The following is a 57,671-nucleotide window of genomic DNA, read 5'->3' as shown; positions in this document are numbered from 1 at the left end:
TTCTCGCCCATCTTTACCTTGCTACCCACTTCTAAGTCCTCACGTGGTGTGAAGATATCATTCTCGAGTAATAGGACAACAGTTGAACCAAACTCGAAATAAGCTAGATCATCTCCAGCTTGCATATTCGTGCGAATATCTTTGGAATATTGAATCGATGCAACATTTAGTGCACCAACTTTAATAACCGCGACTTCACCTTGTTCACAGTTCATGATTGTGATCAAGCGCTCGTTGCGACTAAGTACTTTACGCATGTAACGAAGACCAAAGTCATTCACCGGGTATACTTTGCCTGGCACGTGTTCTTTTTCAAGAATTGTTCCTGTAACAGGTGAGTGAATACGGTGATAATCCGTAGGTGACAAATACAACACAAAGTAAAAACCATTCTCATAGTTGATTCGACGTGGTGAATGGTTAAGCAGATCGTCAACTGTGTAATCTTGTCCTTTTACATTCAGAATAAGTCCTTCTTCAATCGGACCCATTCCTGTAATTAAGGAATCTACAGGTGAGAGCAAAGAGTTAACCTCTGTATCTAAGGGACGAAGTCCCGCTTTAAGCTTACGGGTAAAGAAGTCGTTGAGCGATTGATACTCGTGAATTTCTTTCTCCGCATCTTCAATTGGAATTCCATAGGTTTTGGCAAAACGGGGGATAAGTGTACGGCTCACCTTGGACTTAGCAAACTTTCCTGTTAATTGTGAAATCCATTTTCTCGATGAAAGTTCCGTTAATAACCGAAAAACCGGTTTAGACATGTAATCTTGCTCCATTTCTTTTGCATAATATTTTTATCTTGCCACAGAAAGGGTATTTAATCAATGCGAACGGATGGATTTTACACTTTTGCATACGATACTGTTGGAGGTGTAATGTCATATGGGATTGATCATATGGATTGGAGCTTTGGTTATACCTTGGCTGATGGTTATTGTTGCAAACCGGTATCGTACGTGTAAGCTCGCATTTGCTTGGATTGGATTTATATCGATATGGATAGCGGGCAGTATTGCAGCAGTTGGAATTTATGAGATCGTGCGTGATCAGACGGTTTTTATGACGAATATTCATGCGGTGTTTCTCAATCCATTATTTTTAGGAAGCGGCGCTTATGTCGGTATGTATGTACTGTATTTGAGTATTCGTCCCCTTATAGAAAATAAGATGAGTTCCTAGCTCCCCTTACTGCTAATTGCAGTTGGCGGGAGTTTTTTTGTGTGGAATGCCTATGGATAAGCTTAAATGATAAACCAGTAACTGGGTGAATGCATATGTTACAGAAGACTAGGATGTCAGAGAGGAGATATCTATGAAAAAGTGGAAAAGCCGCACCAGCGGCAAATCGTCATCTCAATCCAACAAATATAATGCATCCACGAATGAGCTGAAGTGGCTGGATGATGACACGAACAAAGTAAAAGAAAAAGATCGGCAGAATATCCAATACATTGCCAAAGTGCTGGATATAGAGAGCGATATATTCCCAGAGCCGACTCTTCCCGTATCACATGATGAGGAAGAGTTGCCTCGCGCAGAGCAGAATCGCGCACTTGTTTCTGCAAATTCAAACGCATCACCAACTGCACCCACTAATACGCCTGCGCAGGCTTCCCATACAGCACCTACACCCTCTACTCAAGACCAATCGCCAGCTGCTTCGGAACCAGCGACGAAGACAGAGAAATCTACGGGAAGTACGCAAATTACGTACAAGAAAGTAGGGAAAACTCAACGACCCTCGGTTGCCAAAAGCACGATCTCATCCGTCGCTCAAGAGAGCGTCGAAGAAGGTGTGCGCAAACCTGAAGGCGATACCTCTACTGAACAAGTGCTGCAGCAGCGTAAGACAGGGAAAACCACGCAGGCTGTCGTCTACACCGACGACATTGTTGAAGCAGCAGTAACCAATGAGAAAATTGCATCACGTGCCATTGACGAGACAAAGATCAAGCCGCAAAGTGTCGGCACGAAGTCAATCAAAGACTATTCAGTTGATCAGTCTAAACTTGCTAGCGGCGCTGTTACACGCGACAAAATTGCACTAGGTGCAGTAGATCAAGAACACCTCGCATTTCATGCCATCACAGGAGATAAAGTCCAAGATCGCTCGATTTCGGGTGAGAAGCTAATCGACTCTTCAATCACATCGAACAAATTGGCTGACGGTGCAATTGATGCCACGAAATTGGCATATCGTTCGATTCAAGCGATCCATCTTGCCGAGTTTAGTATTTCTCCGGAGTTAATTGAAGATCAGGCAATTACATCAGATAAAATCAAGAGTGGTGCTATTCAAGCAAGGCATCTTGTCAATCAAGTGATTGATACGGCTAAACTTGCTGACAATTCCATTACGAATGAGAAACTGCGAGATGGTGCTGTCACAAGAGAGAAGTTAGCACCGAAAAGTGTAGCTTCCGACCATATTCAACAGCGTAGTATTACGAATCAGCATCTGGGTCTTGGCATTGTGCAAGGCAGCAACATTGCGCTGGATCAAATTCATTCTGAACATATCGCAGAGGGCAGCATTCACGCGTACCATCTGGAAGATGAAGTTATTACATCTGAGAAATTAAGTAAATTTATTATTAACTCTAGCCATATTGAATCTGGCGCGATATTGGAAGAGCACATCCTTGAGGGTGTCATTACCGAACAACACTTGCAGAATTATACGGTTACCACGGAAAAGATTGGCCGAGGTGCAATTACAGAAGACGTACTAGCGAAGTATGCTGTTACAACGAGCAAGATTGCTAACGAGTCCATCACTGCAGAGAAACTCGTCCCTGAATCGATTGATACCGATCATCTTGCTCGTTCTGCTGTCACCAAAGATAAACTTGCAGCTGAGGCGATCCATTCCTCCCATATCTCAACAGGAGCTGTTGGCTCTGCACATATTCAAACCAAAGCCGTCTCAACCACCATGTTGCAAGATGCTTCGGTTACAAGCGCTAAGCTGCAACAAGGCGCGATTCAAAGTCATCACATTGCAGATAGTGTTGTCGTAACGAATCATCTGTCTGCTCATGCCGTCACGACATCGAAGCTTGCTCCTGAATCGGTATCAACCGACAAATTGACGGATTTATCAGTCACGAGTGCGAAGATAAGCGACGGCGCGGTCACCTCGGAGAAATTGGTACCACATGCGATCCAACAAACCCATATCGCACTAGGTGCCATTCATGCAGAGCAACTTGCTGATCGCGTCATTCAATCGGAGAAGATAGCATTGGGGTCTATTCAAACAGATCATTTGGAAGACCGTGCTGTCCATTCCGATAAAATTGCGAATGAAGCCATTCAGAGTGTACACATTGCAGAAAAAGCAATTAATAGCGTACACCTTGATCAAGGGATCATTCTTGCGGATCACTTGGCCCCATCTTCTGTTACAGAAATTCATCTAGCCGGGCAAATTATTACCGGTGAGAAAATTGTGGATAGCACGATAACGAGTGAGAAACTTGCGATGGATTCAATTAGCGGGCAGCATTTGCAAGCTAAGGCCATTGAAGGTTTCCATATTAAAGATCGTTCAATCTCGCAGGAGCATTTGCAGCGTGGCATTTTTACAATCGAACAATTAATGGATCAAAGTATTGATGGAGATAAACTCAAGATTGGTTCATTAGGCGCGGAGCATATTCGGGATGAATCGATTACAGAGAACAAACTTGGTTATGGTTCGGTTGGTACATCTCAGCTTCAAGCGGGCTCCATTCTAACAGCAATTATTGCAGATAGTGCGGTCACCAAGGAGAAACTTGCTGATAGCGCGGTTACAAGTGAGAAGCTTGCGAAAGAAACGATTAATGCACTTCATATCGTACCAAATTCGATTCAATCCCAACATTTACAGCGTTCTTCGGTTCAACGTGCTCATATCGCATCTGAATCCGTGACAAGCGATAAAATTGCGACAGGAGCGATTCAATCGCAGCATATTGCTGAACGTACAATATCTGCTGTTCATGTAGGGAAGCGGGCTATTGGCACCATGCATCTGGAGGAAGAATCGATCACTGGGGATAAACTGCAAGTGGGCGCAGTTCAATCTGAAAAGCTTGCTAATGGCAGTGTATCGACAGGGAAATTAATAGATGAGGCTGTTACCTATGATAAGCTGGCACGTGAAAGTGTAGATGGTAGTAAAATTAGACCGACATCAATTGCAAGCGAGCATTTGGTTGATGGGTCTGTTATTAGTGTGAAGATTGGTTCAAATACGATATTGGATCGGCATCTGGCAGACCATGTAATCACAGCGAGTAAAGTCGCTCCAAATGCAATATTAAGTGAAAATATATCGACGAAGGCAGTTCAAGCTGAGCATTTAGGCGAAGGAATTGTTCATACAGATAACATTGCAGATGGCGCTGTAACGGCTGAGAAGTTGAATATCGGAACGATTACAAGCCGCCACTTGCTCGATCAATCCATTCATGCTGAGCATCTGGGTATTGGTATTGTAGGGGAAGAACACGTTGTTGATAAGGCAATTACTTCTGCTAAACTAGCTCCGAAAGCTGTTCGTGCGCTCAATTTAGCAGATCGCTCAATTGTAACTGAACATCTAACCGATGCCTTAGTCAAAGAGAAGCATATTAGTGATGGTTCGATCTCTGGACTAAAGATCGCAGGTAATGCAATTCATGCAATCCATCTGTCTGAACGTTCGGTGTTAGGTTCAGCAATAGCTCCAGGTGCAGTGGAAGGACATCACTTGGGTGAAGGTATCATTTGGGGGGGGAATCTTGCTGATGGTGCTATAACCTCAACAAAGATTAGTGATGGGGCAATTGCTCCTAAACACATCGCAAGTGGTTCAATCGGTACGAAAGAAATATCATACGGGGCTGTTACATTCGATAAACTGGCTGAAGATAGTGTAGATGGTTCCAAAATTCAACAAGGTTCCATCGCTTCGGAACATATAACAGAATGTGCGGTTACTCGGTACAAAATTGCAACAGGTGCTGTAACAGACACCCACTTAGCGGAAGAATCCGTTACTTCTGAGAAAATTGCACCCCTTTCAATAGAAGCTACTCATCTTGCTAAAGGGATTATTGACTCGACGCATTTAGGTCCAGGTCTTATTCATGAAGGTCACTTGGCAATTAGCTCGATATCTGGAGATAAACTGCAGGATGGTTCTATTTTCTCCGTCAAAATCGCACCTGGAAGTATTGATACAAGTAAACTTTCAGTGGACAGTGTTACGTATGAGAAGCTAGCTCCACTGAGTGTGGATGGAAATAAGGTTCGACCGCAATCTATTAGTTCGAATCATATTGCAGCCGATGCGATCACTTCGTCGCAATTAGCAGCCGATGCTATATATGAAACACACCTTACAGATGGCAGTGTCACCGCAGGTAAGGTAGCACCAGGTGTGATTCATGGCAAGCACTTGGCTCCAGGTGTAATCAATGCTACGCACTTGACGTCAGAGATCGTGAATGAAAGACATCTGTGCGATGAATCTGTAACCGAAATGAAGCTGCGCAATGGCAGTATCACGAGTGCTAAATTAGCACCGAGTAGTGTGAGCACAGTAAAGTTACAGGATGAATCCGTCACCTATGAGAAATTGGCCGTAGGTAGTGTAGATGGCAGTAAACTGCGAAGAAATTCGGTTACGACACTACACATGGTTGATGGCTCTGTGACGATGGAGAAACTCGCAAGTGATGCGATCGGCTCGCAGCAGCTAGTGGATGCAAGTGTGACGGCTGAGAAAATTGCACCATCCTCAATTACACGCGAACATTTAGTAGATAACAGCATTATCGGAGAACATCTATCACCAGCGATTATAACGAATAAACATCTGACGCCAGGCGCTGTTGAGCAGGAGCATCTGGGAGTAAGTGTCATTACCGAAGAGAAGTTAGTTGACGGTTCGGTTACTTCTGACAAAATCGCAAACCAAAGCATTCAGACTTATCATATTGCTTTAGAAGCGATTACAGCAGAGAAACTGGCAGATGATAGTGTCGATGGTGATAAACTTGCAGCATTAAGTGTTGGCGAAAATCATTTGGTAGACTTCAGTGTGACAAGTGATAAAATTGCTTCATTTGCAGTGACCGTTACGCATATAGCAGACGGCAGTGTAACGCAGGATAAGCTAGCGATGGATGCTGTCAGTTCGGAGCATATTTGTGAGAATTCTATTGTGAGTGAGCATCTAACAGTCGGCTTAATCCGTCCAGAACATCTAAGCGATGATGCAATATTAGGCGATAAGCTCGTGAGCAATAGTGTGGATGGCAGTAAATTGATGGATCATACGATTTCTGGTTCCAAATTGCAACCTGGTAGTGTGCATACTGCTAGTCTGGCCGAGGAGAGCATTGATGCTACAAAGCTGCAGAAGCGCTCCGTATCGACCATTCACCTCGAAGATGGTGTTGTAACAAGTTCCAAGCTCGCTGAAGCGATTATAACGAACGAACATCTCATAGATGGGTCGGTTACTCATGATAAATTGGCAGTAAGATCGGTCTCGAGTGAAAATCTCATTGAAGGTTCTATTCTGTGGGAGCACTTATCAACGGAGTCTATCCGTGAAGGACATTTGAGTGAAGCGATTATTCGGAGTTCACACATTACAGATGGAGCAGTAACGGCTTCGAAGCTCAGTCCGAACATTGTATCTTCAATGATTCTCGTGGATGGATCTGTAACGAATACCAAAATTGCAGATCGTAGTGTAGACAGCGCCAAGATTACACGATTTGCAGTGACGACAGATCACGTCATTGATCAAGCCATTACATCTGAGAAGTTAGGGCAACGCTCGGTTCAGTCGCAGCACTTAGGAGACCATGTCGTTGAATCTAATCATCTCGGCGTGCGATCCATTGAAGGCAGCCATATTGCAATAGGTACAATTGGTGGAGAGCACTTGGCAGAAGGAGTAATTTCGGAGCGTCATCTAACGCCAGGTCTACTTCGTGAAGAACATTTATCGTTAAGTACGATTGCAGGGGATAAAATTAAAAATGACTCCATCTCTGGTGATAAGCTTGTAGCTATGAGTATTACAGGAGATAAGCTAGCTGATGGCTCTGTAACGGTCGATAAGCTTGCTCCGGGTTCAATTGATGGTGCAAGGTTAGCTGTATCAAGTGTTGGTGCAGCACATCTGGAATCAGGCAGTGTTTCAAGAGAGAAACTCGCTACTGGTGCTGTTCTGGAAGCTCATCTCTCGGATCGTGCGGTGACTCGAGACAAAATTGCAACGGGGTCCATTGTCGCTGACCACATTCAAGTGAACTCCATTGAGACGGATCACTTAACAGCAAATGCAGTAAGGGAAGAGCATTTGAATGTCCACTCCGTATCGACAGATAAGATTCAAGATCGTGCCGTTGATCAATCGAAATTAGCAGATGGTAGTGTGACTGCAAGCAAGATGAGTTCGGGCTCGATTGCGTATGATCACTTGCAAGATGATAGCGTGGATGGAGCGAAGATTCGCAATAACTCGATTTCAACTAGCCATCTTCTATCTGAAATTGTAACAAGCGATAAGGTGGCAGCAAGCGCTATTCTTACCAATCATCTAACGGATGGATCTGTAACGCAAGCCAAGTTAGCTGCGCAAGTAGTAGGTAGCGTTCACTTGATGGATCAGTCTGTAGCATTTAATCATCATGCACCAGCAAGTATCGGATCCCTACACTTATGTGTAGATATTGTGGGTAATGAGCATTTGCAAGATTTAACGATTCAATCGGGTAAAATTGCAGAACATGCGATTACAGCCTCTAAACTTGCTGATCAATCGGTGACATCTGAAAAGTTAGCTCTTCAAAGCGTGGATGGTTCGAAGTTGAAACATTTATCCGTAACGACGGATCACCTGGAAGATCATGCTGTACGGTCAAACCACTTGGCAGCTGGATCTGTAACGGAAGATAAACTGGCATTCCGTCCCGTGTACACGACGAGTACGAAGCCTGCTGTGCTACAGCAATTCGGATTTGAGTCGTATCAGATGAACGTGCAAGATGAGATGATTGATATTACAGTTACATTTGATGAGCCATTCGTAGATACGATGTACTCGATTGTTGCGATGACGAATCATCCTGTATGTTATGCCGTATGCAAATCCAAGACGAACAGCAGTGCGGTCATCACCGTCGTGCGTGCTAAATTCTCACCGGATATAAGTGGTCTCATGAACTGGATCGCGATTGGTTCTAAAGCTTAAAGATCGTGATACAAACACATCCTTCGTTACAGGAGGATGTGTTTTTTTGTGTTTAGATAGTTAACGGGTTGATGTTGTGTCATCGCTAGACATCAGCCGATTTTTCGTAGGAGTAGCCGAGTGTCCATGTTCCCTACCAAATGTCCGCATATGATTTAAACAAGTGTAGGAATGTGTAATTCGCAGAGGCTAGAGAGGATGGTGAGCATGTCATGAAGGGCATCGTACTAGCTGGTGGGACTGGAACACGGCTGCGTCCATTGACAAATTTAATTAATAAGCATCTTTTACCAGTTGGTAAATATCCAATGATTCATTACTCCATTCAAAAACTGAAAAATTTGGGGATCACGGATATTATTCTGGTCACAGGCAAGCAGTCAGCCAAGTTATATATGAAATATTTGGGGAGCGGCGAAGAGCATGGGGTACGGATGACGTACTGTATGCAGGAGAAACCGGGAGGTATTGCGCAAGCACTACTCTTAGCAGAGGAGCATGTACAAATCGGTGAGAAAATGCTGGTGCTGCTTGGAGATAATTTATTCCATGATTCGCTAAAAGAAGAGGTTTCCTACTTCAAGCAAAGTGGAGATGGGGCACTCGTCATGCTTAAGAAAGTAGCAGATCCAAGGCGCTATGGAGTGCCTGTGTTTCAAAAAGAAGACGCAAAACGAATTGCGTATATCGAAGAAAAGCCGGTCAAACCGCAGTCTTCGTACTCGGTTACCGGCATTTATATGTACGATGATAAGGTGTTTGATGTCATTCGAGAAATTAAGCCATCCGGTCGTGGCGAACTTGAGATTACAGATGTGAACAATGTGTATGCACGAAGTGGGAAGCTTACTTATGGCGAGCTTGAAGGTTGGTGGATCGATGCAGGCACACATGAATCCTTGTATGAAGCAACCCGAATGATCTGGGAGGAGGAGGACACATGGCGAAGCTAGTCGTCACAGGCGGCATGGGATTTATCGGCTCTAACTTCATCACCTATTGGCTGGAGAAGCATCCGAATGATGAAATCATTAATTTAGATGCTCTGACTTATGCAGGTTGGAGAAGAAATACAGAAGATAGTGCGCACTTATCCAACTATCGATTTGTGCATGGCAGTATTACAGATACGGTTCTCCTTCACTCTCTGCTTACGGATGGTGTGGATGCAATCGTTCATTTTGCCGCAGAAACTCATGTCGACAGATCCATTGAATCACCAGCTTCGTTTATTCACACCAATGTATGGGGCACCCACCAATTGTTGCAAGCAGCTCGTGCTCATCAAATACCTAAATTCATTCTGATCTCAACAGACGAAGTGTATGGAACACTTGGAGTGAATGGAATGTTCACTGAACAATCACCGCTTATGCCGAATTCACCTTATTCAGCAAGTAAAGCGAGCGGTGATTTAGTTGCGCGTTCTTATTATGAAACGTATGGGTATCCCGTCATTGTGACACGGTGCTCCAACAACTATGGTCCTCGTCAATTTCCTGAAAAATTAATACCGAAGATCATCCATCAAGCGATGAACAATGAGCCAATTCCGATCTATGGAGACGGTTCTCATATTCGGGATTGGCTGTATGTCATGGATCACTGTGCAGCGATCGAGCAAGTCATGATGAATGGAAAATCAGGCGAAGTATACAACATCGGTGGTCACAATGAACATACGAACCTAGAGGTTGCGCAGCACATTCTGCAAATCATGGGTAAATCGGATGATCTGATTCAATTTGTTCAGGATCGTCCAGGTCATGACAAACGCTATGCAATTGATGCGGCGAAGATGGAGAAGGAGCTGGGTTGGGTACCGGTATACACATTTGAACAAGGTATTCATGAGACGGTTCGCTGGTATATGGAACATCCTGATTGGTGGGAACATAAAGGGGAAGGGAATAGATGAAAGTTCTCATTACAGGAGCAGGAGGGCAGCTTGGACACGATCTAATAAGGGTGTTACAAGATGAACATGAGGTAACAGCATATAAACGTATTGAGCTGGATATTACCCAATTCAGCAAGGTATCAGAAGTTATAACACAAGATCGACCCGATGTTATCGTTCATGCGGCAGCCTTTACGAATGTAGATCGAGCGCAAATTGATAGGGATGCGGCATATCAAGTGAATGCGACAGGTGCATGGCATGTGGCTGCTGTTGCCTCTCAAATAGGGGCTAAGGTTGTGTATGTGTCAACGGATTATGTGTTTAATGGAACGAAGCGAGAAGCATACAGGGAAACAGATCAGGTTAGTCCTGTTAGCGTATATGGAGCTTCTAAGCTCTATGGCGAACAGTTCACCCAATTGCTGTGCCCGCAAAGCTATATTGTTCGTACCTCTTGGCTGTATGGAGCCAGTGGATCTAACTTTGTAACTAAGGTGCTAGCTCATGCTGCTTCGCATCGAAAGTTAACGATGGTTGATGATCAATTCGGTTCTCCTACGTACACATTGGATTTGGCTATATGGATTGCAGCGCTAATCCAAACAAATAAGTACGGGTTGTACCATGTATCCAATCGAGGTTCGTGTTCCCGATATGAGTTCGCCAGAACAATTCTTGATCATTACGGGCTTTCCGATGTTCCGATTACTCCTATAGCAACAGCGCCAGCTCCTCATGTTGCACCAAGACCTCATTATTCAGTATTTGATGATGAAGCCATCCGTGTACAGGAACTACCTCGTATGCGTGTATGGAGTGAAGCACTACGTGATTTCTTAGAAAATGATTGGCAGGGTACTTCGTAATCCATTGGGAAAGGGGGATTCGATATGAATGCTTCGCTAAACGGAGCTCAGAAACAGGAATTGGATTTTCGGACTGGTTATCAATCAGGTTATCGTCTGGGCTGCTGTGAGCAAATTAGAGGGCATCATACATTTGTCCCTTCGATGTTCTACGATAAGAAAATATTGTATATCCCACAAGGGTTTGAAGCGATTGATGCTGGGATCATTCATGGGTTTCATGGGATCGTTAAGGAATTGCGACTAGGGACCCCTCAAGAGACTTTTAAATTGGCGCAGTCCTTTGAACCGGATCTTGTTCTTGTGCTGAATGGTCTGCACGTATTCCCTAAAAATCACTGTGATCAAATTGATCAAGTACGCAGTCTTGGCATTCAGACGGCAATCTGGTTTGCAGATGATCCTTATTACATGGACGTCTCCATCCAAATTGCCCCGCATTATGATTACGTGTTTACGCATGAACAATCCTGTGTGCAGCATTATCAGTTAGCGGGTTGCAGAGAGGTTCATTACTTGCCCCTTGCCGTGAATAACTCCATTTATCGTCCTATTGATGTGTCGGAATCCTATCGAAGCGATATTTGCTTCATTGGTAACGCATTTCCGAATCGAATTGCGTTCTTTAATCAATTGGTTCCGTACTTGGCTCAGCGGAAAGTGTTTATTATCGGTTCTTTGTGGGATCGATTGAAACAATATAAGCGATTAGCGAGCAAAATTCACTTATCATGGGTTCCAATTGAAGAAACTGTCAAATTTTATAATGGAGCCAAGGTTGTCATTAATCTGCATCGAGCTCCATTCGATGCGAAGTACAATCGGAATTCCAAGAAAATCCCAGCTCGTTCCACGAATCCGCGAACATACGAAATATCGGCATGCGCTACCGTTCAACTAACAGACATTCGCGCCGATCTACCTTCTCTTTATCGACCAACAGACGAACTTGATACGTACCAAACGGCTGAAGAGCTCATTCATAAGACAGAAATGTATTTGCACGATGAAGAACTGCGAAATCGGGTTGCACTGCGTGGATATAACTGTACAATTCGAGATCACATTTTTCCAAAAAGATTGGAGCAAATGATGCGCATTGTATTTAAAGTGTAGGTTAATCGTCGATGGGAGGGAGGCTAGAGAGTGACCGTTACAGGAGACGAAGAGTCCTTAGTAGCAAATATTAAATCCACAAATGTAGCTTCCCATTGGCAGAATGGATATGCACTTGGAAGCAGTTATGGCTATCATTATGGGCGATGTACTGCCATTAAGAATATATGCAACTTAGAGCCCCAATTGGTATGGGGGAAGCGCATCTTGTATGTGACCTCGGGTAAAGGGCTTCCTTATAACTCCATCGATATTGCAATTATCGACAGCTTGAAATTGATCGTTGCTGAGGTTGTCGTGACGGAACCGAATAACAAAGTGGCAGAACTAGCAAGAGTAATGATGCCTGATCTGGTCTTGGTGCTGGATGGGATGATGTTCAATGTGTACCAAGTGCATTTGATGCGAAGTTATGGACTGCGTGTAGCTGTGTGGCTCATTGATGATCCGTATTATACAGATGTAACGGAGAAATTTGCGATTTATTATAATGATATTTTTACATTAGAGATCAATTGCGTCGCTTTTTATCAAAGCTTAGGGTGTCCGAGTGTACATTATTTATCGCTTGGTGTGAATCAGACAATCTTTAGTCCACAGCCAGTACCGCCAGAGATGAGACGCGATGTTTGTTTTATCGGTTCGGGGTATTGGAATCGGATTCGGATATTTAATAAACTAACGTCTTTTATTCAAAATCAGGACATTGTAATTTCGGGGATTTGGTGGAATCGACTGAAGCATTATCGGAAGCTAGTGAGTAAGATTCGTCTCAACAACTGGATGAGTGCGCCTGATACGGCAGCTTTCTATAGTGGGACGAAGATTGTAATAAACATGCACCGGGCACATGATGACGAATCGTTTAATAACAATTCAAGGCGTATTAAGGCATTCTCACCAAACCCACGTACGTTCGAGATATCTGCTTGCGGTGTTCTGCAATTAACAGACATTCGCTCGGATTTACTTCGTTTCTATACACCGGGTGTAGATATTGCGACGTTCGGTTCGATTGAAGAGCTGCAAAGTAAGATCGAATATTATCTTACACATGAAGAAGAGCGGCGAGACATGGCTCTGCGTGGATTGAGGCGAACGTTACAGGAGCATACGTTAGTCAAAAGGCTCAATCAGATGTTTCAAATCATTTTTCCATTCGGATAAGTGAGAGGAGAGATCGTGATGCGTGTACGAAAAAAACGAGTAATTGCTAAAAAGAAAATCAAACTAGTGCGGAAAGTTAAACCAAAAGCTAAACCGAAAGCAAGACCGAAACCGAAATCGAAATCTAGAGTGAAACCAAAACCGAAATTGGCGAGAAGAAAGCGTCCAGCAGCTGCGAAAAAGGTTGTGAAAATTGTTAAACGCGTAAAGTCGAAGAGAAAGAAGCGGACGGCGATGTCTGTGCAAGTAAGGCCACATATTCGTCTGATTCGTGCGGAGAAGGAAGCGTTCAGTCAAGGCTATCAGAGCGGATTTGATGCTGGATTTGCACAAGGTTTGCAAGATGGGCAGACATTTGTGTAGGTAAGTGAACCCCCGTTTCTCCAGGTGTGAGAGGCGGGTGTTTTTGTAAAATCGATGCGGATCGGGCAGCAGTCTTGAAATTGGACTCTTGCTAGGGAGTCAACTGTCGTGCCCAGTAGATTGTCCAACTAATATATTGTACTAGTGAAAAAGGGAGGTGAGCATCATGCCTGTTGACACTCGACTTAAAGTAATGCTGTTCTCCCATATTTGTACCCCTACTCACATTACAGGCGCAGAAAAGTTTTTGCTTTTTTATATTCAAGAGCTCAGGCAGTATCATGATTGCTTGCTCGTCGTACCGAATGAAGGTATCTTGTCAGTGGAAGCCAGAGCAAGAGGGATTACAGTTCTAACGCTTCGTTATCCTTTGCTATGGGCGATTTACTCACCGGGTCCATTCATCGAGCAGCAATTTGAACAATTTGTACGTCAGGGCGAGAGTACACTTGGCATTATGCAAATCATTAACGCTCATAAACCGGACTATGTTGTTGCGAATACGTGTGTGAATGTTATGCCGCCAGTTGTTGCGACTGCAATGGGTGTTCCTGTCATCTGGATGATTACAGAGACGCTTGAGGAAGGTCCGTATACACCTTTATCCGTTGATATTATTAATCGTCACTCCAGTCGCATTATCGGAATATCAAGCTCCACTCTGCAGTCCTTCCAGGGTGCAGGAATCGAGGAGAAGAAGTTTATTCTATATCCTTCTTGGAATAAGGAAGAGCTTGAACCTGGAGGTTGGGAGTATTACCGGCAAGTGAAGCGAGCGGAGATTAGTGTACTGCCTCATGAGCCGTTAGTTGGGTATATATCCTCCAACATTTATCCCAATAAGGGACTTGATCATTTTATAAATATGGCACTCGGGATATGTGTGGAGATTCCTGATGTGAAGTTTGTGATCATCGGCACGCCTTCGAACCAAGACTTTTATGCGCTCTGTCTAGAACGTATTCGGCAATCCGGATATGGACACCGATTTAGTGTACTCTCTTTCGTCCTTCGAACCCAAGAGATCTATCCAGCGATGGATGTTGTTGTTATTCCAAGCTTGCAAAATGAAGGCTTCGGTATGACTGCGCTTGAAGGAATGATTTTTCAAAAGCCCGTAATTGCTTACGCCTCTGGCGGTCTGGAAGAAATATTAAACCATACAGGAAATAGCGCATATCTCGTTCCAAAAGGGAATGCTGATGGTCTTCTGCAAACGATACGTCCACTTCTCTATGACCCTGCAGTTCGTCAGAATGCGGGAATGCACAATGGTCAGGCTGCAGAGCAAATATTTGGTGTCATGACCTATCGTCAGCGTCTGCAGGATTGGCTTGCTCAATTACACAATTTGATGCTGTACAAAGACATGCGGGGAGAACCGAGTTTACCTACGTCAATCCTGGGCCGTGTCGTCATCCGCAGCTCCAAGCGCCGTGCGTATATTTTGCATCAAGGAATTCGGTATTCCATTCAGACACCTGCCTCGTCATTCAACACCAATCGTACTCTTCAAAAATCTCCTAATGTTCCAGCCACTCTAGTAGCTCAGTTTCCAGAATCATCCATTCCTTATCACATGACGATCGAAGATCACAAAGAACCGCGACTGCAAAGACGATCGAAGCGCAAGAAAATCAAGATTGTTCGTAAAAAGGTGACAGGTAAACGATTAAAACGTGTTCGAAAGAAACCTGTTCAAAAAAAACGTGTTCAAAAGAAGCGATCCTTACTCATTCCTAAGCGGACGAAAAGAAGAGCTGTTAATCAGGTAAAGCATGTGAAGGTTCGTCGCCAAGCATCCATTAAGAAGGTGAAAAGATGAAAATTGTGACAATACTCGGTACACGGCCTGAAATCATTCGATTGAGCTTGATTATGAAGCTGTTGGATACACTTGCAGAGCGCCATGTTGTAATCCATACGGGGCAAAATTTCACGTTTACGCTCAGTGATGTATTCTTCGAGCAATTGGATCTTCGCAAGCCGGACTATACCTTGCGTGAACATCAGGAATCCTTAGGAGGGCAGTTAGCCGCAATCTTTGGCGAAGTCGAACAAATATTGCGCATTGAACAGCCGGATCGAGTACTTGTCTTAGGGGATACGAATAGTGCATTATCCGCGATATTAGCCGAGCGTATGAACATTCCAGTCGTGCATATGGAAGCGGGCAATCGCTGCTATGATCTGAATGTACCTGAGGAGAAGAATCGTCGTGTCATCGATGCGATCTCCTCGATAAATATGCCATATACACGTCAAAGTAAGGAACATTTGGTTCGTGAAGGGTTTCCGAGTGAGCGTGTTGTGCTTATTGGTAATCCCATTCATGAAGTACTCATGCACTACAAGAAGGAGATCGATCAAAGCACGATTCTTGCCCAAATGAGTTTACAGCCGCAGCAGTATTTTCTAGTGACAACGCATCGCGCTGAGAATGTGGATGTGCCCGAACATTTACATGCGATCTTGAATAGTCTGAACATGCTATCTGAGCAATATGGATTACCGGTTATTTGCTCTACCCACCCACGAACTCGCGCACGAATTAATGCTATGCAGGGACTACAAATGCATGACTTGGTGCGGTTTGAAGAACCATTCGGATTTTTTGACTTCGTACATTTGGAGCAGCATGCCCTATGTGTGTTAAGTGATAGTGGGACGGTTCAAGAAGAATGCTGCATTTTTCATGTCCCTGCCGTTACGATTCGAAACTCCACGGAGCGACCGGAAACGATTGATTGCGGCAGTAATGTTGTAACTGGACTACGCGCCGACCGTATCGTGTCAGCGGTACAGACGATGATCCGTCTTCCAAGAGATTGGAAATGCCCAGAGGGGTATCTGGAAGTAGACGTATCTGCGAAAGTGGTCAAATTTTTATTGGGAGGGAACATACATGTTTCGTAATAAACGCATATTGGTCACCGGTGGAACTGGCTCTTGGGGATATGAGTTAATACGTCAAATATTGCCGCAGAATCCGAAAGAAATCATTGTCTTCTCGCGAAACGAATCGGCGCAAGTTGCGATGAAGCGGGCATTCGAGGATGAACGTCTAAGCTTCTGCATCGGGGATATTCGGGATCGGGAAGCGCTCATCAGCGCGTGCCAAGACGTAGACTACGTGTATCACTTGGCAGCCTTAAAGCACGTTCCGGTCTGTGAAGATCAGCCGTATGAAGCACTGAAAACGAACGTACACGGCACGCAGAATGTAATCGATGCAGCGATTGAGAATCGGGTTAAGAAAGTGATCTATATTTCAACGGATAAAGCAGCGAACCCTTCGAACTTTTACGGTATGACAAAAGCAATTGGTGAAAAACTCATAGTTCACGCGAACTTGCTTCGTACCGAGACGAAATTTGTCTGTGTACGTGGTGGAAACGTACTGGGTACGAATGGGAGTGTCATTCACTTGTTCTTGAAACAAATTCAAGAGAAGAATCAGATCGGGATTACCGATAAGAACATGACACGATTCTTCCTCACCCTGCAAGATGCGATTTCATTATTGTTCAAAGCTTCAGAAGACAGCTTAGGCGGCGAAATATTCGTGATGACGATGCCCACTTGTAAAATTATGGATTTGGCAGATGTGCTCATCGATTCCATGGGGAAAAGCAACGTAGAGATTATTGAATTCGGTATTCGCCCGGGGGAGAAAATTCATGAGATCCTACTTACAGAGTTCGAAAGCTTGAGCACTGTTGTCTATGATGATCAATATTTAGTCATATTGCCAACGCTTGATATTCCGGGGCTAAAGGCAGCTTATGCGCAGTATCCAATGGTTCAAGTTAACTCCTTCTGTTCTTCGCAGTCGTTAATGACGAAGGAACAGATTAAGCTCATGCTCATTAAGGGGGGCTTTTTAACATGAAGCTCTTGATATTAGGTGCTCGGGGGATGGCAGGTCACTTGATGGCAAAGTACCTGCGCACACAGACCCTGCACACGGTCTATTCGACCTCAAGAGTGCGGCGTGACCCCATCCATCTGTACGCAGACATGAATGATTGGCTGTCTGTTGAGAAGCTGATTGAATCCGTTGCTCCAGATGTCGTCATCAACTGTGTAGGTGTACTCAACCAATTTGCGGAAGCTGACCCTGTACACGCATTCTGGACGAACGGTATATTGCCGCATCGGTTAAGTGAGTTGATGGATCGTATATCCGGGAAGCTCATTCACATTAGCAGTGATTGCGTGTTTCTAGGAACGAAGGGCTTTCACCACGAAGAAGATGAACCTGATGGTACAACGGTGTATGCCCGCTCCAAGGCGCTTGGCGAGGTGAAGGCTGCACCACATTTGACCATTCGGACATCGATCATTGGACCTGAAATTCGAAGTACAGGCATTGGTTTAATGCAGTGGTTTCTAAGCAGGCAAGGCGATGTTCCGGGGTATACAAGGGCGATGTGGAACGGAGTCACTACGCTGGAGCTTGCGAAATTCGTTCAATTTGTGTTAGACAGAGACGACGATTTAACGGGTCTTGTTCATCTAACAGCACCAGAGTCGATCTCGAAATACAATTTACTTGGAGTGATGCAGCAAGTGTTTCACAAGACTGATGTGAATGTTATCTCTGAACCCGCACTTCAAATTGATCGCACACTGCTTCATACAAGGGCGGATGTGCAGTATGTTGTACCGACTTATATTCAAATGCTAGAAGACTTGCGCGTCTGGATGTGATGACGATGACCGGTAAAATATTAATTACAGGTGCAAATGGATTTACAGGCCAGCATGCATGTAAACATTTTGCCGCAATAGGGATGGATGTGGCTGCTGTGTATCGCTCAGCAAGCAAACCACGTTCGGAGGGTAATTGGTATGCATGTGATTTAACGAACTTACAAGAGGTCTACCAATTGATCGATCAGGTGAAACCTCAATATATTCTTCATTTAGCAGGGCGTAATTCGGTGCCGGAATCGTGGAAGGCCCCGATTTTATATATAGAGTCAAATGTATTATCTACGATGAATCTGATGCAAGCTTTGCGTGCTTACCCCGAATGTCGAACACTTGTTGTCGGATCCGTAATGAATTTCCCGATTACCGATACACCGCAGCCGCAGAATCCGTATAGTTTGAGTAAAACCCTTCAAGTTGTGATTGCCCAATGTTGGGGACATCTATTCGAACTTAATCTGATGATTGCCAAGCCAGCCAATCTGATTGGTCCAGGTTCATCCAATGGGGTATGTGGTTTACTTGCCAAAAAAATTGCTGATTGTGAAGCAGGGATCGATCGCACACCTTTCCGCCTTTCTTCATTATATGAGGAGAGGGATTATGTAGATGTTCGTGATGCTGTATGTGCGTTTGAGAAAATATTGCTTTACGGTGACAACAAAGCGACGTATTCCATCTGTTCCGGTCACATGCATACGTTAGGTGATATTGTGAATGTGTATCAGGAATTAATACGCCCTGGCGTGCTTGAACTTGAAGTTGGTCAATCGACTTCCCATACCGCTCCACCTAAACCAGCGGGTTCTGATGCACTTCATGCGTTAGGATGGCATCCGCAAATTGCATTCAAGCAATCCCTCTTGGATGCGCTGAATCATTTTAGAAACGGAAATAATACGAATGGCTGAGGTGGTTGTATGCTTCCAAAAGTAACGATTGTGATTCCATTCTATAACTGTCGTTATGTCGATAGAGCACTTAAAAGTGCGCTCAGCCAAACGTATCCTCATATTGAAGTGATCCTTGTGGATGACGGTTCTACGAAATATCGAAGTAAGATAAAACCTTACAGGAACCGTATTCATTATATTGGAAAAGCAAATGGCGGTACGGCAAGTGCACTGAATTACGGCATGCGCCTTGCGACAGGTGAATATATTGCATGGCTGAGTTCAGATGATGTTTTCTATCGGCACAAAATTGAACGGCAAATCAATTACATGATCGCAAAGCAGTCACAAGTATGTCATACGGCATTTGATCAGATCGACCATCGTGGGATCGTTCGTGCTCGTTATCTGGGTCCGAAGCCATGCAGTCAGAAAGAGCTTGTCGAGCAATTCAGCATGGGAGACCCTGTTAATGGATGCACGGTCATTATGAGGAAAGACCTGCTTGATCGTATCGGGCTGTTCGACGAAAGCCTTCGATATACCCATGATTATGATCTATGGATAAGAATGCTGCTCGCAGGTGTTCCGTTCGATTACTTGTATGAGCCGCTTATCCAATACCGACAGCATATGCGTATGGGAACAGTGAAACATCGCCCTGCGATTGGTCGTGAGATTAAATCACTCATGCGTAGATATAAACAGGCCTTATTGACTAGAGCCAGTCAAATAACTTGATTCTATGGAGGAGGATTCAATGGCGCCACTCGTATCGGTGATTATCCCGTTCTATAATTGTCCTTATGTGGATCAAGCGATTGCAAGTGCACTGAATCAGACCTACCCCCATGTTGAGGTAATCGTTATTGATGATGGTTCGACCAAGTATGCCAATTTGATCAAACCTTATCGCAAACGAGTTCATTATATCGGTAAAGCCAATGGAGGTACGGGAAGTGCACTGAACTACGGCATTAATCTGGCACAAGGTGAATATGTAGTATGGTTGAGTGCGGATGATCGATTTCAACCAGACAAAATAAGCAGGCAGCTGCACTTCATGTTAGCAAGGCAGTCGGTTATTAGTTTTACGAACTATGATGCGATTGATAAACATAATAGGGTTTTTAATAGGGAGTTGATCCCTCATTTCTCCTCTGATATCGAGCTGTATGAAAACTTTCTTCGGAATACGACGATCAATGGATGCACCGTTATGGTGAAGAAGCAGCTGTTTGCAAGTGTTGGGCTCTTTAATGAGCATTTGCGTTATACACAAGACTTGGATATGTGGCTTCGTATTATTTTATCGGGGCATCGATTCGACTTTTTAGACGAGTCTCTTGTGTTGTATCGGTTTCACGATGAAATGGGTACGCAGAAAAATCAGGGTCCGTTAATGAGCGAACTTGCTGCTGTTAGAAGTCAGTATAATCCCCTTCTAGAGCAGCATATTGATACATTGAAAAAAGCCAATACGTGATTTTACGTATTGGCTTTACTTATGCTGCTGTTAGATGTGTATTTCCGATAGCATCTTACGAAAATGGTTGACGTAGTTTTCCAATGAAAAATGCAATTTCACATGTGCTTCTGCATTTTCAATAATTCGCTTGCGAAGAGGGAGATTGGACATTAACTCATATCCTTGGATAGCTGCTTCTGAGATGTTGCCAAGCGTGTAAAATTTTCCTGTTACATTGTGTATGACTGCACTGTGAACTCCATCTTTGTTCGAAGAGAGGACAGGGCATCGACAGTTCATCGCTTCAACTACCGAATGGGGTGCCCCTTCAACCTTAGAGGTGGAGCAGAGAATCCCTCCTGAATCACCCACCATGGAGTATACATAAGGCATTTGGGTGCTGGGTACATTCGACAAGATGGATAGACGAGATCGTACATGAAGGGCATCCAAGCATACTTCGAAGGAAGCGCGTTCTGTCGCATAGGCAAGCGTATGATCTTCATACATCACCATCTGTAAATTTGGAAAATAATGCTCAGCCATGAAGCTGCCGATCTGTAAAAATTCCAACCAGTTTTTATTGTCCATAATGCGTCCAATCCAAGCGATGACCGGCTGAGTTGGTTTCGGGGTAGCCTTATAACTCATGGTGCTTCCATCAAAGGCATTATTGAACTGATAGACTGGCATGACAGGATATAGTTCCTTAAGAATCGTTTGAATATGTGGGGTTCGAGGATGCACGATCGCATTGGCATATTGACAAATATACGGAATCGCACGAGTTAGCTCTTCGCGTGCTGTCTCAATCGGACCATATCCTTGGATTTCAAATATTAATTTACCTCGGTATCCAAGATTGCGGAATCGTGGTAATGATACATAATCACTGGTTAGCACAATCGCTTCATAGTTCCCAGCGTAAATAATTCGGGAAATCTCGGCATCATCATTCGTAATGAAGGTAGGGGCATCGGACGTAATATTCTGGACGCCTGAACCGGATTGGAAATATAGAATATGCGGATTGTATCCGGCTTTACGAAGCGCTGTACATCGGTGGCGATTGAGTGTATCCATCCCCCCACTAGGGAGATAAAACACGAACAGGATGTTCAATGGATTCCCTTCTTTCTTTGAGGGGTATGATGCTTTAACCGACGATAGTAAAGTGTTCCGTACCGAATACGGCAAGCACGTTTCCTTGATTTTTGACGGTTATGGTTATGGTTGTGAAGGAAGGATTATTCACATTCGTAATAAGCTGCAATAAGAAGGGCTGGTAATTGGTTTGTACATTAGTAATGAACGCTTGATTGCCAGGATAGGTGGTGTCAACGTGATGCAAGTTCAGCAGGAATAATCGAGGGCCGTGATACGCTTGTGTTAGTACATCGAAGTCTTCATAGCCTGTGCTGCTGACAACTACATCGAACGATTGAATATACCTGGAATCAATCGATCCATTCACGCAAGCATTCAGATGAAAAACAGACATAGGTAACCATCCTTTCTTCTGAAAGTGGATATTTCATTATATGAAGGTGTGCCTTCGTGGATTGGACACCTATGTATTTTCTTTAAAAGGCAGGGCGAACTCCTCATGCCAATTTCACCTATGGTCAATATATTGTAAGCAATAGCTAACCCATCTTGGATTGCCGAAAAGAGGAACGTTCGATGAAAATATTGTTAGCCACATACTGGCTGCTCCCTCATCAAGGCGGTGTTTGGCCATTCATGGAGAAGATGAGGAGCAGTCTTGAACAACTCGGGCATGAGGTCGAAGTACTTGGATCAGGCGATAATGGCAGTTCGGTTTATGTGCTTAATCAGCAGCGCAAGATTCGTAAAGCGGATCTGCTGCCACTCCTTCAGGCTAAATTAAATACGCCTTACTATGCCTCCATGCACAAAGATAGCTGGGTTTATAACGTCGAAGTGGATCGACTCTGTTATGAACTGGCTCTGGCTTACCTAGATATTAATCACTATGATGTGATTCACTCCCATGATCTGATCTCTACGTATGCCATTAGCCGAGTACGCAAACGCAATGTTCCAGTTATCACAACGATTCATGGTTCTATTACAAGGGAAGTGCGGTTAACGTCGGAAAGTCCTAATTTTGCATTGGATAAGAACAGTAAGCTTATCTGGGATTATTACCCGATGATTGAGCATCTGGGAGCGATGGTCAGTCACTATCCCATGACGCCATCTCAATGGATGAAGGATATTATGGTTAACGAATGTTCTGTAGCGCCTGATCGAATTACGGTTGTTCCTTATGGCTATGACATTCATGATTTGGAGCGAAAGATGCTGCTGCCAACGCCGATTCAGCGTCCGCAGAATAAGAAGGTAATGATTACCCCAGCACGACTAACACAGGTCAAGGGGATTCATGTCTTGCTGAAAGCTCTTCATAAGCTTAAATCTGTACGTGATGATTGGCATTGTTGGATAGTGGGTGATGGGGAGCTGCGCGAAGTGCTTGAGAAACAGATGCATGATTATGGATTGCAGCAGCAAGTGCAATTCCTAGGCTTCCGTGATGATGTTCCTGCTCTGCTTGCCCAATCGGACATCTTCGTACTGCCGAGCATTCATGACAATCAGCCGCTTTCGGTCATTGAAGCGCAGCTTGCTGGTAAGCCGGTTATCGTGTCTAGTGGAGGTGGTTTACCTGAGATGGTGTCCCATCTTCAACATGGCATGGTCTTTCCAACAGGGAACTCAGATGTATTGGCTGATCAAATGAATATCTTATTAGAGCATGAAGAACTTCGCCGGCTATGGGGACATAATGGTAAGGAATGGGGTAGTAGCAACTGGTCGATGGATTTGATGAATAGTCGATTTATTAACGTCTATAACGCGCTGCTCAAGCACTGAAACGGGGTGAGTCATTATGAAAATATTGTTAGCAACTTACTGGCTCATCCCCCATCTCGGCGGGGTATGGACAGTGATGGAACAGATGAAACGCAAGCTAGAACAGCTCGGGCATGAAGTTGATATATTCGGGAATAGTCCCGATGGTAAAACTTTTCATATGCCCTTTACCGATCGTGTATTTGATAAAAATTTAGTGCTACCCTTGATTCAATCGAAGATCAATAAGCATACGAATCCGGTCCTGCTGCGTGAAGAATGGATTAGTACGTATGAGATTGATCGCTATTGTATGGAGCTTGCCGCCGTATACTTTGGGCTCAATCAATATGATGTTATTCATACCCACGATATTATTTCCACTTATTCGTTCAGTCGAATTAAGCCCAAGCACACTGCCTTAGTTGCTACACTCCATGGTTCAGTTGGTCAGGAAGTCAAATTGCATCTTGCAAGCCATCAGATGGATATGACGACTTCATTGATTGGTAGATACCATATTGCGATGGAGCACTTTGGTGCAACAACTGCACAAGTGACATTAGCATCTTCCCAATGGATGCGTAACCTGCTTGTTAACGAGTATTCCGTACCGGCAGAGAAAGTCCGTGTCTATCAATATGGCTATGACTCGGATACATTCTTTAAGCAATTAGCACTCGCTAAACCGATTCATCGTCCGACGGGTAAGAAAGTCATTCTTTTTACAGGCAGATTGGTTCATATTAAAGGGATTGATTATTTGCTAGATGCATTAGGAGTGCTTAAGAAACTGCGTCAAGATTGGGTATGCTGGATTGCTGGAGACGGCGCAAAAGCAGATGCGCTTAAGAAAAAGTGTTGGGATCTCGGAATTCAACATGATGTAGAGTTCCTAGGACGTCGTGATGATGTTGCCTATCTACTGACACAATCGGATATATTTGCGCAGCCAAGTATTATCGATAACCAGCCGTTATCCCTTATCGAAGCTCAAATCGCTGGAAAGCCTGCAGTCATCAGCAATGGTGGCGGTCTGCCAGAGATGGTTGTCCATGAAAACACGGGACTCGTTCATAATGTGGGAGATTCACAAACAATGGCCTATCATCTGCATCTACTAGTCGCCAATGATCAGTATCGGACTCAGATGGGCATCAATGCGAAGAATTGGGGTACACTGCACTGGTCTCTAGATACGATGATCGCACGAACCGTTGCGGTGTATCAGGAGTTCGCTGCGATCGCACGTATGTAGAGCGTGCTCAAAAAGCTTTTTTCACTGCAGAGAAAAAAACACTTCCGGTCGCTGTCTCATTCGTAAATTTTTAATTGATTTAATGGTATTTTTACGAATTCAAAGGCGACCGCTTCGCTCCTACAGTGCTTCTTTCTCTTTCGTTCAACTTTTTGAACACACTCTAACCAGAGAGGAGGAGAGTGGATGAATCCGTCATTTACGGTAATCGGAGATTTGTACAATTGTCTATTCAGTGCCCAAATTTCGAATCCTGAAGTACTCGTTAATTATCAAGTGTGGAATCAGATCAAAGCGAACTTGCCCAAAGGCTATAAGCTTCCTGATCCTGTGATCGTAGATATTCTGAATCAGCATGCAAGCCGTATGTAATAGGCGAATTCAAAGGCAGATCCCTTATGCGCGTAAATGTGCAAGAAGCGATCTGCCTATTTGTTTTGTATGAAATGTATAGATATCATTACTTGATATGGTGGCGGTAGGTTTGAGTCAGACCTGTGAGAACATCGTACTGAGGTGACCAATTCAAATGCTGTTTCGCCAGTCTTGGATCCAGACAGCTATGTCGAATGTCCCCATGACGATGCGTTGTTCGGACGATTGCAACACGAGAGTCGTGGATGGATTGCAGCTTTTCAGCAAGCTCATTGATTGTAGTTTGAGTGCCAGTGCTGACATGCAGCGTTCTGCATGATGCATGCGACATTGCAGCGATGTTGGCTTCAACAACGTCTTTGACATAAATAAAGTCTCGCGTCTGCTCGCCATCGCCGTGAATGATGAGGGGGAGTTCTTCTTTAATTTTCTCTAAAAAGATTGCGACGACTCCACCCTCACCTTTCGGTGTCTGTCCGGGACCGAATACATTGGCGAAGCGGAGAATGGTGTATGGGAGTTTGTAAAAATGATGGAACATCCGAATATAACATTCCGCTGCCCACTTGGATAATCCATAGAACGAGATCGGATTGGTCGGATCGCTCTCTGATAACAATTCTCTTTGCAAATCACCATAAACAGCTGAGGTAGATGCGAAAATGAACTTCTGCACACCAGATTCATAGCATGCTTCTAACAACTGAATCGTGCCATTGATGTTTACTTCAGCGTCCATCGCTGGCAATTGAATGGATGTACTGACATCTGCTTGTGCAGCAAGGTGAAACACAACATGAGGCTTGATGTGTAATACAAGGTTTTTCGTTTCCGGATCGTTAATATCTAACTGGTATAATTCGGATTGGTGGGGCAAGCGATCAGCATGTCCTGTGCTTAAATTATCAATGACATGCACTTCGAGCCCCTTGGACACCAATGCATGGACCAGATGGGATCCGATAAAGCCAGCTCCGCCTGTAACGATTGCTTTCATATTTACACCTCCTATGAACCATCCATGACTTATCGTACGTAGCGGGCGGGTGATTTGTCCGAGACAGTTAACTAGATGAAAAGCTTGGATGAATAACGGATTAAGCCCGATTTTCGCCAAAGAAGGACCGACTGCCCTGCCCTTCCTAGGAAAAACTCATAATATACAGAAAGAAGGAAGGCATATTACCGTGGACAGGAGCTGAGCAAACATTGGCTATGAGAAGAAAACGTGTGCGTTCATCTCCTAAGAAGCGGTTAATTCGTTTCACCAATGCGGATAATCCAGTCGTGTCGGTGATTATACCCATCTACAATGAGCGAAGAACCCTTGCAGCTGTACTGCAACAGGCTTTCCGTGTGCATCCGCTGACAGAAGTACTTGTCATAGCCAATGGTTCGACGGATGGTTCAATCGATATTGCAAGACGTATGGGAGCTCGCGTGTTTGCCTATCCAAGAAAATTCGGCCATGATGTGGGGCGAAGTGTAGGTGCTAATGTCGCTAGAGGATCGATATTGCTATTTACGGATGGAGATATTGTCATACCAGCTACCAAAATGAAACCACTCATTAAGGCCGTTGAACAAGGTGTGGATGTCGCGCTTAATGCGTATATTGGCCCTACCAAAAAGCTGCAAGTGCACCGAGTTGTACTCGCGAAACATGCGCTGAATTACTTGTTAGGTCGTCCAGAGCTAAAAGGTTCTTCCATGACAGCGATTCCTCATGCGATTTCAAGAAAAGCACTTGAGGAGATTGGAGCAGAAGCATTGTCCATTCCTCCTAAGGCGCAAGCAATAGCGATTCATAAAGGATTGCGTATTGAGCGAGTGAACCGAATTAATGTAGGGGTGAAAAACCCTAGGCGCCGCCGCTCGAACGGGGCTGATCCGCTAACGAATATTATTGTGGGTGACCATATCGAAGCGTTGCATTGGGTAATTGAACAGCCGTGAGGTGAAGATGATGAAGATTATGAGGGATAAGGGTTGGCAATGGGGGTTTCGTAAAGGAAATCTTGATGCAAATATGATCATTGAACTTGCTGCTCCGATTCAGATTCAAACGATTCAGGCCATGTGGGTGGAACAAGTGCAAAATGCACAACTACTGAGTAAGGGACAATCTTACTACATGTTAGCGATGAAAGGTTATCTCAAGGCGATTCAAGAAAAGACCGGTTACCCGATCGGGGAGTTGCTTCTACCTACGCTTGAAAGTGTGGGAGTTGTTGTATCTTGTTACAACAATGAGTCCACGTTAACGCCGATTCTAGCGGAACTAAGACGAATTCCTTTTACGGAAACGATATGTATTGTAAGTAATCAAAGTTGTGATCATACGTTATCAATCGCTTGCGGAGCGGTAGAGAAAACCTATCTATGCAGAGATGAACCGAATACACATGAGGTTTGCAGAGCGATGGGCGCATCCATTGCGCAAGCGGATCTGATGTTATTTATAGACGGAGGGACGATAAAGTCAGCAGAAGAATTACTTGTCTATATCAATCAAGCGAAACGGGGCGACGACATCGTGCTCCCAGCCTCAACCGAAGAGAATGTCCTATTCGAGAATCGGAGTCCAGTTAGTGTGATCCAGCAATTTTACAATGAATGTCTAGGTCAAATCGAGCTTGGCACCCACACACTTATGCAAGTACCGTATGTTATTTCCAGAAGCGCGTATGAAGTGATCGGCTGTGAACAACTTAAGAATCCTGCACAAGCGATGGCTATTGCTAGTATGAGTGGACTAAGGATTGGGACGATTTCTTCAAAATCTAAGAAGAGTAAGTCCAAGTGGGTACCACCACTCATGCGCAATACGCAAGAACTCTCACATGAGGAACGCTCGATGTATCTAAGTGGGTTGCAGTCTCTCATTCACCTTTGGGGACCAAGACTTCATTATCATGACGGTATTCGAGATCGATCCATTGTGGCAGGTGAAACGATGCATGTCGCTGACTAGTATCATCATTCCGAACTATAACGGCTATCGAATGCTGGCTAAGTGTATAGCCTCTATCAAGCGATATACGAAGCCACCCTATGAGATTATTGTTGTGGATAATGGCTCAAGCGATCGTTCATTTGAACTGTGCAGACGTGAAAAGGTGAAATGTCTGACACTGCCAACGAATCAAGGGTTTCCAGTGGCATGTAACGTGGGCTTGCGAGAGGCAACCGGAGATAACTTGCTACTCCTCAACAATGACACAGTCGTTAAGCCAGGATGGCTTTCGAATATGCTGCATTGTTTGCATAGCTCGCAGAAGATCGGAATCGTAGGGCCGATGACGAATTATGCAAGCGGGAGGCAGCGAATCCGGGGAGGCATTGCGTTAACCCAGACAGCAGTGCGACGGTTTAATCGACCTAATCCTGCGAAATGGCGGGAAGTACCTCGGATCGTTGGTCTTTGCTTTCTGTTTAAGAGAGAGCTGTTAACGAAGGTTGGCTTCATGGATGAAATATTCTCACCCGGTCACTATGAAGATGATGATTATTGTTATCGTGCTAGACTTGCGGGGTATCGCTTAATGATCGCAGGGGACACTTACATTTACCATGCGGGCAGCAAGTCATTCAAGCGGAAGAAACGGATAGAACTTCAGCAGCTTCTGCATACAAACAAACAGAAATTTATCGATAAATGGTCGGTTGATCCGAATATTTTTATATAATTAGGGGGTGGTATGATGCAAGAGCAATTTACTACAATTATCGGTCATATCGCAAGGTCCCATCGTGAAGTAGCGAATATTGTAGGTGCGAAGGGGCAAACGACGAAAGCCATGTCACAGCTTGTTCATCATATTCCCAGCCATAATCCAGATTTCGGAAAAATAGATGCAGAAACTGTTCTACTTTATTCCAGTGATATGACGCGTAATGTCGTTGCATATGTGAATGCACTTGCTGAGCTTGAAGAGGCGCTTGCTGAGTCGTTAGAAGTGACGATTAAAGGTCTGAATAGCTCGATGGATGATGAATAGGAGGGATGGCTTGTGAGTAAAGAACGTCATTTAATTCACATTCTTACATCGATTGAGCAATATCAGGCTCATATTGCAGATATGCTAGAAGCCAAGTCGTTAGAAGCGAAGAAAGCTTCCCATTGGGTATGTAATCATTATTCGGGTCTATCGGCAGCTTCGCATCAAGATAAAGTGAAACATAGTCTGGATGTTCATGATGGGGTACTCGGTGTTCTTGAAGCCGCTTCGCGAATGGAGCGCTCGCTCGCCCGGCATCTACAGTTGCTTCTAGAAAGTGAAGAAGGTGAGATGGGGGATAATGAAGGTTCAGATTAAATGGGAAGATCAAATTCGCCCAATTAAATTGCATATGCTAATCTCTTTAGCAAGAAGTGAACGGGCGCTTGCAAGAATGATGGAAGCTGTTGCGGCTGCTCCTCCAAGTTGGGAAGAAGCGGAGCATACAGCTCTGAATGATTTTTACGAACGCGTGAAGATGCATCAGAAATTATTAATGACGAAGACGAAGTTATTAGGTGTTGAACCCCACACGACCAAAAGGCGTTCCAATAAAACAGGAAAACCGTGGCTGCTGCATCCGATGAAACGGAAGTAGAGCTGCGGTTTTCCTTTGTCTGTATATAGATGAATATAAGAGCGAGTTCAAAAAGTTAAAACGGAAGTGTATTTTTCTCTGTAGTGCCCCAACTTTTTGAACTCGCTCTATAAACAATATGAAATTATCCAAAGCGTACAAGTAGTCCACAGTGAGTAAGACCACCGCCGAATCCATACAACAAGAGTAGATCACCAGGTTTAACTTTCCCCGATTTCACACCAAGATCCAGTGCAAGTGGAATCGAAGCAGCAGAGGTGTTTCCGTAATATTCTAGTGAAGTTAGTGTCTTCTCACGAGGAATGCCGGTACGCTCATTGATCGATTCAATAATTCGCATATTCGCGCTGTGAGGGATGAACCAATCGATATCTGCGATGGATACGCCGGCTGTTTCCGTTAATTCCTTCACTCCAAGTGGTACTTGAGTAACAGCGAATCGATATACTTCGCGTCCGTTCTGAACAATACTACCATTACCATCAAGCTTGCGACCGTCAATTGAGTCACTTAGACCTGTGCGATACACATGAATGCCGCCATGACCATCTGTTCCTAGTCGTGCACCAAGGAAAGCTTGCGATTCCGGTTTACTCTCAACAATTGCTGCTCCTGCCCCGTCCCCAAATAAGATGCATGTGGAGCGGTCTGTATAGTCGGTAATTTTGGACATCGTATCGGCTGCCACGACAAGCACTTTACGGTGCAAGTTACTTGCAATAAGGCTATTTGCTAGGTGCAGAGCATAAGGAAATCCCGCACAAGTTGCATTCAAATCAAGTGCCCCAGTTTGTTGAATATTATAGTGGGCTTGAATCTGGCAAGCGACAGAAGGAAAAGGAAGATCAGGTGTATGGGTTGCGACAAGAATCATGTCCACATCACTTACATCCACCTGAAAAGTATCGATCATATTCTGAACAGCCGAGATTGCTAGATGAGATGTAAATTCATCTTCTCTTGCGATTCGGCGTTCATGCATCCCTGTACGCTGGACAATCCATTCGTCATTCGTATCAACTAACTGTTCTAGATCTGCATTCGTAAGTTTACGCTCAGGGACATAACTTCCTATTGCGGTTAAATGAGGATGATAGCTTGGAATTGGGCTTGACATGAGTAATCACTCCTTGGAATCATATTTGAATAAAACCATTACTTGGTTATAGTATCTGGTACTAAATTTAATATAACCACAAATCCTTAAAAAAACAACCCTAAATCTTTAGTTTGTGCATTGTTGACGATCATGATATACCTACATAATAAAAGTATGAAAAATACATTTAACAAGGGGGAAATGCAATGAAAAAGGTATTGACCATACTTTTAGCATCGTCCTTAACTCTAGGACTTGCTGCATGTGGTAGTAGTTCCAATGGTGCTAAGGATACGCCAGCACCAAGCACAGCTCCAGCCACAGAGAAACCATCCGAGAAGCCGGCAGATAAGCCAGTAACGGTTACATTCCAGAATATTTATCCGGACCCCACTGCTCCTAACAATAAGATTATGAAGAAGATCGTCGCAGACTTTGAAGCCTCCCATAAGAACATTAAGATCGAACTTGATTCACTCAATACGGATCAGCAAAAAATCAAATTAAAAACCCAAGCAGCATCCGGTGAAGTGCCAGACATCACGATTGTAAACCCGGCTGCACAGATGAAACCGTTCGTTGATGGCGGCATTCTTGAACCGCTTGATGACATGCTAGGTAACGGACTTAAAGAAACATTCCAATCGGGTATCTTGGACTACTATTCTTTTAACGATAAGGTGTATGCGCTTCCAGATGGGAATAACCTCGGCGTAGTGTTCTACAACAAAGAATTGTTCGCGCAAGCAGGTGTTGAAGTGCCGAAGACGTTCGAAGATCTCGTTGAAGTCGCGAAGAAACTCAAAGCCAAAGGTATCACGCCCATTGCAGTCGGTGAAAAGGATACATGGACAGGTTCCTTCTTATTCATGAATATCGTTCTTCGTACGAATAACGGTCCGAACTTCTTGAAGGATGTACTTGAAAAGAAGAAAACATTTAACGACCCAGCATTCGTAGAAGCGGTTCAGAAGTTAGAAGACTTGGTTCAAGTAAAAGGCTTCCAAGATGGAGCAACAGCTGTGGATCAGAATGCAGCAGGTAACTTGTTCAAGAGTGGTAAAGCTGCGATGCACTATATCGGCACTTGGGAAACAGGCGGTATGGATGCTTCAGCAATTAAAGATAAAGTGGGTGTATTCAAGTTCCCAACGGTCGGCGGTAAAGGAGATCCAGATCAATTCATGCTAGCGCCGGGAAGCGCATTTGCAGTCTCTGCGAAGAGCAAGCACATGAAAGAAACCAAAGAATTCTTAGCGTATTTCATGACGAATTATCCGAAAGTATCTTTTGAAATGAAGAATGCAGTTGGGATTGCACAGAAGGTGGATGGAGATTTCACAGCGGCAGGTTACTCTCCACTTGCGATGGAAGTACTAGGATTGTTTAAAGGGGTAAAAGGCGGCGACCTTGCGTTCGACAATACGATGAACCCAGCGACTGCTCAAACCCACTTAACGAGTATTCAGCGCGTTTTCGTGGAACAGATTAAGCCAGAGAATGTGGCGAAAGAACATCAAGCTTCATTTGACGCGAACAATAAATAAGCAGCAGCGAAGGGGGTGTGAATAGCACCCTCTTTCAAGTGAACAGAAGGGAGAGCACCTTGTGAATGGAGTCTTAAGGGTATCCAAAGTGACGATTGCACTATTTGTGCTGCCTTGTTTATTGTTCTATATCGCATTTGTTTTCGCGCCGATTCTCGTATCCTTCTACTATTCGTTAGTTGAATGGAGCGGGATGGGGCTTCCAAAATTCGTTGGCATGCAAAATTTTGTGGAGATGTTTACAACAGATCCTATTTTCTGGCCATCGGTTGGCAGAACGTTCGTATTTGCGATTTTTTCTGTACTTGAAATCCCATTTGCTTTAGCTTTAGCTATCATTATTAGTCGATATGTGAGACGACCGAATTTCTTAGTGTCCAGCTACTTTATCCCCGTCATTCTGTCTGTTGTTGTTGTCGGGCAATTGTGGAGTTCGATCTACAACCCTGCATCACTTGGCGGTATGCTCAACAAGCTTCTCATTAACCTAGGACTCGAAAGTTGGACGCATTCGTGGCTTGCAGAGCCGCAGTTCGCGATGTATGCGATCTTCTTCGTGGCGCTCTGGCAGTACTTAGGTTATCACACACTCATTCAATTTACAGGCGTTCAGAACATCCCGAAGGAATTGTATGAAGCCGCACGAATTGACGGTGCAGAGGGCTTTACAGCTGATCGTTATATCACAATTCCTCTAGCAATGCCAGTCATTAAGATGTCTGTTGTGCTCGCTGTAATTGGTTCACTCAAAGCCTTCGATATGATTATCGTCATGACGAACGGCGGCCCGGCACATGCAACGGATGTGATCTCCACCCATATGTACAATGTATCGTTCTTGTCTTTGAAATATGGATATGGCAGTGCGCTGTCTACGTTCTTAGTCATTGAATGTTTGGTTGCGACCCTGCTGCTAAATCGGTTGTTCAAACGCTCGGAAGATCAAATATCTTAAACTAGAATGGAGGCTGTAATGGTGAATCAAGGCCATGCACCAGCAACAGTTGCGACACCCAAACTTACAGTTTCTAATCCGTATACACGTAAATTTTCGATTAAAAAAAGTGTCGTCTGGATTATCTTATCAATCCTGTTCGTGACGCAAGTATATCCGCTTGTCTGGCTATTGTTGTACGCGTTTAAGACGAATGCAGAAATCTTAGATGGTCAGTTCTTCGCATTGCCGAATTCCCTGCAATGGGTTAATTTCAAGGATGCCTATGTTGCTGGCAACTACCTCAAGTATTTAGGAAACAGTATTCTTGTAACCGGCGTGACCATGGTGCTTACAATTTTACTTAGCACAATGGCGGCGTATGCGATTGCAAGGTTTCGGTTTCGATTAAGTGGATTTGTGATGCTAATCTTTATGGTCGGTATCATGATTCCGATTCAATCGACGCTGCTGCCACTGATGATTATTTTCAAAAATATAGGTGTATTAAACACGTACTTCGCCCTAATCATCCCTTACATTGCGTTCTCGATTCCACTCTCGATCTTTATTCTAACGGGCTTTATGCGAGGCATTCCACATGAGATTGAAGAGTCAGCAATTATGGATGGAGCATCGATTCCTCGGTTATTCTTGGACATTATTCTGCCGATCTCGATCCCGCCTGTCGTTACTGTATGTATTCTAACGTTCATCTCCGTATGGAATGAGTACATCATGGCGGCTACATTCATCTCATCGGAAAAATTAAAGACACTGCCATTCGGCGTGTACAGTTTCTTTAGTCAGTATTCTACGAATTACAGCGCGATTGGTGCCTATCTCGTACTAGCTGCGATTCCAGTATTAATCGTCTATTTTACACTATCAGAGAAGATCACTTCGGGGATGGTGGCAGGGGCTGTCAAAGGGTAGAAATCATGATAGAATCAAGGCAACTAGAATGATTTGGGAGGGACCACGAACATGAAACTTTTTCGGTCCAATGCGATCAGTGTTTCGGTGTTTCGATGGTTTCTTCTTTATAATGTGGTGCTGTTCTCGGTTATTACATTCGGGTATTACAAGACGACGACGGATCAGATTAACGCAGGGATTGCTGAAGTTTCGAGGCGCAATGTGCTGCAAGCTGCGGATCATTTTGGCTTATTGATGAAAGGGTATGACAGCATATCTAAATCGATCACCGCCAATCTCGACATCCAGCGTCTGTTGTCGCGTGATGAGCCGAACCCTGTTGTGCAGGAAATTAACAGCCTCACTTTACAGAATATTCTGGGTTCAATCTACTATAGTCGAGATGACATTATTGGCTTATACATCATTACGAATAGCGGCAAAGTGTACAGTTACGGTAGTTATACCCAAGTTATCGATGAACACTATGCTTCGGCTCCTTGGTACAATGAACTGCGCAAATCGACAGGACAGATGACTTGGTTCGGTGTACGGAATACGTCGCTAATCAATACGATGCAAGCTGAGCCTGTATTCTCATTCGGACGGAGTTTATATAACATCTATGAGAATAAGCCGATTGGGATTGTACTTATCGAGACTGAGCCCAAAGGCGTCATGAACACGATAGATAATCTCCATATAAAGTACCAAGGAGAAGCCTACGTACTATCGTACAATAATCGGTTGCTCGCGTACTCTGGGTTTCCAGAAAAAGCACCACCTGTTCCGATTGATATCCCTTCGTTTGCAGAGGATGAACATACACAGCTAATCAATACACCCGGCTATTTAACCGTGGTAGAGAAGCAAAATCCACTTAATTGGAAAATCGTAAGCCTTACACCGAATTCGAATTTTAACAATGAACTCGATAAGAACAAGCGATTTATCTTCCTGGTGCTTGGCATTATGGTCGTGATCTCGATTGGGATCTCGATGTTCTTCTCACGAGTCATTACGGCTCCGATTAAGAAAATGGTTCATGAGATGAAGCAAGTGGAGCGCGGTAAATTTAACATTTTACAAGAAGTAAAGTCCTTTGATGAGATCAATTATTTAATCGCTTCCTTCAACCGAATGGTAAGCCAAATCGATCAGTTGATTGAACGTGTACGCTTTGCCTCGATTAGTGAGAAGAATGCACAATTGCATGCGTTGCAGTCGCAGGTTAACCCGCATTTTTTGTATAACACATTAGATATGATTTATTGGATGCTTGATGAAAAAGAGAATGAACAGCTTGGCAACATTATTCTGTCCTTGTCCAAAATGTTCCGTTACAGCAGCGATTGGGAGCATTCGGATGTGACGTTGCACGATGAATTGGAGCAGGCTAGCAATTACTTAATGATCTTGCAAGCAAGGGCAGATGGGCAACTATCGGTTCAATTAGATGTACCTGAAGAATGGCTGTCGATTCGTTTGCCGAAGATGAGCTTACAGCCGATCATTGAGAATGCGATTATTCATGGTTTAACGGTACGTGGAGGTCCAGGGAAGGTATCTCTTGGTATTGAGCAGGTAGGGAATCGGCTAGAGATTCGTATTCAAGATGATGGTATAGGTATAGGGCCTGAAAAGTTATTAGACCTTCAGATGAAGCTTATGAAGAGTGTGCAGGAGGAAGTGACATCGATGGGTAGCGGTACTACGGAACCCTCATCTACTGAGCAAGGCATTGGGTTGTTAAATGTACATAGACGAATTGCGATGAAGTTTGGTGCGCAGTATGGAATTCATATGGAGAGTATAGAGAATGTTGGAACGACGGTTTCGATCTTAATTCCTCTTGATGATCAAGGAGGCGTTATATGAATATTCTCGTAGTGGATGATGAGAAAGTTATACGTGAAGGTGTTAAACGTACGATTCAGCAGGCATTTACTCATATGCAGGTGTATACAGCAGGGTCTGCAGAGGAAGCTTTGGACGTATTTCGTAATGAGTCGATTCAGCTCGTGTTCTTGGATATTATGATGCCGGGGGTGTCGGGACTTGAGCTTATGAGCGCGATGCGCAAGACGCATCATGCCATAAAGTGGGTTGTCATCTCTGCATATTCAGACTTTAAATTTGCGCAAGAGGCGCTGAGACTCGGAGCGTTGGATTATATTCTCAAACCAATTGGTAAGGAGAAGCTGCGTGAAGTGATCTCCACAATCGAATATGAGTTGGAATCGGTCAAGGCGAAGGCATCCGATACTGGAATTCTAGATCATCATCTGAAATATATGCGAGAAGCGGTATTCCAACGTTGGATTCATGGACTGGATATCGGACGGTATGATATTTCCAAATTGCAGAAGTCGTTTACTAGTTTTCATCTAATATTCGTTCGGATAGGGTCCAAGGTTCAGGAACTGAATGTGAAACATTTTATTATAGAGAATGTACTGACTGAACTGGTAGAGACGAGGGGTCACGGATTCGTAGCGAGCTTTGATCGCAATAGCTTACTTGGGGTTGTTGCGGTGCAAGAAGGGGTGACGATAAGGCAATTTGAAGAGGAGATTCGGGAGCATCTGGGGAAGTATCTCAAAGTTCCTTATGAACTGCTAACGAGTCCATTACTTTGGGATTTTGAAGCGATTCCGTCAGAGGTTCGCAAGTTCCAGCAGGGTGAGGTATCTTCGATTAATTACTTATCCATGGGTAAGAATGAGGACATGATCGATATTGCGGTACAGTATATCAAGAATAATTTTCAAGAAAACCTGTCCTTAGAGAAGGTCGCGTCTGTTGTGTACTTGAATCCGATTTACTTCAGCCAACTGTTCAAGCAGAAGACAGGGATTGGGTATAAGGATTATGTGATTCAACTGCGACTAGAGCAGGCAAAGCGACTACTCGCGAATCCTAACTTGAAAATTACCGATGTGGCCGGTCAGATCGGCTACCATGACATCCGCCATTTTACCCAAGTGTTTCGGAAAAAGTACCAGATAACGCCTTCTCAGTTCCGGAGTATGTTGTGAGGGGTACCATGTAGATGCACGTTACAAAAAATCAAAAAACCTTCCTGCCAAGTCCCTAGAAGGAACTGGCAATGAAGGTTAATCGAAGTTGTGCAGAGGGTCAAATGGTTAACTCCCCAAGTCGAATTAACTCTACAACAGCCTGCGAACGCCCTTTGACATTGAGCTTTTGCATGACATTGGAGATGTGATTGCGCACAGTTTTTTCAGAGATGAATAGCTGCTGCGCTATATCTTTGGTTGTTTTATCTTGTACTAGCAACTCAAAGACTTCACGTTCACGGTTTGTTAACAGAAATTTATTCTTATGTTCGCTGCCCTTCAATGTGTCACCCCTCCTTGCCAAGATTGTTGTAGTTACAAGGGTAAGGGATACAGTCAAAGTTATTTTATGAAGGGCGATATACATTGGTGTCGTTATCACAAAAAAATGGGCTAATATATGCAGATGGTTGATATCCTAGAACAAATTCCTAGTCCTTAATCACTTTCTTCAAATAAATAAGCAGCCAGATCATAGCTCCACCCATGATGGTATGACTGAGTCCTGCCATATGCGGCAAGCCAGCGAAGTCAGTACCTTTGACTTGCATAATCCCTCTTGCGATTAGCGTTCCGATTGTTCCTAGTAGTCCAATGTTATAGACGATGAACCATGCTTTAAAGCCTTTGCGCTGATGGATTTGGAACACTTTTGCCAGCAGCATCACGATTAAGAAGAACATAAATCCAAGCACTAGAATGTGCGTATGTGCAACCCCGAGCACCGTTTCACCTGTAAACTTTTCACCCTTCGTAAGCTCCCTGTAAAAAATACCTGATAAGAGTCCTAGCACTAAATACGTAAATGCAGCGTAATACAATTTTTTCATAGTTGTTCACTCCTTGATTGTTTGTTTTGTTGATTCGCTTGCGGATTCGATTTGCGCTTATTCATCATCGTCATGATACCCGGAAGTAAGATACCACGTACGAGGAATGTATCAATGAGAATACCGAGTGCCATGGTCATTCCGAATAGGAAAAGCTCCTGCAAAGGCTGGGTAATAAGCACGCAGAATGTAGCGGCAAGAATAATCCCTGCGGATGAAATTACGCCGCCTGTAAAGCCAACTCCGCGCTCTACTGCCTCCCTCCAGCTGTATAGTCTCGCTTCTTCCTTAATGCGTGAAACAAGCATAATGTTGTAGTCTACACCGAGTGCTACCATGAAGACAAAGGTGTACACCGGCAGGCGATAGCTGATGGAATCATACCCAAGTATGTTGTGGAAAATCATCCAGCCAATGCCGAGTGTTGCCCCAAAAGATAGCAGAATCGTTGCGATCATGTAGATCGGCATGAGAATCGAACGTGTTTGTAAGACAAGCATGATTGTAATAAATACGGTTACGAGCGAGAAGAGTAGAATCGTATCGCGTGTATTCATCGCTTTGACATCCAACTGCTCAGCCGTCTGACCTGCAAAATGCAGCTCATAATTCGCTGCGCCGAGACCACTGCTTGTTAGCATGGTTCCAGCTTGAGTGCGTAGATTGCTCACAAGGTCGAGTGCTGATTGATCATATGGATTGTCTTGCAGCGTCAATCTGAGTTTAACGGCTTGTTTCTGATCCGATAAAAAGTTCTTCGGAAGTGTAGCAGATGGATCCGCTGTTAGTGCTGATAAGTCTGGTGAGATTGAAGCGATGCCGCCTTGTTTTTTCATATCCTCAATGAGGGTATTCATGTTCTTAACGAACGTTGAATCAACTTGAATGTCCTTGTTCGATTTCAAAATAACCGTGACTGGCGCAAGCTCACCCTTCGGATAACGCTGCTCCAGAATATCAAACCCTTGGCGTGATGAGATGTTGTCTGGGAATGACTTCATCAAGTTAAATGAGAAATTCATCGTTGTAACATTAAGTGCCGAACCGATCAGTAACACGAGCAAGATCACGACTGATACAACAGGACGCTTGGTAACGCCTTTACCAACCTTGCTCCAGAACCCTTTCGGATTCGTAATGCCTGTTTCGTTTGTCACTTTCGGTACGAACGGCCAGTAAGCTTTGCGACCTAATAAGGTGAAAATGCTCGGGATAAGCGTTAATCCGGCAAGTAGAATGACGACAATCGCAACGGAGAACACCGGTGCAAAGTGGTTGTATGGCTTAAAGATGGTAACGAACAATGTTAACATCGCGACAAGCACTGTACCGCCGCTAAAGACAAGAGGTTCTGCTAGATGAGTCATCGTTGTTTTCATCGCATCGTTCTTGGAATTTTGCTTTCTAAGCTCCTCTTTGTAACGAGAAATAATAAACAAACAATAATCCGTAAGTACCGCGAACAGCATCACCATCATAATGGAGCTGGCTGAGCTATCCACGACGAACCAGTTATTTTTCGCGGCAAAACCTAAGATTCGGTCCACGACCTGATAGACGACTCCTGCTAATAATAAAGGAATAATTGCCAAAAGGGGTGAGCGATAGATCACAACGAGAATAACAAGAATGAGCACGATGGTTGCGATCATGAGCACGAAATCTGCATTTTTAAACAATGTCTTCGTGTCTGCCGAGATACCCGCAGGTCCTGTAATTTCGAACTGAACCCCATCAAGCTTCGCGTCTTTTACATGATCGCGGATCGCTTGAAGTGCGTTATACACTTGATCAGATGTTGCATCCTTCGTAAGTGCAATGTTCAGAAGTAACGTTGTTTTATCTTGAGAAAACATGCTTTCCTGCACTTGTGGTGGCATGCTGTGATAAGGCAAAGCGCTTGCTACATCTGCAGGCTTCTGATCAGAAGCGAGCCATTTGCTCATGTCGAGAATGCCTTGACGGTCATCCGTCGTTAGCCCACCTTCACGGTGGAACACAAGTAATGCGGTAAGTCCGTCTTTCGATGGAAACTGTTCACTAGCAATTTGCTGTGCAACGGCTGCAGGTGTATCTTCGTGAATACTGCCTTCTTTACTGCTTTGTGCATAAAGTTTGGAGCCAGGTGCAAGTGTGCTGAGAAGGATAATTCCGATGAGCCATACGGCGATGACGACTTTCGCGCCTTTGGAACTGCTGGTATATGCAGCAAGTCTCTTGAATGGATTTCGCATAAAGTTCAACTCCTGTCCTAAGAAATCGTGTAGCTTAATCTTAAGACAGAAGTATGAACGGAGAGTGAACGGGGGGTTACATCTGGTGGGGAGAGTGTGTTCAAAAAGTTGGGGACACTGCGAAAAAAAGAGTCACTTCCGGTCGCTGTCTCAATCATGAATTTTGAATTGTTTAAATGGTATTTTCACGATTTCAAAGGCGAACGCTTCGCTCCTCCAGTGACTCTTTTCTTCTCCGTTAAACTTTTTGAACACCCTCTAAGGGTAGCAATTAAGGCAATCGCACAATTATCGTCGTGCCTTGTCCTACCTCACTTTTTGCTTCGATTGTGCCTTGGTGCAGGTGGATAATTTTCTGAACGATGGATAAGCCTAAGCCGCTGCCGCCTTGTGAGCGATTGCGTGCGCGATCAACTTTGTAGAACCGTTCGAAGATTGACGGCAGATCTTCTTCAGGAATACCGATACCACTATCGGCAATCTGCACCTTCACAACATTGTGCACAAGTTCAATATGAATCTGGATCGTACTGCCCACATTTGAGAACTTAATGCTATTGGTCATGAGATTCAGCCAGACGAGATGCATGAGCTGCTTATCTGCGTTAACGTGAATAGCGGAGGAATCGAGGTTAATCTCGATCTGTTTCTCCGTCCACTGCCACTCGGTCATGATAATAATCTCTCTGAGCTGCTCATCCAGCCGGTAGATCGACTTTTTCAGCATATTAGACTCTTTATCCAGCGAAGCGAGTGTCAGCAATTGTTTACTAAGGGAAGACAATCTGCGGCTTTCGTTATCTATAATAGTGAGATAGCGCATACGTTCCTCGGGAGATGTATCCTTGTTCATCGCTTCACTAACGAAACCTTGTATCGAAGCGAGCGGCGATTGAATTTCATGCGATACATTACCGACGAACTCCTGCCGCATATCATCAAGCTGCTTGAGTGATTGTGCCATGGAAGAGAAGTGAGAAGCTAAGTTGCCAATCTCATCTTTTCGAGTTACATCAAGCTTAAGTTCGTAATTGCCCTCCATAATCTGCTTCGTTGCATTCGTTAGGGACTTCACAGGTCTTACAATATATCTTGTAAAAATAATGACGAAGATCATGCTGAAGAAGAATGTGAATGACAGTAAGGTCGCCATCAGATAGCGAACTTCACCGATTTGCTGCTCCAGATCAGGACGCACGAACAAGGCGTACGGCTTGCCTTCTATTTGCAGCGGGATGCCGACACTGTTGCTCAGACTATTTTTAAAAAAACTGGTGAAGAAAAAGTCCTTCGGCTGCTCCAGAATGCTGTACGGTTGCTTGATTTCGAGCACTTGTTTCTTGAATGTATCCTCAAGGTCTAAGTACTTGAACGCCCGTCCATAGAAAGTAGCAACATATTGCTCATTTACCAAGGCAAGCTGGAATCCCATTCCCGAAATGTGGTTTAAATAGGTATCAGATCCGCCATTTGGCGCAGTTTCAACCAGCGATTTGACCTCTTGAGCAATACTCATCACTTTTTCCTCGTAATACGTCTTGATATGGGCTTGGTAGTAAATATTCGATGCCAGAAAGGCAAGTCCAAGACTCATGATTACAATAAGTAGTGAGATGATGACAACGCGAAAATATAAGGTTTTCACAGACCCACCACCTCTAGCTTGTAGCCAACACTGCGAATTGTCGTAATGATGAAATCCTCACTACGCTGGGAAAATCGCTCGCGGAGTCGCTTAATATGTACATCAATCGTGCGGCTATCCCCTTGGAAATCCGCTCCCCATATAAGTTGGAGTAACTGCTCACGGGTATATATTTTTCCAGGGAAACTAGCGAGTTGGGAGAGCAGTTCAAATTCTTTTAGCGGCAAAATAATCGTCTCATCCCCGGCTTTCACTTCGTAACTGCTGCGATCAATGACGACCTTACCCAGACGAATCACATCCGACGATACCATCTGATAGCGGCGCAGCAGCGCTTTGATCCGGAACAACAGCTCCTTCGGCTCAAATGGCTTCACCATATAATCATCTGTTCCAGACAAGAAGCCGATTTCTTTGTCCTTCACATCCCCCTTCGCGGTTAACAAGATCACGGGAATATCGTAATACTCTCGAATTTCCTCACACAGCTCCCAACCATTCTTCACTGGCATCATCACATCAACGACAGCAAGATGGATCGTTTCTCTCTCCAGAATTGTAGAAGCTTCCCCACCATCAGCCGCGCCGAATACGATGTATCCCTCTCTTTTTAACATCAAAGTCAGTAATTCTCGAATATGTGAATCGTCGTCTGCGATTAGAATATGCATGCCCAATGTGCTCACACCTACGTTTCATTATGAATTGCTTTTATTGTGAGGGAGTGGAATTAGTATTGTCAAATGTGGGAAAAAACCAGGGTGCTTTTTCTCTTCTTCTTCAAAAATGATTTCCAATTATTATACAAATTTGGCACTTGATGTATTTAATTAGAAAATATAATATTAAATAGTTAATTTGGATTAAAATTCCAATATTAATGCGTGCACATTATTTTATATTAGAAAGGAGTATTGTCGGGAAAGGAAGCGCTTTAACTTTCATGATTCTGACAAGGGAGATAAAACCATGACGTACAAGAAGAGAGAAAAGGCACTCGATGTCTGGAACAAGGAATTTGAGTCGGGAAAGTGGACTGAAGTGTTTGAAGCGCTAGATGAAGTGCCTCGTTATAGTGTTGTGAGCGGGATTGCACAAGCGTTTCATGAGAGCGCCGCTATTCTGGATCTAGGATGCGGTCAGGGAATGATTATGAAATATGTCCATCAATATGGTCATTATGTCGGGGTGGATTTTTCAGAAGAAGCTCTCAAGTTAGCCCGGCATCCAACAAGTGATCGATGTACATTCATCCAGTCGGATTTGGAATATTTTACACCAGAAGAGCAGTTCGATTTGATTATCTTCAATGAAATCTTGTACTACTTCGATCATCCGCTGGACTTATTAGAACGTTATCGGACTTACTTACGTCCGCAAGGGGCGTTTATCTTATCGCTGCAAGACAGAGAAGCTTCGACGATCATTCGGCACAATATTAAAGAAAGCAGTGAATACGACATTCTATCCGATGTTCGGATCACGACAGAAGCCAACAGCTGGACGGTTTCCTTGATTCAACCCCAGCTTTATGTTGTGAAAATGTAATTTAATGATTTCGCCGGAGGGATGAACGTGTTCGTACTAAATCGCTATCGCGCAAGTGTCATTGTCCCGACTTATAATCGGGCAGAACTTCTTCGTTTAACTTTGCGTTCACTTGCTTGCCAGACACTGCCTCATACGGATTTTGAGACGATTATTGTTGATGATGGATCATCCGATCATACGAAGGATGTTGTGAAGAGCTTTGAGCATAAGCTCCAGATTAAATATGTATATCAATCTGACCTTGGGTTCCGTGTAGCACGGGCTAGAAATTTGGGTATTCAATTAGCGGAAGCGCCGATCTGTATATTTATCGATTCAGGTCTGTTATTATCCCCCGCATGTATAGAGCACCATGTCCACGCTCATGAGAGTTCAGATCAGCCTACGGCTGTTATTGGCTATGTCGCTGGATTTACCCAGCACGATGGGAATAACGACAAGCTTATGAAGGCAATAGATCTGGATGATTGGACACAAACCTTCGCATCTGTTCGAAGTGACGTATTGTTCGATGACATTCGAGAAGAATGCTATCGCAAATACAAGGATAATTTAGCTGACCTGCCTGCACCTTGGGTGTTCTTCTGGGCTGGCAATGTGTCTGTTCCAACCGCCATGCTGCGACAGATTCAAGGGTTTGACGAGAAGTACGCATCTTGGGGCGTTGAAGACGTAGATGTTGGCTATGCTTTATTTTTGAAAAATGTTCGGTTCGTACTGCGCAGAGAAGCGTTAACGATTCATTTTCCCCATGAAAAAGATGAGCATGAGAACAAGAAAAATTCCCAAGAAAATCGCAGTTACTTCCATGCCAAATACCAGACACCTGAGACAGAATTGCTCATCACGACGAGATGCTTAGATATGAACGATGTCCTGCTGCAAAGATAGAACATATTCCATATATCCGGGAGAGGTCAGATGGAGAAAACCAACCAATATAGAGTGTTATTCAGTGATGCGGTTCGTGAGCCTACATTTCTGCACCATATCGATTATGTGGTTAGGGAAGATTTGTATAACTTAAGCGGTGATGCGCTTGGCAAGGTGATTACTCAGATCAATCCAGATGCAATTGTCACGTCGGATCGTATCTTAATTGCATATTTGTTAGATCTGCAAGATTTGTCCTTAATCCGTGATTCCATAACGCTTGTATATGCGATTAATCAGGAAGGTTCCATGCTTCATCGGGGGAATGATCGGTATCATATTGTCGCTTGTGCGGATGCAGATTTATTGGAAGTACAAGTGTTGCAATATTTGGAAGGTCAGCATAATCACAAGTTTGTGTTGCATTCGCGGATTGCCACCCCTAAAGATGCTCATATTGCCATCGTTGGAGCAGGTATCGTGAACCTGATTTCAGCGCTCTATTTGGCAGATCAGGGATATAAGCTTAACGTCTATGCGGCAGATCCACCTCCCTATAATGAAGATCGTTGGATGGATTATGGCTGTACGCTCTCAGGAAGTGATGCTCGCATTTTTTCATTTAATGAATCCCGTCATCATCATTATTATGGAAATCCACTGCTCGAAGCTCCAGATGATCAATATCGCAAGTCTGTATCTGAGAATGGATGGTTGAGCACACCGAATGATCATCTAACCGCTTCCGATTGGAAATGGATTGAACAATTTGAAACGTATCCGCAATGGGTGTTCCAGAAAATACAGAATGAGATTTTTGATTTTAACAAAGAAAGTTATGTGCTGTGGAAAAGCCTCATTAAGCAGTACCCGCAGTTAATTACGGAGTCGGGTTATGTGGATCGGTTATTCCGAATCTATTCTACAACGGATCAATATGAGGCTGGGGTGCGATCGGAACGAGCATTAGGCGCATTCATACGCGAATTGGATCATGATGAGATGAAGGAGCTATTCCCAAGTCTACAAGAAGCGTTTGCTGCTAACACGATTCATGGTGTGATTGAAGTTGAAGGATTCGGCATTCATATACACAAGTTGGCATCTGCACTTCTAAAGCTTTTACAGGAAAAAGGAGCCGTATTTCATTGGAATTGGAACTTTGACCGCATTGAGTTTAATGAATCGGGTCAAGTGAAGTCTATCTATTCGGGTGAAGAAGCTATTACTGCGGATTGCTATGTGGTTTCTCCGGGCGTCCCTCGTAATGGATTCCTTCAAGGGACGAATTCACAAGGTCAGCTTGGAGCGATGATTGGTTGCTGGGTTACACTGCCGAATGATTCGCAAGCCGAACTTAGCTTTCCGATCAAAGTTGCCAGGGCAGGTTACGCTTCACAAGAAGCGGCTGCGGGTGCCAACATTATTCCCGGTGTGGATCGACATGGCAATTCTGTTATTCATATTAGCTCTGGCCACGGTTTTCTAGGACTGGATTCAAGTAATATACATGAAGCGTATTTGCAAGATTTATCCCGTGCTGTGCATGAAACAGCGAGAAGTTTATTCCCAGCTTTATACCGTAAGGCCGAGGAGTCAGGCGTGTTTCAGTCACCTATTCGGTATTGTATAAGGCCGTGGACACCCTCTTGTCTAGGTGTGTTCGAGACGATTCCAACAAGTAGCGATGGGCTGTTTGTCGTGACAGGAGGTCACAATACAGGCGGATTCACACATGCGATGGCAGTTGCTCATGCCGTGGTTAAGGCCCTCGATGGTCATTCTCACCCGATGCATCGTTTGTATCACCCAGAGCGGCTCAGCAGCTTTTTTACAGCTAAGGATCAAACGCAGTCCGCAGTTCGTTCTGTGATGGGCTTGGTATAAATGTTGGTCTATCAATTTGGGGTTATTTAGGATACAGGGGGTATAGGGATGAATAAGGATTTAGTCTCCACGATCATACCGAATTACAATAACGCGCCGTATATCAAGGATTGCGTGAATAGTCTGCTTGCACAAAGCTACGACAACATGGAGATTATTATTGCTGATGATGCCTCCACAGACGGTTCCCAAGACGTGATTGCCCAGTTAGTGGCTCAGCATAACCATGTGCACGCGATATACAATTCGCACAATATCGGCATTACACGAAACCGTAAACAAGCCATTCAGTTGGCACAAGGTGAGTATCTCAACTACTTAGACAGTGATGATTACATCCAGAATCCAGATAAACTCGAAGCTGAAATGGAAATTATTCAATATTATCGTAAAAAATATGCCGAAGATGTCATCGCCTTCTCCGATGTGGCGATTGCAAATGGCAAAGGTGAAATTGTGAATCGATTTCGTGATATTCGACCTGTAAGAGAAGGCTATATCACAGCTGAGCTGATGACAAGACGCTGCTTAATTCCGCAGAACTTTACTTTTCGTCGCGATTTGTATGACGCAGTTTGCGGACACGATGAGACCATTCCTTTTTATGAAAATTGGGATCTCAAAATACGCCTAAGTGCGAAGCATCCATACATCTTTACTGGCGTTCCTGGTTTCGTATATCGCAGACATGGCGAGGGGTTATCGAATCAGAATGAAGCTCTTCATCATGAATGGGTAAGGCGGATTGCGGAGAAAAATCTCGTCTTGATCGACGAATTCGAACAGCCGATGGTAAAGCGATGGATCGAGCAAATGCTGCTGCAATTAGGGGATGAACTAAACTTCATCAATAGCCACCTTCAGAAGCAAGGCGTGCAAGGATGAGGATGCTTAATATCGCAATCGTGGGCTGTGGGCCATGGGGTCTTGCCGTGCTGGAGAGATTCATTGCTCATTGTACTCGGATTCAGCAAGATCAGACCATGTTGAAATTACACGTTATTGAACCGAATGAGGGTGGAACTGGGGTCTATTCGGATACGCTGCCGGAATATCTACTGCTTAATACTGAGTGTGGCAACATTCACTTATTCGGAAGTACATTTATGGAACCGCGTGAGCCACGTAAGGGATATGAGATGAGTTTCTATGAGTGGCTCCGTACCCATCAATATAAAGTTGAAGAAGATGGTGTGATGCGGGAGGTAAAGCCGACCGATTTTGTCGCTAGAAAATGGTTGGGAAACTACTTGAATGGGGTCTTTCAGACCCTTCTTTCCCATCTTCCATCGAACATGCAAGCCCAGCTCCACAAGGCAAAGGCAACTCAGATCATTAGGCAAGGAGATCAAGAGCAGATCGAACTAGACAACGGTTTTTCGCTCCTCGTAGATAAGGTGTTTCTTACCGTGGGTCATGCGGATACGATTCAGTTCGAATCAGGCTTAGGTGCACAACATGATGTGCCGGGGCAGGTGTTGCCACCTTTTCCTCATCAGCATGTTCAACAAGTTGTGCAACCTGGGGAGTGCGTACTACTTGCAGGTATGGGATTAGCTGCAATTGATGTAATCAGCTATCTCACGATTGGTAGGGGCGGCGTATTTAATCGGCAGCATTCTGGAGAACTTGTGTATCAGCCCTCAGGCAAGGAACCTCACATTATTCAATTCTCAAGAAGCGGATTGTCTTATCGATCACGCCCAATCGGGATACAGGATACAGCAGGTACGTATAAACCAACTTTTCTTACGAAAGAACGCATTGACGAGCTGCGTAAGGAACATCAGGAATTGGATTTTCGAGCACAGGTCTTGCCGCTTCTGTATGACGAGATGAAGTTGAGGTATCGCAGTAAGCAGGCAGAAGATTTACTTGAGAGGGTCGAAAATCCATATCGAGATTTTGATCCTGAGGAAGCGATCTTCGGTACTTGCAGGCGGTATGAGAATGCAGCTGCTTTTCAGGAAGAGATGTTTAGGCAGCTTCGATGCGATGTGGCGGAGTCTAAATCAGATCACGAATCTCCATCCAAAGCAGCAATTGAGCTCATTCGCGTGTTACGAGATATGTTCCGATATGCAGTCGATTTTGGCGGGTTAACGGCGTCTTCATTTCGCGATTTCAGGATGAATATTATGCCGATGTTCTACCGAGCGGTTGTCGGTCCACCTGTCCATAAGACGGAGCAGCTCATTGCACTCATGAAGGCAGGTATTGTGAAACATTCACTTGGCCCAGCACCTGTTATTGAATACGAGGCGGACAATAGGCGTTGGTATGCGCGTTCGGTACATTTGGATCAAAGGCAGGAAGTATATGCATCACATTATGTACTTGGCTACAATGATTCGAATTTGATGAGTCCTCCATCATCTGTACTATTGCAGAATTTACAGGCCAGCGGGCGAATCCGATCCCCTTATTCATCCTTACATCTGCAAGGACTTGGTGTAGCATGTGATCCTGACTTTCATCCAATTAATGAAGCGGGCGAAGCGGAACGTCATATATTCATACTTGGACTTCTGACAGACGGTAGTCGCCATTTCAATCTTTACTTGCCTTCGCCGCGCAGTCGAGCTCGTGCTTTCTATGATGCAGATCAATGTGTCGTGGAAGTCTGGAAAGAAATGGGTGGTAACAAGTGAGAGTCGTGATGAATAAGTCGGTGTTTGGCTTTCTGCTCTCGTCCTTGATCCTAAGTTTTGGTATTAGTTTCTTGAATCCAATCATTAGTCTGGTATTGGTTAATGTTAAAGGAGTCTCCCCATTTGATATGGGGATCTTCATTTCCATTATGACGCTGCTGAAGATTGTAACGGGTCATCTATCTGGCATCATTGGAGATAATCGCAGCATTCGAAGAAAAATTCTCTTTGTTAGCCAATTTTTCAATGTAATTGGGTTATGCGGCTTTTTACTGTTAAACAATTATTGGTTGTTGTTATGTGTCGTGGGTCCGCTTCTTGCACTTGGGAGTATGGGGTCTTCCCATCTCATGGCACTAGGCAGGGTCTATTCCGATACAATCGAACAGAAAAGTGCAACGCAATTAATAACGTGGATGCGCACGATGATTACAGTTGCATGGATTGTGGGTCCGCCAAGCGTATTTTTCATTATTGAGGAATGGGGATTTAACTGGTCGCTCGTGCTCGCAATGGCTTTCTCTGTGCTGCTGTCGATGTCGATCTGGTTTCTAATTCCGAATTTCGAGGTGAAGAAACCGAAGCGGGAAGCAGGGGAGAAACTGCAGGGCTGGATGAACAATGGTCCGTTACTAGCGATTCTCTTCGTGAATATGTTTGTGAGTTTAGCGGACAGCTTGTATGCAATCTCGATGCCGTTATATTTGGTCGAAAGTCTACATTATGAAGCACGCTGGGCGGGGTATATATTTGGAGCAGCAGCTGGAATGGAAGTTATATTTACCTTATTAACAGGGCTTGTTGCAGATCGGATTGGCAAAGAAAGATTGGTTGTAATGGCGCTCATCTCTGGTGTTGTTTTCTATGGACTTTTGTTATTTGCAGATTCAAGGTTCAGCCTCATTGCGATTCAGCTGTTCAACGCTATTTTTATAAGTGTGACAACCAATTTATTGATCATTATTATTCAAGACAAACTGTCTGAGCGACCAGCGATGGCATCCACGTTATATACGAATAGCATGCGCGTTGGTAATATGTTTGCAGGTTTAATTGCAGGTATTGTCAGTCAATGGTTTGGTTTCAAAAGCGTGTTTATCCTCTCATTATTCATGGCGTTGGTGGGATGGATGGGTATGCTCTGGATCAGACGAAGTCGTCTACAAGCAGTTCATACAGGCGTTATTGGGGAAGGAGTCGGGGGCAAATGACGTCATATCCAGTTATGATCATGATGTTTCATAGTATATTGACGGAGTCCAAGCTTGCGAGTCGATTGATCTCCTATCCAAGACAAGAGATGTCGATTCAGGATTTTAGAACGATTATTCAAGGTTTGAGGTCAAGAGACTATCAATTTATATCGCTCGATGAACTGCATACGAGATTGGAGAATCAGGATCAAGACTTAAAGCGTTATCCGTTCGTGAGTTTCACATTTGATGATGGGTACACGAATAATTATACGAATGCCTTACCGGTTATGGAAGAGTATCAGATTCCATTCACTCTGTATTTGACAACGGGATACCCCGATCATGAGATTATTCATATGAGCGAAGCGATTGAAGATTTAGTACGGAATCAAGCGGGTGTGACATTGAAGGTTGAGGATGTTACACATACCTTCGATACTTCTACATTGGCTGGCAAAATACAAACCATTCGCGACATCGAGCAGTTGTTAGCACAAAAGTGTTCAACTGTGCAGGAAATGGTGGAATTGTTGAAAATCAATGCCGAATCGTATCGTCATTATGGGCTGAGTTGGGAGCAAGTTCGCAAGCTTCATGCACAACCGCTCTGCACGATTGGAGCTCACACTCGGACTCACCCTAATCTAACGCTGCTTAGTGAGGATGATCTTGAGCGTGAATTGGTAGAACCAAAGGCGAGGATTGAAGAGCAGCTTGGTACGGTGGTTAACCATTTCTCGTATCCGTACGGTCGATATAACGATCTTGTTCGTGAAAAGGCAACTCAGGCAGGGTATAAGACAGCGACAGTTACACGTGGAGGTCCGTTTATTCCTAACTATTATGATCTGTATGCTTTACCAAGAGAGTGCGGCATACCACATTTTCAATTCCCAGAGCATGATTCGCTTGCAGGCAGAGAGGTGAAGTAAAGTGAAGAGCTTTAATAACATGTCGATCCAGGCATCAGAGAATAAAGTCATGCTCACCTTCGATGATGGACCTAACCCTGTGTATACAAAGGAGATTTTACATGTGTTGCAGCAGTATGGAGTTAAAGCTGCTTTCTTTGCGATTGGACAGCATGTGTTGGAGTACCCAGAGGTGATCCGTGAGGTTGCAAATTCGGGGCATACGATAGGAAATCATACGTATTCGCATCCGGATCTGTTAGAGATCAGTCATGAGGAGATCTTAGAGGAAATCGCAAGGACAGAGCAGGCTATTGTTCGGCTAACTGGCGAAAAGCTATTCTTGTTTCGACCACCTTATGGGCATTTTGATGATGCTATTGTGGAGCTGGTGCGGCAGCAGGGATATACCTTTTTGACATGGACACGGAAGTTGGATTCGCGAGACTGGCAGTATGAGGATGAGCATGTAATTGTTGAATATATGATGAAACGTATGGAGAATGGCGGGATTATGCTGTTCCACGATTCCTCTAATGAACGAGATGCATCACGTGCACATACAGTAAGGACGATTCGTATGCTGATTCCGTTATTGCTGGAACAAGGTTATCAGTTCATAGATCCGCAAGAGTTGCTATTACAACCTAGGATAATTACTCATTCGATAGATGAGGTCAAGTATTTTTGACTAATGCTATAATGGTAGGAAAAGGTAGTCAGGAGGCTGTTCCATGAGTCAGGCTGATCACATTGCTGAGCTTGCTAAAGACATGCAGGGCAAGTCCTATCATGAGTTTCTTCGTGTTTCATCGATGAGTGCTGGGATTTATCAGTTACGAGCTGGCGAGAAGGATTTACAGTCGCCGCATACGGAAGATGAGATTTACTACATCATTGCAGGAAAGTCTCAGATGACGCTTGGTGATGAGGAAATCGAAGTAAATGCAGGTTCGATCATTTTCGTTGAGGCACATTTAGAGCATCGATTCCACACGATAACAGAAGATTTGCAGATCTTGGTGCTGTTCTCTCCTGCGGAGTATGCGAACAGAAATTAATAGTATTGCTTACAAGTAAAACGTGACTAAGAGATTCCCTTATACGGAATCGATAGTTGCGTTTTATTTATTCCTTTTAATACGCAAATAATTTACTAGATTAACCAAATGAGTTAAGATTGGTAAGTCTATTGTATATTTTTGGATGAGGAGGAAGGTGTGGTATTGTCTGAGATTTCAGAAATGATCGTTTGTGTGAATCATACATAAGGAGGCAATTGATAATGAGATTGAAAAAGAAAAGTTTAATCGCAAGCGCGTCCGTATTGGTAGCGTTAGTTGGTTGTGGGTTTTCTGGGGATGGTAGCTTGTCGAAGGCGAAGAGTGAAGACGTGAGGGTTGCGGCTGTAGCATCGGGACAGTTTAAGGATATTAGTGGGCATTGGGCGGAATCCAGTATTAAGCAAGCTGTAGAGCAAGGTTATGTAAATGGATTTCCAGATGGAAATTTTCTACCGGATGATAATGTGACAAGAGCTGAGTTTATTAAGATGGCTGTATCTGCACTTAAACTTCCTGTCGGTTCTGCAAGTGGTAACTGGTATACGCCTTATGTGAATGCTGCTCAATCTGCAAGTATCTTCGTATCTGGAGATTTCGGAGATTCGGATTGGGATAAACCAATTCCTCGTGAAGAAATGTCCAAAGTAGCAGTTCGTGCAATCGGAAAGAATAATGTTGAAGACAAGCAATGGATGTATATAGCAACTCAGAACGGTGTTATATCGGGTACTGCACCTGGTGTACTCTCTCCGGAGGGTACATCGACAAGAGGGCAAGCGGTGTCTGTCATTGAGCGTGTTCTTTCTGTAAAGAGTGGAAAAACACTTCCTGTTGATAAATACGCAGTCTCAGCAGCGGAAATTCTTTGGCGTAAAACCAACGTATTTACGGTTATTCCAGAAATTTTCAAGGATGATCTACATACAAGACCAAACCCCGGTAATAGACAACCTTGGAAGACAGAGAATTTGCGAATTACAGGGAAGGATGGTTCAGTAATTCAAGTCAATAGTTTAATAGCGATCGATTGGAATGATCCGAAAGACCCGAATAGGAAACTCTTGCCTGCTACTGAAAATATTAGTTATAACAGTCCAACTAGAGATCAAATACTTACTAACGATCTACCATGCTATATCATATTGTTAGATGGAGGGTTAGTAATTAATAAAAGCCCAGAAAAGTACAGCATTACTAACATATTAAACATGGCCTTATATGGGTTTGGAGAAAAGGAAAACGGGACACCATTAGAAGGGATAGGAAAGCTAGAATCATTAGATAAATCTAAACCGATACGTGGACTTATTATCCCCAAGAATTATAGTCTCAACAATAACTATGTAAGGTTATCTGTTTCCAATATTACAATAGCCGGCATGGAACCAGTTGGAGGGGTTCTCGTAGAAACACGCCCGGAACAGAAGTAGAGGGACATGCAGATGAAGTATAAAAGAATTATTAGCACACTATTAATCTCAATATTAGGTATAAATCTGGTTCTCAATTATCAACAGCTAGCAACCGCAGGAACAGAAACTACAAAAATATTGGATTATGAGTTAACAGGGTATACGAGTAGTTATGAATACGGGGGGATCCTTTTTACGGATAAATCGACTCTCCAGGTGAAACCAATTACAGTTAATGCACCTCCTGGAAAAGTCATTAAAAAGCTTGAGTGGGTAGATGAGAACACAAAAACTCCGCTTAGGAGTGTGGCAGGTTTTACTCCAAATGTTGCTAGATATACAATCTCAAATGAAAATCTGAACGGAACTAAATATAACGTGAAATCGGAAGAGTATGCTAATTATGGAGGGGTTTACTATTGGGATCGGTGGTCAGTCAATGACTCCGCTCATGATAATGGGAAGCTATGGAAAGCAGGGGGGGGTAAAGTTTCAGTATACGACAACACAGATCCAGTAAAATGTAAGCCTAGAACCTCTACTGAATTTGAAATTAAGGATGATAAGGGGAGGAGCTATCAAGGATACGAAATTCCTAAATATCCAAACTGTTATGACGATGAACTTCAGTCTACTCTAGAGCGAAAGAATGCTTTTAATATTGTTGATGAAGGTCCATTAGAGGATTATTGGATAGATACTCCCGGTTTATCAAAATCAAGGTCAGATGTAAAGGCAGTAAATGTAAGAGTAGATTACGTAACCGATATGCAAAGTGGATCAGTTCCGACGCATTGGGGAACAACGGATAGAACTACATTAGCAACAGATCAACTGGTTGTAGAAGCTGATCCAAACTTACTCACTGTATCTATCAACTTTACCCAGACTTTTAACAATGATAAGTATAAAGACTACTGGGCGAATTTTGGAGCAAAGCAAGTTCATTATTTCAATAAGTTTTACGCTGATATTATGACAATTACCTACGCCTATAAAGACAAGTCACTAATGGCCACATATGCTGACGGTAAAGCAGGACTAACAATATCGGGAAACACATGCGTTGCACCGGGTGGTACAACACAACTGACAGCTACACTTGTAAAAGTCGACGGCAGTTCATGGCCTCTTACTACTCACCCTAATCTTACATGGACAAGCTCAAGCACAAGTGTTGCAACGGTAAGTTCAAGCGGAGTAGTGTCTGCTGTTGCATCATCAGGGAGTACAGATATTACCGCACACTTCATAGATGACACTCAAAAACTTGATGAAAAGGACAGTTTCACAATTAGTGTTGGAACTGGATCATCGTGTAAAGATGCAGGAGGTCCGGTTGATCCTGATCCCAGTGGTAGTTGTAAGTGGGTAATTAACTCTCCTAGTAAATCATCAACCATGCCGGGAGGAGTAACAGACCCTTCTGCCACGGGAGTCATTAAAGCAGATAGCCGAGGAGCAGAACAGTTCGACGTACTTCAAGGCATTCCGACTTCTGAATCGTTATATACCAATGCACTGGGGTATAACTATCTCTACAAACAGATGTGGGATCAGATGCGAGGTACCATTACTTATAACTGCAAAGTAGATGTTACGTATGTACTAAAATGGCAAAAGTCTGTGCCACCTACTTGTGGACCGGCACCTGCAGGTTGTAAACCAAATCCACCGCTGCCTATGGAAGAAACAGTAGACAAAACATACACGTTCACACTGAGCCCAAGGAATTATTCGTATTGGCTAATCAACTCACTAGAAGTATACAAGCTAATTCATGCATCAATGAGCAATTATGCTTTGCCTGGTGGAACAGTCACGTTGAATCCTGCCGGGTATACTGCCCCGACTTTATCATCACAGCAAGACGCGAACGTACAGAATCACGTAGTACCTGCCGAGACAAGTGCAATAAATTTCACTCCTCCGGTTGTCACGGGTGGCCTAGATTCAAAGCCCTCGGTACCGGATGATACAGGAACATTAAAAGGCATGGCAGAATCAGGTACACAAGATCCAAAAGTAAAAAACGATACTGTCACGTTCAATGGATCTACAATTATGAGTGGAGCTCAGGCTACAAAGGACGGCCCAACTCCTTCAAACATACCGAACCCAACGATGATCGGACAAGATGTCTTGTACAAGTCAGGAAATGTCATTAGTAAGTCATTGACGAACAAAGCGAATACACCAAGCACCGGAACTATATCGTATGAGATGATTACGGGTAATGTTGGTGGACCGACACTTCCAAACACATTTCCGATCAACGGAATCAACACCGTCACCGTGCACACTCCCGTCGTCATCTATGCATCCATCTCAGACGATAAAGCTCACAACCAGAAAACCGTACCCGCATGGGATCGATCGGCAACGATATTAGATCGACCGTTCACCGTGTACATGCCAACAGATGGTCAGCATCGCAACATACCGGGTTATGGTGATCGTGATTATGCGAAGTATGTGAGGAATAAGCAAGTGTGGTTCCCATTCGATGTATACACCGGCGACAAGTCTTTCTTCTACCCCAAGGAAACATGGATCTCGATCCCTGTAAACCAAGAGGCGACGACGTTCTTCATGCCAGTATGGGTGGACGAAGGGTTCTATGATGTGTTATTCCGTACGATTGCAGAAAATGCACCTGATCCGTTTACGAATCAACCGAATGCGAACTTGGATTTGACCCACCACGTGGCATCTGATGTTATTCCAGTGGATGTAGTCGGTCGCTTGTATGATTTCCGTATTACGGACGTTCAAGATTTCAATTGGGAGACGGTATTCCGTACCGAGCAAGGAGCGAGTACACACACAGGTAATTACTATTGGTCAGGTCCGAATCAGATAGACGGAGATCCAAGAGGCAATCAAACACCATTCTTGCTTCCGATCCGTCAAGGCAGTCATCCTGAGAAAGGTTATCGCAATGTGTCGGTGAAGACGGGTTATTCATTCAAATTCGATATGAAAACCAAAGGCGATATGTTCCGATTTGACGATTCGATTCGAATAATACCTACATTCTACTATGTAGACAAGGACGGTCAGAATAGACAAGAAGTGGATCTATACTACCACTCGGACGATAAGCGATTCATTCAAATCGGCTCCAAAGATGATGTTCAGAAAAGATACATGGTGCTCGATCAGCGCCTGCGCAACGTACCTGCCAGTGACATTACAAGATCATCAAGCGCACTGTGGGAATTGTTCTCCAAACCTTTGAATTGGAAAATGGACAAACCGACCTACACCGCAGCTTTTGCGGAGCATGCAGCCAAGGAAAAGAAGTATATCGGTGGATACCCTCTTGAACTGCTCATTTCCGATGTGCGAACGCTCATTGGTCAACAGGACGTTCCGCCAAGCGTAAACCCTTACCGTGTCCAAGCTGCCGAGCAGAAGTGGTACGGGGAATACAGTATTCCTGCGGCTGCTTATGTGGTTAAGAAGGGAACGAACATCCCAGATTACGGTATCAAGAACGTACTCGATGAGAAGTCCGATATCTTCTTGAAAAATGGCTACGTCATTGTGAATTTCAATTTTGAAACGATCCAGAACAGAGACATTAACAACCCGCATCTTCAGTACATCAACACACCAGCAATGCTACAAACCGATCCGAATCGGAATCAGTGGACATTAGAAGGTTACCGAAGAAGTTTCACAGACCCTTACGGTAAGACGTTCAATCTACGTGACGGTGATGTCGTATTCTACCATGCGGATCAATCTTCTTATGATGACTTCCGTTCTGGCGGAACACATTAAATAGCGACCCCCCCAACGATCTGAAGTGACCCCTAAAAGTTAGACACGGTTATTTCATCAGGCAGCTTGGGTGAAATGAGTTCGGTACTGTACCGGACTCATTTTTAATTTTGCCTTCATCCGTTTCGTATTGTAGTAATCTATATATTTTTCTAGTTCAGTTTTAAAATGCTCCACACTTTCAAATTCCTTTAAGTATAG

Annotated in this window: 51 protein-coding genes (1 of these 51 running past the window's edge); 40 read left to right on the top strand and 11 right to left on the bottom strand. The window is 44.0% G+C overall.

Annotated elements, in window-relative coordinates; genetic code table 11:
- A protein-coding gene (asd, locus tag NV379_RS21365; RefSeq protein ID WP_258209379.1) for an archaetidylserine decarboxylase crosses the window boundary here: on the bottom strand, nucleotides 1-764 show its 5' portion. The gene continues 25 nt to the left of window position 1, outside the view; 764 of the gene's 789 nt are visible here — the first part of the coding sequence; its start codon is at nucleotides 762-764; the stop codon falls past the left edge of the window.
- Nucleotides 765-885: 121 nt separating this feature from the next.
- Between asd and NV379_RS21360 the strand changes: the two genes are divergently transcribed.
- The 15 genes from NV379_RS21360 to NV379_RS21290 all read left to right on the top strand — a co-directional run bounded on the left by NV379_RS21360 (nucleotide 886) and on the right by NV379_RS21290 (nucleotide 20,755).
- A complete protein-coding gene (locus tag NV379_RS21360; protein ID WP_258209378.1) occupies nucleotides 886-1,182 on the top strand; it encodes a transposase in 297 nt (98 codons plus the stop codon).
- Nucleotides 1,183-1,315: 133 nt separating this feature from the next.
- Entirely contained in the window at nucleotides 1,316-8,245 is a 6,930-nt protein-coding gene (locus tag NV379_RS21355) for a WIAG-tail domain (protein WP_258209377.1), read from the top strand.
- 212 nt (nucleotides 8,246-8,457) lie between these two features.
- Entirely contained in the window at nucleotides 8,458-9,198 is a 741-nt protein-coding gene (locus NV379_RS21350) for a sugar phosphate nucleotidyltransferase (RefSeq protein ID WP_258209376.1), read from the top strand.
- Complete coding sequence (gene rfbB / locus NV379_RS21345) at nucleotides 9,186-10,163, top strand: dTDP-glucose 4,6-dehydratase (protein WP_258209375.1); 978 nt, start codon at nucleotides 9,186-9,188, stop codon at nucleotides 10,161-10,163. Before NV379_RS21350 ends, rfbB begins: the two co-directional genes overlap by 13 nt.
- Complete coding sequence (gene rfbD / locus NV379_RS21340; RefSeq protein WP_258209374.1) at nucleotides 10,160-11,014, top strand: dTDP-4-dehydrorhamnose reductase; 855 nt, start codon at nucleotides 10,160-10,162, stop codon at nucleotides 11,012-11,014. Before rfbB ends, rfbD begins: the two co-directional genes overlap by 4 nt.
- 24 nt (nucleotides 11,015-11,038) lie before the next feature.
- Entirely contained in the window at nucleotides 11,039-12,130 is a 1,092-nt protein-coding gene (locus NV379_RS21335) for a CgeB family protein (RefSeq protein WP_258209373.1), read from the top strand.
- Between the two features lie 30 nt (nucleotides 12,131-12,160).
- Nucleotides 12,161-13,297 carry a CgeB family protein gene (locus NV379_RS21330; protein WP_258209372.1) on the top strand — a complete coding sequence of 379 codons (1,137 nt, stop codon included), beginning with the start codon at nucleotides 12,161-12,163 and terminating at the stop codon, nucleotides 13,295-13,297.
- Nucleotides 13,298-13,315: 18 nt separating this feature from the next.
- Complete coding sequence (locus tag NV379_RS21325; RefSeq protein WP_258209371.1) at nucleotides 13,316-13,660, top strand: hypothetical protein; 345 nt, start codon at nucleotides 13,316-13,318, stop codon at nucleotides 13,658-13,660.
- A gap of 166 nt (nucleotides 13,661-13,826) precedes the next feature.
- Nucleotides 13,827-15,485: a glycosyltransferase family 4 protein gene (locus NV379_RS21320; RefSeq protein WP_258209370.1), complete on the top strand. Its 1,659-nt coding sequence runs from the start codon at nucleotides 13,827-13,829 to the stop codon at nucleotides 15,483-15,485.
- On the top strand, nucleotides 15,482-16,576 hold the full coding sequence (wecB, locus tag NV379_RS21315; RefSeq protein WP_258209369.1) for a non-hydrolyzing UDP-N-acetylglucosamine 2-epimerase: 1,095 nt from the start codon (nucleotides 15,482-15,484) through the stop codon (nucleotides 16,574-16,576). The genes NV379_RS21320 and wecB overlap by 4 nt, the downstream gene beginning before the upstream one ends.
- On the top strand, nucleotides 16,566-17,552 hold the full coding sequence (locus NV379_RS21310; protein WP_258209368.1) for a polysaccharide biosynthesis protein: 987 nt from the start codon (nucleotides 16,566-16,568) through the stop codon (nucleotides 17,550-17,552). The genes wecB and NV379_RS21310 overlap by 11 nt, the downstream gene beginning before the upstream one ends.
- A complete protein-coding gene (locus tag NV379_RS21305) occupies nucleotides 17,549-18,373 on the top strand; it encodes a dTDP-4-dehydrorhamnose reductase family protein (RefSeq protein WP_258209367.1) in 825 nt (274 codons plus the stop codon). Before NV379_RS21310 ends, NV379_RS21305 begins: the two co-directional genes overlap by 4 nt.
- Nucleotides 18,374-18,378: 5 nt before the next feature.
- Nucleotides 18,379-19,287 (top strand): NAD-dependent epimerase/dehydratase family protein, encoded by a 909-nt coding sequence (locus NV379_RS21300; protein WP_258209366.1) that lies wholly within the window; start codon nucleotides 18,379-18,381, stop codon nucleotides 19,285-19,287.
- A gap of 9 nt (nucleotides 19,288-19,296) precedes the next feature.
- The gene (locus tag NV379_RS21295) at nucleotides 19,297-20,010 is read left to right on the top strand and encodes a glycosyltransferase (protein WP_258209365.1); all 714 of its coding nucleotides are present in this window, start codon (nucleotides 19,297-19,299) and stop codon (nucleotides 20,008-20,010) included.
- A gap of 19 nt (nucleotides 20,011-20,029) precedes the next feature.
- On the top strand, nucleotides 20,030-20,755 hold the full coding sequence (locus NV379_RS21290) for a glycosyltransferase family 2 protein (protein ID WP_258209364.1): 726 nt from the start codon (nucleotides 20,030-20,032) through the stop codon (nucleotides 20,753-20,755).
- Nucleotides 20,756-20,785: 30 nt separating this feature from the next.
- Here NV379_RS21290 and NV379_RS21285 read toward each other — a convergent pair whose 3' ends face one another.
- Both NV379_RS21285 and NV379_RS21280 read right to left on the bottom strand, forming a co-directional pair.
- Nucleotides 20,786-21,820, bottom strand: coding sequence for a glycosyltransferase family 4 protein (locus NV379_RS21285; RefSeq protein WP_258209363.1), 1,035 nt, complete (start codon nucleotides 21,818-21,820; stop codon nucleotides 20,786-20,788).
- Between the two features lie 73 nt (nucleotides 21,821-21,893).
- Nucleotides 21,894-22,238 carry a hypothetical protein gene (locus NV379_RS21280; protein WP_258209362.1) on the bottom strand — a complete coding sequence of 115 codons (345 nt, stop codon included), beginning with the start codon at nucleotides 22,236-22,238 and terminating at the stop codon, nucleotides 21,894-21,896.
- Nucleotides 22,239-22,420: 182 nt separating this feature from the next.
- Between NV379_RS21280 and NV379_RS21275 the strand changes: the two genes are divergently transcribed.
- The 3 genes from NV379_RS21275 to NV379_RS21265 all read left to right on the top strand — a co-directional run bounded on the left by NV379_RS21275 (nucleotide 22,421) and on the right by NV379_RS21265 (nucleotide 25,247).
- A complete protein-coding gene (locus NV379_RS21275; protein WP_258209361.1) occupies nucleotides 22,421-23,638 on the top strand; it encodes a glycosyltransferase family 4 protein in 1,218 nt (405 codons plus the stop codon).
- A 16-nt stretch (nucleotides 23,639-23,654) separates the two neighbouring features.
- Nucleotides 23,655-24,875 carry a glycosyltransferase family 4 protein gene (locus NV379_RS21270; RefSeq protein WP_258209360.1) on the top strand — a complete coding sequence of 407 codons (1,221 nt, stop codon included), beginning with the start codon at nucleotides 23,655-23,657 and terminating at the stop codon, nucleotides 24,873-24,875.
- Between the two features lie 186 nt (nucleotides 24,876-25,061).
- Nucleotides 25,062-25,247, top strand: a complete 186-nt coding sequence (locus NV379_RS21265; protein WP_258209359.1) for a hypothetical protein — start codon at nucleotides 25,062-25,064, stop codon at nucleotides 25,245-25,247.
- Nucleotides 25,248-25,335: 88 nt separating this feature from the next.
- Here the strand turns inward: NV379_RS21265 and NV379_RS21260 are convergent, their stop codons facing one another.
- Complete coding sequence (locus NV379_RS21260; protein ID WP_258209358.1) at nucleotides 25,336-26,247, bottom strand: NAD-dependent epimerase/dehydratase family protein; 912 nt, start codon at nucleotides 26,245-26,247, stop codon at nucleotides 25,336-25,338.
- Between the two features lie 218 nt (nucleotides 26,248-26,465).
- Between NV379_RS21260 and NV379_RS21255 the strand changes: the two genes are divergently transcribed.
- Genes NV379_RS21255 through NV379_RS21230 form a run of 6 tightly spaced genes read left to right on the top strand, consistent with a single transcriptional unit; the run spans nucleotide 26,466 to nucleotide 29,849 of the window.
- Nucleotides 26,466-27,206, top strand: a complete 741-nt coding sequence (locus NV379_RS21255) for a glycosyltransferase family 2 protein (RefSeq protein ID WP_258209521.1) — start codon at nucleotides 26,466-26,468, stop codon at nucleotides 27,204-27,206.
- Nucleotides 27,207-27,216: 10 nt separating this feature from the next.
- Nucleotides 27,217-28,224 (top strand): glycosyltransferase, encoded by a 1,008-nt coding sequence (locus NV379_RS21250; RefSeq protein WP_258209357.1) that lies wholly within the window; start codon nucleotides 27,217-27,219, stop codon nucleotides 28,222-28,224.
- Nucleotides 28,211-28,939 (top strand): glycosyltransferase family 2 protein, encoded by a 729-nt coding sequence (locus NV379_RS21245; protein ID WP_258209356.1) that lies wholly within the window; start codon nucleotides 28,211-28,213, stop codon nucleotides 28,937-28,939. The genes NV379_RS21250 and NV379_RS21245 overlap by 14 nt, the downstream gene beginning before the upstream one ends.
- A gap of 15 nt (nucleotides 28,940-28,954) precedes the next feature.
- Nucleotides 28,955-29,251: a hypothetical protein gene (locus NV379_RS21240; RefSeq protein WP_258209355.1), complete on the top strand. Its 297-nt coding sequence runs from the start codon at nucleotides 28,955-28,957 to the stop codon at nucleotides 29,249-29,251.
- Between the two features lie 12 nt (nucleotides 29,252-29,263).
- Nucleotides 29,264-29,569, top strand: coding sequence for an alpha-helical endospore appendage domain-containing protein (locus NV379_RS21235; protein ID WP_258209354.1), 306 nt, complete (start codon nucleotides 29,264-29,266; stop codon nucleotides 29,567-29,569).
- Nucleotides 29,553-29,849 carry a hypothetical protein gene (locus NV379_RS21230; protein WP_258209353.1) on the top strand — a complete coding sequence of 99 codons (297 nt, stop codon included), beginning with the start codon at nucleotides 29,553-29,555 and terminating at the stop codon, nucleotides 29,847-29,849. Before NV379_RS21235 ends, NV379_RS21230 begins: the two co-directional genes overlap by 17 nt.
- A gap of 124 nt (nucleotides 29,850-29,973) precedes the next feature.
- On the opposite strand, the gene NV379_RS21225 is transcribed toward NV379_RS21230, so the two are convergent.
- Nucleotides 29,974-30,966, bottom strand: coding sequence for a ketoacyl-ACP synthase III (locus NV379_RS21225; RefSeq protein ID WP_258209352.1), 993 nt, complete (start codon nucleotides 30,964-30,966; stop codon nucleotides 29,974-29,976).
- Between the two features lie 188 nt (nucleotides 30,967-31,154).
- Here NV379_RS21225 and NV379_RS21220 point away from each other — a divergent pair, with 188 nt between their 5' ends.
- The 5 genes from NV379_RS21220 (at nucleotide 31,155) to NV379_RS21200 (ending at nucleotide 37,385) form a co-directional block, all read left to right on the top strand.
- Nucleotides 31,155-32,495 carry an extracellular solute-binding protein gene (locus NV379_RS21220; RefSeq protein WP_258209351.1) on the top strand — a complete coding sequence of 447 codons (1,341 nt, stop codon included), beginning with the start codon at nucleotides 31,155-31,157 and terminating at the stop codon, nucleotides 32,493-32,495.
- A 61-nt stretch (nucleotides 32,496-32,556) separates the two neighbouring features.
- On the top strand, nucleotides 32,557-33,450 hold the full coding sequence (locus NV379_RS21215; protein ID WP_258209350.1) for a carbohydrate ABC transporter permease: 894 nt from the start codon (nucleotides 32,557-32,559) through the stop codon (nucleotides 33,448-33,450).
- A gap of 18 nt (nucleotides 33,451-33,468) precedes the next feature.
- Nucleotides 33,469-34,365 (top strand): carbohydrate ABC transporter permease, encoded by an 897-nt coding sequence (locus NV379_RS21210; RefSeq protein WP_373426143.1) that lies wholly within the window; start codon nucleotides 33,469-33,471, stop codon nucleotides 34,363-34,365.
- A gap of 51 nt (nucleotides 34,366-34,416) precedes the next feature.
- Nucleotides 34,417-36,225 (top strand): sensor histidine kinase, encoded by a 1,809-nt coding sequence (locus NV379_RS21205; protein WP_258209349.1) that lies wholly within the window; start codon nucleotides 34,417-34,419, stop codon nucleotides 36,223-36,225.
- A complete protein-coding gene (locus NV379_RS21200; RefSeq protein ID WP_258209348.1) occupies nucleotides 36,222-37,385 on the top strand; it encodes a response regulator in 1,164 nt (387 codons plus the stop codon). The genes NV379_RS21205 and NV379_RS21200 overlap by 4 nt, the downstream gene beginning before the upstream one ends.
- A 100-nt stretch (nucleotides 37,386-37,485) precedes the next feature.
- On the opposite strand, the gene NV379_RS21195 is transcribed toward NV379_RS21200, so the two are convergent.
- The 5 genes from NV379_RS21195 to NV379_RS21175 all read right to left on the bottom strand — a co-directional run bounded on the left by NV379_RS21195 (nucleotide 37,486) and on the right by NV379_RS21175 (nucleotide 42,807).
- On the bottom strand, nucleotides 37,486-37,710 hold the full coding sequence (locus tag NV379_RS21195) for a helix-turn-helix domain-containing protein (protein ID WP_258209347.1): 225 nt from the start codon (nucleotides 37,708-37,710) through the stop codon (nucleotides 37,486-37,488).
- A gap of 148 nt (nucleotides 37,711-37,858) precedes the next feature.
- A complete protein-coding gene (locus NV379_RS21190) occupies nucleotides 37,859-38,257 on the bottom strand; it encodes a DUF2871 domain-containing protein (protein WP_258209346.1) in 399 nt (132 codons plus the stop codon).
- Nucleotides 38,254-40,491 (bottom strand): MMPL family transporter, encoded by a 2,238-nt coding sequence (locus NV379_RS21185; RefSeq protein ID WP_258209345.1) that lies wholly within the window; start codon nucleotides 40,489-40,491, stop codon nucleotides 38,254-38,256. Before NV379_RS21185 ends, NV379_RS21190 begins: the two co-directional genes overlap by 4 nt.
- Nucleotides 40,492-40,762: 271 nt before the next feature.
- Nucleotides 40,763-42,136, bottom strand: a complete 1,374-nt coding sequence (locus NV379_RS21180; protein WP_258209344.1) for a sensor histidine kinase — start codon at nucleotides 42,134-42,136, stop codon at nucleotides 40,763-40,765.
- Nucleotides 42,133-42,807 (bottom strand): response regulator transcription factor, encoded by a 675-nt coding sequence (locus NV379_RS21175; protein WP_373426148.1) that lies wholly within the window; start codon nucleotides 42,805-42,807, stop codon nucleotides 42,133-42,135. Before NV379_RS21175 ends, NV379_RS21180 begins: the two co-directional genes overlap by 4 nt.
- Nucleotides 42,808-43,105: 298 nt before the next feature.
- On the opposite strand from NV379_RS21175, the gene NV379_RS21170 reads away from it, so the two are divergent.
- From NV379_RS21170 to NV379_RS21120, 11 genes are all read left to right on the top strand, one after another.
- Complete coding sequence (locus NV379_RS21170; RefSeq protein ID WP_258209342.1) at nucleotides 43,106-43,684, top strand: class I SAM-dependent methyltransferase; 579 nt, start codon at nucleotides 43,106-43,108, stop codon at nucleotides 43,682-43,684.
- Between the two features lie 27 nt (nucleotides 43,685-43,711).
- Nucleotides 43,712-44,578: a glycosyltransferase gene (locus tag NV379_RS21165; RefSeq protein ID WP_258209341.1), complete on the top strand. Its 867-nt coding sequence runs from the start codon at nucleotides 43,712-43,714 to the stop codon at nucleotides 44,576-44,578.
- 30 nt (nucleotides 44,579-44,608) lie between these two features.
- Nucleotides 44,609-46,447, top strand: coding sequence for an NAD(P)/FAD-dependent oxidoreductase (locus tag NV379_RS21160; protein ID WP_258209340.1), 1,839 nt, complete (start codon nucleotides 44,609-44,611; stop codon nucleotides 46,445-46,447).
- A 48-nt stretch (nucleotides 46,448-46,495) separates the two neighbouring features.
- Nucleotides 46,496-47,332 (top strand): glycosyltransferase family 2 protein, encoded by an 837-nt coding sequence (locus NV379_RS21155; protein ID WP_258209339.1) that lies wholly within the window; start codon nucleotides 46,496-46,498, stop codon nucleotides 47,330-47,332.
- Nucleotides 47,333-47,334: 2 nt separating this feature from the next.
- The gene (locus NV379_RS21150; RefSeq protein ID WP_258209338.1) at nucleotides 47,335-49,098 is read left to right on the top strand and encodes an FAD/NAD(P)-binding protein; all 1,764 of its coding nucleotides are present in this window, start codon (nucleotides 47,335-47,337) and stop codon (nucleotides 49,096-49,098) included.
- Nucleotides 49,099-49,106: 8 nt separating this feature from the next.
- Nucleotides 49,107-50,309 (top strand): sugar efflux transporter, encoded by a 1,203-nt coding sequence (locus NV379_RS21145; RefSeq protein ID WP_258209337.1) that lies wholly within the window; start codon nucleotides 49,107-49,109, stop codon nucleotides 50,307-50,309.
- The gene (locus NV379_RS21140; protein WP_258209336.1) at nucleotides 50,306-51,226 is read left to right on the top strand and encodes a polysaccharide deacetylase family protein; all 921 of its coding nucleotides are present in this window, start codon (nucleotides 50,306-50,308) and stop codon (nucleotides 51,224-51,226) included. The genes NV379_RS21145 and NV379_RS21140 overlap by 4 nt, the downstream gene beginning before the upstream one ends.
- Before the next feature lie 19 nt (nucleotides 51,227-51,245).
- Complete coding sequence (locus NV379_RS21135) at nucleotides 51,246-51,896, top strand: polysaccharide deacetylase family protein (protein WP_258209335.1); 651 nt, start codon at nucleotides 51,246-51,248, stop codon at nucleotides 51,894-51,896.
- 43 nt (nucleotides 51,897-51,939) lie between these two features.
- Nucleotides 51,940-52,266, top strand: a complete 327-nt coding sequence (locus tag NV379_RS21130) for a cupin domain-containing protein (RefSeq protein WP_258209334.1) — start codon at nucleotides 51,940-51,942, stop codon at nucleotides 52,264-52,266.
- A gap of 224 nt (nucleotides 52,267-52,490) precedes the next feature.
- The gene (locus NV379_RS21125; RefSeq protein ID WP_258209333.1) at nucleotides 52,491-53,699 is read left to right on the top strand and encodes an S-layer homology domain-containing protein; all 1,209 of its coding nucleotides are present in this window, start codon (nucleotides 52,491-52,493) and stop codon (nucleotides 53,697-53,699) included.
- A 12-nt stretch (nucleotides 53,700-53,711) separates the two neighbouring features.
- Nucleotides 53,712-57,470, top strand: a complete 3,759-nt coding sequence (locus NV379_RS21120) for a DUF5704 domain-containing protein (protein ID WP_258209332.1) — start codon at nucleotides 53,712-53,714, stop codon at nucleotides 57,468-57,470.
- A gap of 57 nt (nucleotides 57,471-57,527) precedes the next feature.
- Here NV379_RS21120 and NV379_RS21115 read toward each other — a convergent pair.
- Nucleotides 57,528-57,671 (bottom strand): IS3 family transposase (locus tag NV379_RS21115; protein WP_258207824.1); only part of this gene is annotated, 144 nt, incomplete at its 5' end.

It is taken from the genome of Paenibacillus radicibacter (assembly GCF_024721995.1).
Taxonomy (GTDB): domain Bacteria; phylum Bacillota; class Bacilli; order Paenibacillales; family NBRC-103111; genus Paenibacillus_AM; species Paenibacillus_AM radicibacter.
The sequence above is the reverse complement of the archived record's forward strand: the minus strand, read 5'-3'. Positions and strand labels throughout refer to the sequence as shown.

Coding starts and splice junctions, on each gene's coding strand:
- NV379_RS21240 (WP_258209355.1), top strand. CDS start 28,955: ATGCAAGAGCAATTTACTACAATTATCGGTCATATCGCAAGGTCCCAT.
- NV379_RS21145 (WP_258209337.1), top strand. CDS start 49,107: ATGAATAAGTCGGTGTTTGGCTTTCTGCTCTCGTCCTTGATCCTAAGT.
- NV379_RS21360 (WP_258209378.1), top strand. CDS start 886: ATGGGATTGATCATATGGATTGGAGCTTTGGTTATACCTTGGCTGATG.
- NV379_RS21290 (WP_258209364.1), top strand. CDS start 20,030: ATGGCGCCACTCGTATCGGTGATTATCCCGTTCTATAATTGTCCTTAT.
- NV379_RS21325 (WP_258209371.1), top strand. CDS start 13,316: ATGCGTGTACGAAAAAAACGAGTAATTGCTAAAAAGAAAATCAAACTA.
- NV379_RS21295 (WP_258209365.1), top strand. CDS start 19,297: ATGCTTCCAAAAGTAACGATTGTGATTCCATTCTATAACTGTCGTTAT.
- NV379_RS21130 (WP_258209334.1), top strand. CDS start 51,940: ATGAGTCAGGCTGATCACATTGCTGAGCTTGCTAAAGACATGCAGGGC.
- NV379_RS21160 (WP_258209340.1), top strand. CDS start 44,609: ATGGAGAAAACCAACCAATATAGAGTGTTATTCAGTGATGCGGTTCGT.
- rfbB (WP_258209375.1), top strand. CDS start 9,186: ATGGCGAAGCTAGTCGTCACAGGCGGCATGGGATTTATCGGCTCTAAC.
- NV379_RS21220 (WP_258209351.1), top strand. CDS start 31,155: ATGAAAAAGGTATTGACCATACTTTTAGCATCGTCCTTAACTCTAGGA.
- NV379_RS21230 (WP_258209353.1), top strand. CDS start 29,553: ATGAAGGTTCAGATTAAATGGGAAGATCAAATTCGCCCAATTAAATTG.
- NV379_RS21350 (WP_258209376.1), top strand. CDS start 8,458: ATGAAGGGCATCGTACTAGCTGGTGGGACTGGAACACGGCTGCGTCCA.
- NV379_RS21335 (WP_258209373.1), top strand. CDS start 11,039: ATGAATGCTTCGCTAAACGGAGCTCAGAAACAGGAATTGGATTTTCGG.
- NV379_RS21300 (WP_258209366.1), top strand. CDS start 18,379: ATGACCGGTAAAATATTAATTACAGGTGCAAATGGATTTACAGGCCAG.
- NV379_RS21320 (WP_258209370.1), top strand. CDS start 13,827: ATGCCTGTTGACACTCGACTTAAAGTAATGCTGTTCTCCCATATTTGT.
- NV379_RS21125 (WP_258209333.1), top strand. CDS start 52,491: ATGAGATTGAAAAAGAAAAGTTTAATCGCAAGCGCGTCCGTATTGGTA.
- NV379_RS21265 (WP_258209359.1), top strand. CDS start 25,062: ATGAATCCGTCATTTACGGTAATCGGAGATTTGTACAATTGTCTATTC.
- NV379_RS21175 (WP_373426148.1), bottom strand. CDS start 42,807: ATGCATATTCTAATCGCAGACGACGATTCACATATTCGAGAATTACTG.
- NV379_RS21120 (WP_258209332.1), top strand. CDS start 53,712: ATGAAGTATAAAAGAATTATTAGCACACTATTAATCTCAATATTAGGT.
- NV379_RS21255 (WP_258209521.1), top strand. CDS start 26,466: ATGAGAAGAAAACGTGTGCGTTCATCTCCTAAGAAGCGGTTAATTCGT.
- NV379_RS21245 (WP_258209356.1), top strand. CDS start 28,211: ATGTCGCTGACTAGTATCATCATTCCGAACTATAACGGCTATCGAATG.
- NV379_RS21155 (WP_258209339.1), top strand. CDS start 46,496: ATGAATAAGGATTTAGTCTCCACGATCATACCGAATTACAATAACGCG.
- rfbD (WP_258209374.1), top strand. CDS start 10,160: ATGAAAGTTCTCATTACAGGAGCAGGAGGGCAGCTTGGACACGATCTA.
- NV379_RS21150 (WP_258209338.1), top strand. CDS start 47,335: ATGCTTAATATCGCAATCGTGGGCTGTGGGCCATGGGGTCTTGCCGTG.
- NV379_RS21170 (WP_258209342.1), top strand. CDS start 43,106: ATGACGTACAAGAAGAGAGAAAAGGCACTCGATGTCTGGAACAAGGAA.
- wecB (WP_258209369.1), top strand. CDS start 15,482: ATGAAAATTGTGACAATACTCGGTACACGGCCTGAAATCATTCGATTG.
- NV379_RS21280 (WP_258209362.1), bottom strand. CDS start 22,238: ATGTCTGTTTTTCATCTGAATGCTTGCGTGAATGGATCGATTGATTCC.
- NV379_RS21210 (WP_373426143.1), top strand. CDS start 33,469: ATGGTGAATCAAGGCCATGCACCAGCAACAGTTGCGACACCCAAACTT.
- NV379_RS21190 (WP_258209346.1), bottom strand. CDS start 38,257: ATGAAAAAATTGTATTACGCTGCATTTACGTATTTAGTGCTAGGACTC.
- NV379_RS21285 (WP_258209363.1), bottom strand. CDS start 21,820: ATGGATACACTCAATCGCCACCGATGTACAGCGCTTCGTAAAGCCGGA.
- NV379_RS21310 (WP_258209368.1), top strand. CDS start 16,566: ATGTTTCGTAATAAACGCATATTGGTCACCGGTGGAACTGGCTCTTGG.
- NV379_RS21260 (WP_258209358.1), bottom strand. CDS start 26,247: ATGAAAGCAATCGTTACAGGCGGAGCTGGCTTTATCGGATCCCATCTG.
- NV379_RS21200 (WP_258209348.1), top strand. CDS start 36,222: ATGAATATTCTCGTAGTGGATGATGAGAAAGTTATACGTGAAGGTGTT.
- NV379_RS21205 (WP_258209349.1), top strand. CDS start 34,417: ATGAAACTTTTTCGGTCCAATGCGATCAGTGTTTCGGTGTTTCGATGG.
- NV379_RS21250 (WP_258209357.1), top strand. CDS start 27,217: ATGAAGATTATGAGGGATAAGGGTTGGCAATGGGGGTTTCGTAAAGGA.
- NV379_RS21135 (WP_258209335.1), top strand. CDS start 51,246: ATGTCGATCCAGGCATCAGAGAATAAAGTCATGCTCACCTTCGATGAT.
- NV379_RS21275 (WP_258209361.1), top strand. CDS start 22,421: ATGAAAATATTGTTAGCCACATACTGGCTGCTCCCTCATCAAGGCGGT.
- NV379_RS21140 (WP_258209336.1), top strand. CDS start 50,306: ATGACGTCATATCCAGTTATGATCATGATGTTTCATAGTATATTGACG.
- NV379_RS21305 (WP_258209367.1), top strand. CDS start 17,549: ATGAAGCTCTTGATATTAGGTGCTCGGGGGATGGCAGGTCACTTGATG.
- NV379_RS21225 (WP_258209352.1), bottom strand. CDS start 30,966: ATGTCAAGCCCAATTCCAAGCTATCATCCTCATTTAACCGCAATAGGA.
- NV379_RS21185 (WP_258209345.1), bottom strand. CDS start 40,491: ATGCGAAATCCATTCAAGAGACTTGCTGCATATACCAGCAGTTCCAAA.
- NV379_RS21355 (WP_258209377.1), top strand. CDS start 1,316: ATGAAAAAGTGGAAAAGCCGCACCAGCGGCAAATCGTCATCTCAATCC.
- NV379_RS21270 (WP_258209360.1), top strand. CDS start 23,655: ATGAAAATATTGTTAGCAACTTACTGGCTCATCCCCCATCTCGGCGGG.